The sequence below is a fragment of the Methanolobus psychrotolerans genome, from assembly GCF_002243045.1.
GTDB classification, from domain to species: domain Archaea; phylum Halobacteriota; class Methanosarcinia; order Methanosarcinales; family Methanosarcinaceae; genus Methanolobus; species Methanolobus psychrotolerans.
Window position 1 is genome coordinate 169329 of sequence record NZ_MBKP01000004.1, and the last position, 56409, is coordinate 225737.

Annotated in this window: 63 protein-coding genes and 1 pseudogene (1 of these 64 cut by a window edge); 39 read left to right on the forward strand and 25 right to left on the reverse strand. The window is 41.8% G+C overall.

The annotated features are described in order from the left end of the window. A protein-coding gene (locus BB781_RS01965) for a universal stress protein (RefSeq protein ID WP_094226810.1) crosses the window boundary here: on the reverse strand, window positions 1–172 show its 5' portion. Its footprint begins 239 nt before the window's first position; only the first 172 of its 411 coding nucleotides appear in the window; it begins with the start codon at window positions 170–172; the stop codon falls past the left edge of the window. Window positions 173–280: 108 nt separating this feature from the next. Here BB781_RS01965 and BB781_RS01970 point away from each other — a divergent pair, with 108 nt between their 5' ends. Next, a complete protein-coding gene (locus BB781_RS01970; RefSeq protein ID WP_094226875.1) occupies window positions 281–748 on the forward strand; it encodes a DUF5806 family protein in 468 nt (155 codons plus the stop codon). Window positions 749–751: 3 nt separating this feature from the next. Here the strand turns inward: BB781_RS01970 and BB781_RS01975 are convergent, their stop codons facing one another. Next, window positions 752–1066 carry a hypothetical protein gene (locus tag BB781_RS01975; RefSeq protein WP_242492495.1) on the reverse strand — a complete coding sequence of 105 codons (315 nt, stop codon included), beginning with the start codon at window positions 1064–1066 and terminating at the stop codon, window positions 752–754. A 71-nt stretch (window positions 1067–1137) separates the two neighbouring features. Here BB781_RS01975 and BB781_RS01980 point away from each other — a divergent pair, with 71 nt between their 5' ends. After that, window positions 1138–1425: a signal recognition particle protein Srp19 gene (locus tag BB781_RS01980; RefSeq protein ID WP_094226877.1), complete on the forward strand. Its 288-nt coding sequence runs from the start codon at window positions 1138–1140 to the stop codon at window positions 1423–1425. Window positions 1426–1465: 40 nt separating this feature from the next. Here the strand turns inward: BB781_RS01980 and BB781_RS01985 are convergent, their stop codons facing one another. After that, window positions 1466–1645: a preprotein translocase subunit Sec61beta gene (locus BB781_RS01985; RefSeq protein ID WP_094226811.1), complete on the reverse strand. Its 180-nt coding sequence runs from the start codon at window positions 1643–1645 to the stop codon at window positions 1466–1468. Between the two features lie 108 nt (window positions 1646–1753). Next, window positions 1754–2773, reverse strand: coding sequence for an S-methyl-5-thioribose-1-phosphate isomerase (locus BB781_RS01990; RefSeq protein ID WP_094226812.1), 1020 nt, complete (start codon window positions 2771–2773; stop codon window positions 1754–1756). Window positions 2774–2983: 210 nt separating this feature from the next. On the opposite strand from BB781_RS01990, the gene BB781_RS01995 reads away from it, so the two are divergent. From BB781_RS01995 to BB781_RS02005, 3 genes are all read left to right on the forward strand, one after another. Beyond that, the gene (locus BB781_RS01995; protein ID WP_094226813.1) at window positions 2984–3649 is read left to right on the forward strand and encodes a hypothetical protein; all 666 of its coding nucleotides are present in this window, start codon (window positions 2984–2986) and stop codon (window positions 3647–3649) included. A gap of 90 nt (window positions 3650–3739) precedes the next feature. Further along, complete coding sequence (locus BB781_RS02000; protein ID WP_094226814.1) at window positions 3740–5584, forward strand: HD domain-containing protein; 1845 nt, start codon at window positions 3740–3742, stop codon at window positions 5582–5584. Further along, complete coding sequence (locus BB781_RS02005; RefSeq protein WP_094226815.1) at window positions 5584–6336, forward strand: tRNA (adenine-N1)-methyltransferase; 753 nt, start codon at window positions 5584–5586, stop codon at window positions 6334–6336. The genes BB781_RS02000 and BB781_RS02005 overlap by 1 nt, the downstream gene beginning before the upstream one ends. Before the next feature lie 9 nt (window positions 6337–6345). Here BB781_RS02005 and radB read toward each other — a convergent pair whose 3' ends face one another. Further along, window positions 6346–7014, reverse strand: coding sequence for a DNA repair and recombination protein RadB (gene radB, locus BB781_RS02010; RefSeq protein ID WP_094226816.1), 669 nt, complete (start codon window positions 7012–7014; stop codon window positions 6346–6348). Between the two features lie 428 nt (window positions 7015–7442). On the opposite strand from radB, the gene BB781_RS02015 reads away from it, so the two are divergent. From BB781_RS02015 to BB781_RS02040, 6 genes are all read left to right on the forward strand, one after another. Then, on the forward strand, window positions 7443–7694 hold the full coding sequence (locus tag BB781_RS02015) for a glutaredoxin family protein (RefSeq protein WP_094226817.1): 252 nt from the start codon (window positions 7443–7445) through the stop codon (window positions 7692–7694). Between the two features lie 133 nt (window positions 7695–7827). Then, complete coding sequence (nrdD, locus tag BB781_RS02020) at window positions 7828–10119, forward strand: anaerobic ribonucleoside-triphosphate reductase (RefSeq protein WP_394335323.1); 2292 nt, start codon at window positions 7828–7830, stop codon at window positions 10117–10119. A 7-nt stretch (window positions 10120–10126) separates the two neighbouring features. After that, window positions 10127–10915, forward strand: a complete 789-nt coding sequence (locus BB781_RS02025; RefSeq protein ID WP_094226819.1) for an anaerobic ribonucleoside-triphosphate reductase activating protein — start codon at window positions 10127–10129, stop codon at window positions 10913–10915. Between the two features lie 70 nt (window positions 10916–10985). Beyond that, window positions 10986–11840, forward strand: coding sequence for a DUF4349 domain-containing protein (locus tag BB781_RS02030; protein ID WP_094226820.1), 855 nt, complete (start codon window positions 10986–10988; stop codon window positions 11838–11840). Between the two features lie 154 nt (window positions 11841–11994). Further along, on the forward strand, window positions 11995–12987 hold the full coding sequence (gene thiL, locus BB781_RS02035) for a thiamine-phosphate kinase (RefSeq protein WP_094226821.1): 993 nt from the start codon (window positions 11995–11997) through the stop codon (window positions 12985–12987). 47 nt (window positions 12988–13034) lie between these two features. Then, entirely contained in the window at window positions 13035–16727 is a 3693-nt protein-coding gene (locus BB781_RS02040) for an S-layer protein domain-containing protein (RefSeq protein ID WP_094226822.1), read from the forward strand. A 19-nt stretch (window positions 16728–16746) separates the two neighbouring features. Here BB781_RS02040 and BB781_RS02045 read toward each other — a convergent pair whose 3' ends face one another. Then, complete coding sequence (locus tag BB781_RS02045; protein WP_094226823.1) at window positions 16747–17268, reverse strand: helix-turn-helix domain-containing protein; 522 nt, start codon at window positions 17266–17268, stop codon at window positions 16747–16749. Window positions 17269–17420: 152 nt separating this feature from the next. Here BB781_RS02045 and BB781_RS02050 point away from each other — a divergent pair, with 152 nt between their 5' ends. From BB781_RS02050 to BB781_RS02060, 3 genes are all read left to right on the forward strand, one after another. Further along, window positions 17421–18446, forward strand: a complete 1026-nt coding sequence (locus BB781_RS02050) for an ABC transporter substrate-binding protein (RefSeq protein ID WP_242492496.1) — start codon at window positions 17421–17423, stop codon at window positions 18444–18446. A gap of 91 nt (window positions 18447–18537) precedes the next feature. Beyond that, window positions 18538–19473 carry an ABC transporter permease subunit gene (locus tag BB781_RS02055; protein ID WP_094226825.1) on the forward strand — a complete coding sequence of 312 codons (936 nt, stop codon included), beginning with the start codon at window positions 18538–18540 and terminating at the stop codon, window positions 19471–19473. Then, window positions 19473–20231, forward strand: coding sequence for an ABC transporter ATP-binding protein (locus BB781_RS02060; RefSeq protein WP_094226826.1), 759 nt, complete (start codon window positions 19473–19475; stop codon window positions 20229–20231). The genes BB781_RS02055 and BB781_RS02060 overlap by 1 nt, the downstream gene beginning before the upstream one ends. Before the next feature lie 14 nt (window positions 20232–20245). On the opposite strand, the gene BB781_RS02065 is transcribed toward BB781_RS02060, so the two are convergent. Next, complete coding sequence (locus BB781_RS02065) at window positions 20246–20677, reverse strand: polymer-forming cytoskeletal protein (protein WP_094226827.1); 432 nt, start codon at window positions 20675–20677, stop codon at window positions 20246–20248. A 199-nt stretch (window positions 20678–20876) separates the two neighbouring features. Between BB781_RS02065 and BB781_RS02070 the strand changes: the two genes are divergently transcribed. Further along, on the forward strand, window positions 20877–22862 hold the full coding sequence (locus tag BB781_RS02070; protein WP_094226828.1) for a PAS domain-containing sensor histidine kinase: 1986 nt from the start codon (window positions 20877–20879) through the stop codon (window positions 22860–22862). 3 nt (window positions 22863–22865) lie between these two features. Here the strand turns inward: BB781_RS02070 and BB781_RS02075 are convergent, their stop codons facing one another. The 4 genes from BB781_RS02075 to BB781_RS02090 all read right to left on the reverse strand — a co-directional run bounded on the left by BB781_RS02075 (window position 22866) and on the right by BB781_RS02090 (window position 25829). Then, window positions 22866–23576, reverse strand: a complete 711-nt coding sequence (locus tag BB781_RS02075; protein WP_164997744.1) for a hypothetical protein — start codon at window positions 23574–23576, stop codon at window positions 22866–22868. Window positions 23577–23733: 157 nt separating this feature from the next. Next, window positions 23734–24567: an Mrp/NBP35 family ATP-binding protein gene (locus BB781_RS02080; protein ID WP_094226830.1), complete on the reverse strand. Its 834-nt coding sequence runs from the start codon at window positions 24565–24567 to the stop codon at window positions 23734–23736. Between the two features lie 71 nt (window positions 24568–24638). Next, window positions 24639–24944 (reverse strand): DUF134 domain-containing protein, encoded by a 306-nt coding sequence (locus BB781_RS02085; RefSeq protein ID WP_094226831.1) that lies wholly within the window; start codon window positions 24942–24944, stop codon window positions 24639–24641. 87 nt (window positions 24945–25031) lie between these two features. Beyond that, entirely contained in the window at window positions 25032–25829 is a 798-nt protein-coding gene (locus tag BB781_RS02090; protein ID WP_094226832.1) for an undecaprenyl-diphosphate phosphatase, read from the reverse strand. A 160-nt stretch (window positions 25830–25989) separates the two neighbouring features. Here BB781_RS02090 and BB781_RS02095 point away from each other — a divergent pair, with 160 nt between their 5' ends. The 5 genes from BB781_RS02095 (at window position 25990) to BB781_RS02115 (ending at window position 28881) form a co-directional block, all read left to right on the forward strand. After that, window positions 25990–26352, forward strand: a complete 363-nt coding sequence (locus BB781_RS02095) for a NifB/NifX family molybdenum-iron cluster-binding protein (protein WP_094226833.1) — start codon at window positions 25990–25992, stop codon at window positions 26350–26352. 77 nt (window positions 26353–26429) lie between these two features. Continuing rightward, a complete protein-coding gene (locus BB781_RS02100) occupies window positions 26430–26813 on the forward strand; it encodes a NifB/NifX family molybdenum-iron cluster-binding protein (protein ID WP_094226834.1) in 384 nt (127 codons plus the stop codon). A 21-nt stretch (window positions 26814–26834) separates the two neighbouring features. Then, entirely contained in the window at window positions 26835–27689 is an 855-nt protein-coding gene (locus BB781_RS02105; protein ID WP_094226878.1) for an ATP-binding protein, read from the forward strand. Next, window positions 27690–28556 carry an ATP-binding protein gene (locus tag BB781_RS02110; protein WP_094226835.1) on the forward strand — a complete coding sequence of 289 codons (867 nt, stop codon included), beginning with the start codon at window positions 27690–27692 and terminating at the stop codon, window positions 28554–28556. A 139-nt stretch (window positions 28557–28695) separates the two neighbouring features. Then, the gene (locus tag BB781_RS02115; protein WP_094226836.1) at window positions 28696–28881 is read left to right on the forward strand and encodes a hypothetical protein; all 186 of its coding nucleotides are present in this window, start codon (window positions 28696–28698) and stop codon (window positions 28879–28881) included. A 23-nt stretch (window positions 28882–28904) separates the two neighbouring features. Here BB781_RS02115 and BB781_RS02120 read toward each other — a convergent pair whose 3' ends face one another. Beyond that, window positions 28905–30341, reverse strand: coding sequence for an MBL fold metallo-hydrolase (locus BB781_RS02120; RefSeq protein ID WP_094226837.1), 1437 nt, complete (start codon window positions 30339–30341; stop codon window positions 28905–28907). A 145-nt stretch (window positions 30342–30486) separates the two neighbouring features. Here BB781_RS02120 and BB781_RS02125 point away from each other — a divergent pair, with 145 nt between their 5' ends. The 4 genes from BB781_RS02125 (at window position 30487) to BB781_RS02140 (ending at window position 33581) form a co-directional block, all read left to right on the forward strand. Beyond that, the gene (locus tag BB781_RS02125; RefSeq protein ID WP_094226838.1) at window positions 30487–30909 is read left to right on the forward strand and encodes a metal-dependent transcriptional regulator; all 423 of its coding nucleotides are present in this window, start codon (window positions 30487–30489) and stop codon (window positions 30907–30909) included. Window positions 30910–31008: 99 nt separating this feature from the next. After that, window positions 31009–32004, forward strand: a complete 996-nt coding sequence (locus tag BB781_RS02130) for a metal ABC transporter solute-binding protein, Zn/Mn family (protein WP_094226839.1) — start codon at window positions 31009–31011, stop codon at window positions 32002–32004. Between the two features lies 1 nt (window position 32005). Next, window positions 32006–32755: a metal ABC transporter ATP-binding protein gene (locus BB781_RS02135; RefSeq protein ID WP_094226879.1), complete on the forward strand. Its 750-nt coding sequence runs from the start codon at window positions 32006–32008 to the stop codon at window positions 32753–32755. A gap of 10 nt (window positions 32756–32765) precedes the next feature. Further along, entirely contained in the window at window positions 32766–33581 is an 816-nt protein-coding gene (locus BB781_RS02140; RefSeq protein WP_094226840.1) for a metal ABC transporter permease, read from the forward strand. Here the strand turns inward: BB781_RS02140 and BB781_RS02145 are convergent, their stop codons facing one another. Both BB781_RS02145 and BB781_RS02150 read right to left on the reverse strand, forming a co-directional pair. Beyond that, a complete protein-coding gene (locus BB781_RS02145; protein WP_094226880.1) occupies window positions 33582–34280 on the reverse strand; it encodes a TfuA-related McrA-glycine thioamidation protein in 699 nt (232 codons plus the stop codon). Beyond that, window positions 34277–35554, reverse strand: coding sequence for a YcaO-related McrA-glycine thioamidation protein (locus BB781_RS02150; protein ID WP_094226881.1), 1278 nt, complete (start codon window positions 35552–35554; stop codon window positions 34277–34279). The genes BB781_RS02145 and BB781_RS02150 overlap by 4 nt, the downstream gene beginning before the upstream one ends. Before the next feature lie 107 nt (window positions 35555–35661). Here BB781_RS02150 and BB781_RS02155 point away from each other — a divergent pair, with 107 nt between their 5' ends. The 4 genes from BB781_RS02155 (at window position 35662) to BB781_RS02165 (ending at window position 38971) form a co-directional block, all read left to right on the forward strand. Next, window positions 35662–36165: a cytochrome P460 family protein gene (locus BB781_RS02155; protein WP_094226841.1), complete on the forward strand. Its 504-nt coding sequence runs from the start codon at window positions 35662–35664 to the stop codon at window positions 36163–36165. A 170-nt stretch (window positions 36166–36335) separates the two neighbouring features. Continuing rightward, window positions 36336–36479, forward strand: coding sequence for a hypothetical protein (locus BB781_RS15510; protein ID WP_164997745.1), 144 nt, complete (start codon window positions 36336–36338; stop codon window positions 36477–36479). Window positions 36480–36519: 40 nt separating this feature from the next. Continuing rightward, the gene (locus tag BB781_RS02160; protein ID WP_094226842.1) at window positions 36520–37701 is read left to right on the forward strand and encodes a cysteine desulfurase; all 1182 of its coding nucleotides are present in this window, start codon (window positions 36520–36522) and stop codon (window positions 37699–37701) included. 157 nt (window positions 37702–37858) lie between these two features. Next, on the forward strand, window positions 37859–38971 hold the full coding sequence (locus BB781_RS02165; RefSeq protein ID WP_207205227.1) for an ORC1-type DNA replication protein: 1113 nt from the start codon (window positions 37859–37861) through the stop codon (window positions 38969–38971). 103 nt (window positions 38972–39074) lie between these two features. Here BB781_RS02165 and thsA read toward each other — a convergent pair whose 3' ends face one another. Then, window positions 39075–40724, reverse strand: coding sequence for a thermosome subunit alpha (gene thsA / locus BB781_RS02170; RefSeq protein WP_207205228.1), 1650 nt, complete (start codon window positions 40722–40724; stop codon window positions 39075–39077). Between the two features lie 186 nt (window positions 40725–40910). After that, a complete protein-coding gene (locus BB781_RS15515) occupies window positions 40911–41084 on the reverse strand; it encodes a DUF5350 domain-containing protein (protein ID WP_164997746.1) in 174 nt (57 codons plus the stop codon). Between the two features lie 184 nt (window positions 41085–41268). Between BB781_RS15515 and BB781_RS02175 the strand changes: the two genes are divergently transcribed. Further along, window positions 41269–41973, forward strand: a complete 705-nt coding sequence (locus BB781_RS02175; protein WP_242492497.1) for a YkgJ family cysteine cluster protein — start codon at window positions 41269–41271, stop codon at window positions 41971–41973. A 17-nt stretch (window positions 41974–41990) separates the two neighbouring features. Here BB781_RS02175 and BB781_RS02180 read toward each other — a convergent pair whose 3' ends face one another. Genes BB781_RS02180 through BB781_RS02195 form a run of 4 tightly spaced genes read right to left on the reverse strand, consistent with a single transcriptional unit; the run spans window position 41991 to window position 45979 of the window. Then, complete coding sequence (locus tag BB781_RS02180) at window positions 41991–43097, reverse strand: TIGR04013 family B12-binding domain/radical SAM domain-containing protein (protein ID WP_094226843.1); 1107 nt, start codon at window positions 43095–43097, stop codon at window positions 41991–41993. An 11-nt stretch (window positions 43098–43108) separates the two neighbouring features. Further along, window positions 43109–43519: a DUF126 domain-containing protein gene (locus tag BB781_RS02185; RefSeq protein WP_394335322.1), complete on the reverse strand. Its 411-nt coding sequence runs from the start codon at window positions 43517–43519 to the stop codon at window positions 43109–43111. After that, complete coding sequence (locus BB781_RS02190) at window positions 43509–44693, reverse strand: aconitase X (RefSeq protein ID WP_094226885.1); 1185 nt, start codon at window positions 44691–44693, stop codon at window positions 43509–43511. The genes BB781_RS02185 and BB781_RS02190 overlap by 11 nt, the downstream gene beginning before the upstream one ends. Before the next feature lie 26 nt (window positions 44694–44719). Beyond that, window positions 44720–45979 carry a UbiD family decarboxylase gene (locus tag BB781_RS02195; RefSeq protein ID WP_094226845.1) on the reverse strand — a complete coding sequence of 420 codons (1260 nt, stop codon included), beginning with the start codon at window positions 45977–45979 and terminating at the stop codon, window positions 44720–44722. A 227-nt stretch (window positions 45980–46206) separates the two neighbouring features. Between BB781_RS02195 and BB781_RS02200 the strand changes: the two genes are divergently transcribed. Continuing rightward, window positions 46207–47235, forward strand: a complete 1029-nt coding sequence (locus tag BB781_RS02200) for a hypothetical protein (RefSeq protein ID WP_129582603.1) — start codon at window positions 46207–46209, stop codon at window positions 47233–47235. A 12-nt stretch (window positions 47236–47247) separates the two neighbouring features. On the opposite strand, the gene BB781_RS02205 is transcribed toward BB781_RS02200, so the two are convergent. After that, window positions 47248–48063, reverse strand: coding sequence for an ABC transporter ATP-binding protein (locus tag BB781_RS02205; RefSeq protein ID WP_094226847.1), 816 nt, complete (start codon window positions 48061–48063; stop codon window positions 47248–47250). Between the two features lie 258 nt (window positions 48064–48321). Here BB781_RS02205 and BB781_RS02210 point away from each other — a divergent pair, with 258 nt between their 5' ends. From BB781_RS02210 to BB781_RS02235, 6 genes are all read left to right on the forward strand, one after another. Further along, on the forward strand, window positions 48322–48792 hold the full coding sequence (locus BB781_RS02210) for a hypothetical protein (protein ID WP_094226848.1): 471 nt from the start codon (window positions 48322–48324) through the stop codon (window positions 48790–48792). Window positions 48793–48976: 184 nt separating this feature from the next. Then, the gene (locus BB781_RS02215; protein ID WP_094226849.1) at window positions 48977–50032 is read left to right on the forward strand and encodes a hypothetical protein; all 1056 of its coding nucleotides are present in this window, start codon (window positions 48977–48979) and stop codon (window positions 50030–50032) included. Between the two features lie 20 nt (window positions 50033–50052). Beyond that, entirely contained in the window at window positions 50053–51996 is a 1944-nt protein-coding gene (locus BB781_RS02220) for a hypothetical protein (protein ID WP_129582604.1), read from the forward strand. A gap of 125 nt (window positions 51997–52121) precedes the next feature. Then, window positions 52122–52988: a hypothetical protein gene (locus BB781_RS02225; RefSeq protein WP_129582605.1), complete on the forward strand. Its 867-nt coding sequence runs from the start codon at window positions 52122–52124 to the stop codon at window positions 52986–52988. A 272-nt stretch (window positions 52989–53260) separates the two neighbouring features. Next, window positions 53261–53467, forward strand: coding sequence for a CxxC-x17-CxxC domain-containing protein (locus tag BB781_RS02230; protein ID WP_094226852.1), 207 nt, complete (start codon window positions 53261–53263; stop codon window positions 53465–53467). A 167-nt stretch (window positions 53468–53634) separates the two neighbouring features. After that, window positions 53635–53823 carry a hypothetical protein gene (locus BB781_RS02235; protein ID WP_094226853.1) on the forward strand — a complete coding sequence of 63 codons (189 nt, stop codon included), beginning with the start codon at window positions 53635–53637 and terminating at the stop codon, window positions 53821–53823. Window positions 53824–53988: 165 nt separating this feature from the next. Here the strand turns inward: BB781_RS02235 and BB781_RS02240 are convergent, their stop codons facing one another. From BB781_RS02240 to BB781_RS02255, 4 genes are all read right to left on the reverse strand, one after another. Further along, a complete protein-coding gene (locus BB781_RS02240) occupies window positions 53989–54183 on the reverse strand; it encodes a YwbE family protein (protein ID WP_094226854.1) in 195 nt (64 codons plus the stop codon). Window positions 54184–54236: 53 nt separating this feature from the next. Continuing rightward, a complete protein-coding gene (locus BB781_RS02245; protein WP_094226855.1) occupies window positions 54237–54578 on the reverse strand; it encodes a DUF3795 domain-containing protein in 342 nt (113 codons plus the stop codon). Between the two features lie 122 nt (window positions 54579–54700). Further along, the gene (locus tag BB781_RS16025) at window positions 54701–54919 is read right to left on the reverse strand and encodes a HepT-like ribonuclease domain-containing protein (protein ID WP_277985477.1); all 219 of its coding nucleotides are present in this window, start codon (window positions 54917–54919) and stop codon (window positions 54701–54703) included. Between the two features lie 122 nt (window positions 54920–55041). Continuing rightward, window positions 55042–55353, reverse strand: a complete 312-nt coding sequence (locus BB781_RS02255; protein WP_094226856.1) for a nucleotidyltransferase family protein — start codon at window positions 55351–55353, stop codon at window positions 55042–55044. Between the two features lie 152 nt (window positions 55354–55505). On the opposite strand from BB781_RS02255, the gene BB781_RS02260 reads away from it, so the two are divergent. From BB781_RS02260 to BB781_RS15250, 3 genes and pseudogenes are all read left to right on the forward strand, one after another. Next, on the forward strand, window positions 55506–56000 hold the full coding sequence (locus tag BB781_RS02260; protein WP_094226857.1) for a DNA-3-methyladenine glycosylase I: 495 nt from the start codon (window positions 55506–55508) through the stop codon (window positions 55998–56000). Beyond that, window positions 55993–56220, forward strand: coding sequence for a hypothetical protein (locus BB781_RS02265; RefSeq protein ID WP_094226858.1), 228 nt, complete (start codon window positions 55993–55995; stop codon window positions 56218–56220). The genes BB781_RS02260 and BB781_RS02265 overlap by 8 nt, the downstream gene beginning before the upstream one ends. Window positions 56221–56267: 47 nt before the next feature. Next, a pseudogene (locus BB781_RS15250) lies at window positions 56268–56409 on the forward strand (IS21 family transposase); the annotation flags it as partial.

Sequence of the window (56409 nt, forward strand, 5' to 3'; positions counted from 1 at the left end):
TCGAAATGACATTCTCTGCTCCTTCCTTCTGCCATGTCTTCCTGGAGAAACCCTTGTCGGGAACAACGTGGAGAACAATCAACTTGTAATCATGTTTTAAAGCTATTCTGGCTGCTACTCTAGCGGCATTTGATGAATATATTGAACCATCTGTGGGGATGAGTATTTTCATTCAATTTATGAATTGTGTAAGTTATTATTAAATATGTTGGATTCTCTAATGTGTAATACAATGGCTGCAATACTTCGTGCATGTCATTCTAATGATGGGTGAATGGCAATGAACAAATACCGTAAATTCAAGAAAATGGATAACAAAAGTTATTCCGATGTAACTCGTTTTTTGAAAGAGACAACACATCTTACTGCAAGAGAATGGGTTATCTCCCGGATGTGTGCAGATTTTAAGAATCTTTCCAACCAGTCTGAAATGACTTGGATAGGTGAGAACCTGCCGGAACTTGTTCCTTTCATGGATGAGACTTACTCACGGCAGGAAGTCTCAAATGCAAGAGCATCTTTCAAGAAAAAAGTCCAGCGCAGTGGCACTACTTTTTTTTATGCCTACTATGCAGGTCTGATCACACAGGAAGAAATGATCGCCATCATTCACCAGATGGTGACAGATATCAAAAAACTGATGGACACAGAAGGCAGTGAGGTTCCCCAGGAGCATGCCACAGAGGTCCAGTTGCTCATTGCCGAGGTATTGAGAAAAATAAATGAATCACTGGATGAAGAGTATTAAGTATCAGCACTCTTCCAGCCCGTGCCTTTTACAATAGTTCAGATATCCCCGCAGCATTCTCATCTCTACCTGCCTGATATATCTCATCTGCACTCTGGATACGTGCAGTGTGTTGTTTCCAATTTTCATCTTTATATCGGAATCCTTAGGTACACTCATTTCCACAGGAACAATGGCAGGCCCTCCGCAGGTGGTGCACAGTCGATAGTCTTTTTTTGATTTGAGGATAAAATCTTTAACTTCATTTTCTATCTTTATTTCGCATGGAATGTCTATCATGGGTACAAGGCAGTATTCTGCATACTTAAGCTTTATCATGGTCTGCCTGTTAATCGTTGATTTTCAGGGCAAATTTAAATTGAATGAGTTGTATTGGTTAACCCATGTTGATGAAAGACAGGGGTAAACTGGTCATATGGCCTGCGTACATCGATAAAACAAAATCCAGAAGTGAAGGGCGTATAATCTCCAGAAAGACTTCTGTGGAAGCCCCGACTCTCAATGAGATCAATCTTGCGGCACAAAAGCTGGGATTTAATCCGGAAGTTGAGGCAGACAAGGCTTATCCGCATAGCTGGTGGGAAACACGTGGCAGAGTACTTATCGATAATACTGCCCCAAAGACTCATCTTGCCAGAAGGATATGCGCCGCTATCAAAGATATGCGCTCAAGATAGTCTTTATTATTTTATTTATAAAAAAAATCAAATATGTGGCTTATGCTATTGGCCACCTTCCAAAATTTGCCTCAAGTATAAGGATAGCAAGTCCGATAACCACACCGACAATAACTACAGTTTTTGGGTCTATGTGTATTGCTTTTTTGTCGGCTTCGTAATAGCGCATAAGGCCGGCAGATGACATCAAGCCGCTACCGCTGGATTTTTTCTGTGACATTGTATCTCCTTATTTAATGTTTATAATTAGTACTTATTAACCTGATATATTGGTTATTATTAATTTATTTGTCCCTTCATGTCTTTCATGATTTAAAAGGATACTCATTCATGCAAGAAGTTCATCCAGCAAAAATGGCGGATAGAATACTCCTTTTTCAGTGATCACCGCAGTCACATTCTCCATCGGTGTTGCATCAAATGCCGGATTATACACTTTGACATCCGCTGGTGCTATCTGCACATCCCTGAAGAAGCGCAACTCATTTTCATCCCTCAGCTCGATTGTAACAGTGTCTTCCCAGTTCTCCGGGTCAAAGGTGGAAATCGGGGCTGCGACATAGAATGGAATCTCATGCTCTTTTGCAAGCACTGAGTGAGTGTAGGTCCCTATCTTGTTGAACACTGCATCTCCTGTTATCCTGTCTGCACCTACGATTACCTTGTCTACCATGCCCTTGCTCATGACATGCCCTGACATAGAATCCGTGATAAGCGTCACAGGTATCTTATCCTGCATGAGCTCCCAGGTGGTTATCCTGCCACCCTGGTTCAGTGGTCTTGTCTCACATGCAATGACGTTGATCACTTTCCCTGACTCAACTGCAGAGCGGATGACTCCAAGTGCTGTGCCCCAGTCCACACATGCCATCCTGCCTGCATTGCAGTGGGTCATAACGGTGTCGCCATCATCCAGCAGTTTGGCTCCGTGTTTTCCCAGTTTCTTGTTAGTTGCCACATCCTCATCAGCAATGTTCTTCGCCTCGGACAAAACCACATCCTTGATACCATCAAGGTCGAATGCATCTGAAATTGCATCCATTGTCCTGTCAACACCCCATGCAAGGTTAATTGCTGTTGGACGTGTGGCCTTAATAGTCTTTGCAGCTATCTTAAGGTCCTTTGTCAGTGCATCCATCTTTTCTGCACTGCTCAGGGTTGCGGCAAGTGCGATACCATATGCACCGGCAGCCCCCAGCGCAGGAGCACCCCTTACTCTCAGGGACTTGATAGCTTCACAAAGCGAGGCAAGCGTTTTGCATTCAATGACCTTATACTCCAGTGGGAGAAGTGTCTGGTCTATCATTACGATTGAACTTGATTCATCATTCCAGTCTATGGTTCTCATGCTATCTGCTCTTTAAATGTATCAACCGGGATAAAAATGTAAAGGTTGGTGGGTTAGTTTTCATAGGTAAGGGCGAAGATTGTGTCGGCGAGCCACTTGCGGAAAGAGGCGTATGCCAAACCAGATACGTGTGTTAATTCATCCTGGAATCCGAAACAATATATAAATTGAATTTCTTTCAATCAATCAATCAATCAATTACTTTAAGGGGTGAAAAAAACGGGTCTTTCTGATTATATTGGCAGGTACTGGGTCGGGGCTGAGGCTATTTATGCGGTAATAATCGCAATGACCTTTACCAGTGTTCTCAGGACGTATATTGCCACATCGGATGCATCACATCTTCCTCTCGTATATTCTGCTCTTTTTTGCTGTATAGCCTGGGGAATTGCAGATGGCTCATTCTATGTATGGGAGAGAAAATACACCCTCCAGATGGAGAATGATATAATTGATATGTGCAGATCAAAGCGAAAAAAGAATGCTGCAACATCCCTGATAGATGATCAACTGGGAAATACTATCCTGAGCAATATAGATGTGGATAAGAGGCAGCAATTGTATGGTGAGCTTGTATCACATCTCGCCACAGCCGGGAAAAAGGAATCAGTTTCTGCCAGGGATGTGTTTAATATAATTATGGGGACGACTTTTGTTTCCACGTCCACAGGATTGATAATCGTCCTTCCTTTCTTTCTCACCGGAGACATGTACTCTGCTCTGGCCATATCCAACTGGCTTGGCATATTCCTGCTTTTCACTATAGGCTACTACCGGACATACGAAGAAAACCTGCGCCAAAGGTTTAGATCAGGTTTTATTACTGCCATCATCGGCATGATGATCGCAGCAATTACAGTCATGCTGGGTGGCTAAAGGCTGACGAGAATAATTGTCACGTCCCTGTCAGGCTGTAGAAATACATTTGCCTTTCATTTATATACTCTGTTTTCCTAATATCAGCCAATGCAAAAACCCCTGATAATCCACGACCCGGTACATAAGACCATCCTGCTCGATGAGTTCGAGCAGATGATACTGAGCACAAGGCATGTGCAAAGACTAAGGAATATCCAGCAACTTGGGTTAGTTGACCATGTATATCCAGGTGCCAATCACACACGTTTTGAGCACAGTATCGGCACCATGCACATGGCATCGGTCATCGGGCAGTCCCTTTTACTGGAGGATGAGGATATACGCAAGATAAGGATTGCAGGACTACTGCATGATGTGGGTCATTCTGCATTCTCCCATGCGGTTGAGAACGTGCTCAAGCGTAATCCTCAGCTCCAGCCGGTCATCGAAGGGAAGAAATTCATAAAACACGAAGCTTTCTCCATGGATATTATCTCCAGAATATTGCCACAGGATAACTATATCGCAAGATATGTGGAATCCGAATTTGGCACCGACCCATTCGACTTCTTTGATGAAATATCAAAGATAGCAACAGGTGATGCACAGTCTATTTCAAAACCGTACCTTGCTCAGGTAATTGCAGGTGATGTGGATGCAGACAGGATAGATTTCCTTCTGCGCGACTCATATCATACAGGTGTCTCCTTCGGCCTCATAGACGTTGATCAGATAATCGGCAGCCTCATCATTAAAAACGGGAATGTTGTGCTGGGGAGTTCGGATGGTTCGGGTTACGGCAATGACATGGCTCTCACGGCTGCCGAATCCCTGCTAATATCCCGTGCTCATCATTATACTGCTATAATACACAACCCGAAAACCCAGGCTGCAAGGGTGATGCTTCTCTATGCACTTGAGGATGCACTTGAAAAATTCAAAAATGAGTCCGGGACTGAAGCTGCAAAGAATGAGATAGTTCGCTTTTTTACAGAATACAATGACATTGACCTGCTTAATTTCATAAGGTCCCATGCATCCGAAAAATCTCTTGGATTGCTGAATGACCTGCGTGATGGCAGGCTGTATGTCCCTGTTGCCCGCCTCAGTCAGAAGATAATCCGGCCGTCCACAAGGATGGCGCTCTCTACCATTGCAAGGCATGGTGTAGCTATAAAAAGGCTTGAGGCCAGAATTGCCCGGGAACTCGGGGATGTGCTTGTGGACCTTACGGTAGCCTCCGGTGTTCCCAAAAGTATGCGCATTGCAATGGAGGGCGAGGATGGTTTCTTCTACGATGAATCCGCTCTTGCCAACGGTTTGGTTCGTGCAATATCGCGACAATTGTCGCTTACTGCGTTCTCTCATCCCGATGTGGTCATGGATACGGATTCGACAGTTGTGCTCTCGGAGTTGCGCAGGGTGGTCGATGATCTCTCTCCCAGACTCCTTAATTTCACTCGCGAGGATCATTATCTTCCCATAGAAGGTATAATCCTTTTGTTCTATTCCGTGCATAGTCTTTTTTTAGATGAGAAGCCGGGTTTTGTCTCAATTCCACGTCTTCGGCATATTACATGGCTGTATCGTACTATCCGTGAGTTAGGCAGGTTCCCGAAACTGAGGAATCTTTTTGATTATTCCTTTCATGAAAGGTATGGTTTCCCCTACTGTGAGAAAGTCTTTGAGGATATACAGGTGCTTGTTGCCATGGGTATTGTTGATGAGGATCTTCGCTACTATGAAAAGGATGGGAGGTTCCGGCAGAGTTATGAATATGTGCTGACATGGGAAGGGGTTGAATATGCAGGGACACTTGCAGATGCATACAGCACGGAATTCGAGGAAATGATGTCTTATCTCTCTATGAATAAACATTCCATCACAAGGGATATGGTCACAATTCCATCCGGCAGGTATGTCTCTAAAAAGCGCCCGGCAGGTGTAAAATAATGTTAATTGGTGAATTGGTTTTGCTGAAGACCTCCCACCGGGATAAGGTCAGGGAGTTTATCGTAAAGGTATCCGACGATCAAATGCACACGGATTTTGGTATAATTGAACTGTCCTCTCTCATGGATAAAGTCCCGGGAGATGTCGTGGTGTCTCATAAAGGCCAGGAGTTCACCATCCAGCGTCCCAAAATGCCTGATTTTTTCCGCCATGCAAAGAGGACCGGTGCCCCAATGATGCCCAAGGATATAGGCATGATAATCGCCTATACCGGACTCAATAAGAATGATGTGGTTCTGGACGCAGGTACTGGTTCGGGTGTACTCGCAATGTACCTTGGATCCATTGCAAAACGTGTTGTGACTTATGAGGTAAGGGAAGATTTTGTGGAAGTTGCCCGCAAAAATGTAGAGAATGCCTGTCTTAACAACGTGGAGCTTCGATGTGGTGATATTGTTGAGGAAATAAAGAACCTTAATGAGAAATTTGACATCATAACCCTTGACACTCAGAATTCTAAAGATGTTATTCCACATGTGAAAAATGTATTGTATCAGGGAGGGTTCCTCGCTACTTATTCCCCATTCTTTGAGCAGACAAAAGAGATACGTGATGAAATCGAAGCTGCGCAATTCTATGATGTGACAACTATCGAGTGCACTGAGCGTGAGATTTCTTTTTCATCAAGGGGTACCCGGCCATCAACAACTAAAGTCGGGCACACGGGCTTTATCACAATAGCAAGAGCTTAAGCTCTTTTTTTATCTTATACCTTCACCGGTTATTGTGAATTCGCAGGTCCTGCCTTCCGGGAGTGAGCGGTGTTTCCAGAGTTTTGCACGTCTTGTGCCCTCTCCTATTTTTTCAAACTGGATGATGGTTTTTGATATGTGCTCGATGCCACTGCCGCCTATCGGTCGTACTGTGCCTGTTGTGATGTCGTTGTATACCTGATTTGTGATGACGGCCACAATCCTGTGTTTGCGCGCAACGGCATGTACAAATCCTATCTGGTTTGCAAGTTCTCTTCTGGTTCTGATACTTGACTCTTCCTGATCAAGCTCATACCTGTAAAAAGCGGTTGCCGAATCTATTAGTATGAGGCCTATTCTGTCTGAGATAAGTTTCTCTATTTCCTTGACAGCAGCGTACTGTTCTTCAAAATTATGGGGTTCGAATATGATTATTTGCTGTGCTATCTCCTTTGCATTCTCTCCTGCAATCTGTTTGAACCTGTCAGGTGAGATGGCCTCAGTATCTATATAGATGACTTTTTTCCCTTTTTTGACACATTCAACAGCAAGCTGGAGGCACAAATTGCTTTTGCCACTTCCGGCTTCTCCATATATCTGTGTCACTACTCCGGTTTCAAATCCTCCTCCAAGAAGTTCGTCAATAGGCTTGCAGCCGGAACTAAGTTGTTCAGTTATCTTTTACACCCCTTGATTGGATTATGTGCTATAATAGAGTTTATGATATACATCTTTTGGCAATGGTATTGCATTTTTCTTTAAGTGTTTTTCTGTTTGTTTTTTTTTTTTAGTGTGAGTTATCTTTAACTCAAGTGAATCTATATTTTCTAGCAGAACATATGATAACATATATGGTAATAATATGTTATCATATATGTATCATACCTGGTAACATTTGTGGTGTAATATTGTTCACTATATATTCAAACGCAGTTTGAAAAAGCATTATTAAGCTATAGCTCATTTGTATAATTTACCATCTGGTGAAAAAGGTAAATATTATAACAATGCCGCTGGAATGTGCTTTTTCAACAGGTATTGTTGTTCCTCTCCAAAATGGCTTTAATATAAAAATATAATTATATGTTATGAAGGGACGCGAGAAAATGGTTGAAGTGGTTATATATACAACAAAGACTTGCCCGAAATGTGAGCAACTCAAAAAGGTACTTGAATCAAAAGGAATTGCTTTTGCAACTGCAGATATGTCTACTTCTGAAGCTTTGACCGAACTGAAATTCAATGGTGTTTTTACCATGACTGCCCCTGTACTCCAGATTGGCGACGAATTTTTAACACATAAGGAACTGTTCAATGGTCCTGACGTGAATCTGGAAGTATTGGGCGGCATAGTCTGAGTGCAATCAAACTGAGGTGGGAATGATGGACGTATGTGCTACTAATTTAAAGGAAAAGATCGAATTTGACAAATCAGATTTGGGAACTGATATTCAGGTTCGCGCAGAGGAAGACGAGAGGACAGATATCAGTATGACAGCATTCACAAAACAGCATGCTATACAGAAGACGCTCGATGGCCATATTATCTCTATAATGCCAAAAGTGCGTACCACAGCAGGACATATGGTCGATTGGGATCGCAGTGTTATTGTCAACCAGTTGTTGAAGGAGACAAAGCTTGCTGAGAGGTTCCATGGTAAACCTGGCATCGAAAAAGATGAGGCTTACGAAATTGCAAAAGAAGTAGAGCGTCGTATAAGGACTCTGGATCTTAAGTTCCTTTCAGGTCCGCTTATAAGGGAAGTCGTGAACATGGAGCTTCTCCAGAGAGGTCATGTTGAGTGGAGGAACGTCTCTACTAGGATAGGTACTCCTGTATATGATGCATGCGAGATCGATCTTGGAAGTGGTTTTGAGGCAAATGATAATGCGAACCTCCAGGAAAATGCCGAAACTTCTCACAAGAAAAAGGCAGACAAGATATCCAAGGAGCAGTATCTTCTTCTTTTGCCTCCAAAGCTTGCTGACCTGCATCTGAATGGTGACATTCACATTCATGATCTTGAGTATCTAGGAACCCGTGCATTCTGCCAGGACTGGGACCTGAGGTATTTCTTCTATTATGGTCTCATGCCTGATGGTTCCGGTGCAAAGGCAAGTGTTGCAGGTCCTGCAATGAAGGCAGAAGTTGCAATACTCCATGCGGTGAAAGCTCTTGGAAGTGCCCAGACCAACTTTGCAGGTGGTCAGGGTTTCTACAATTTCCTGACCTTCCTTGCTCCATACCTCGAGGGCAAGAATTACAATGATATAAATCAGCTCATGCAGATGTTCGTGTATGAGATGACCCAGATGATGGTAGCCCGCGGTGGACAGGTCGTGTTCTCCTCCGTTCAGCTGTCCCCGGGCGTACCAAAACTCTGGAGGGATAAACCTGCTGTTTACAAGGGACGTGTACATGATGGTACCAACGGTACACAGAAGCGTACCTATGGCGAGTTCGAGCGTGAGGTCCGCCTGGCTTTTAAGGCACTCATGGATGTAATGATCGAAGGCGACAACTGGGGCAAACCTTTCAATTTCCCCAAGCCTGAGATTTCCATAGAGCCGGATTTCATGCAGGAAGATGAGTTCTTCAACAAGGCACATCCTGATCTTCCAGGTTATGAGGAACTCTACGACATGACCTTTGAACTTGCAGCTAAGTTCGGGACTCCTTATTTCGATAACCAGCTACCCGAATATAGAGGCGCAGGCGAGGGTATATCCTGCTATCAGTGCTGTGCATACCAGTTCTCAGCAAATGCTGATGCAGATGACAGTTTTGATGACAAGCTCATATTCAAGGATGGAAAGCATTTCTCAATGGGTTCCTGGCAGGTTGTGTCTCTTAACTGCCCAAGAGCGGCATACAGGGCAAATGGGGATGATTCTGCCCTGTTCAATGATCTGAAGAATCTCATGGACCAGTGTATAAAGCTCTTCAAAACAAAACGCAGCTGGATGGAAAACATTATCGAGAACAACAGGATGCCTTTTGCGACACAGAGGCCAAAAGACCCTGTGACAGGCGAAAAAGGTACTATTGCAGTTGATATTGATTCACTTGTTTGTACGATGGGTGTTATCGGAATCAATGAAATGGTGCAGTATCACACAGGCTCCCAGATACACGAATCCAAAGCTGCATTCAAGTTTGCCATCAGGGTAATGACTGAGATGGAGATGTATGCTCATGAACTCAGCCAGAAGCATGGCATGGAAATTGCTCTTGCCCGTACTCCTGCTGAAACCACAGGCCAGAGATTTGCAGTATCAGACCTTCTTCACGATGAATACAGGGATTGCGTTCTGGAAGTTGTAAAAGGTGATAAGGAAGCTGCCCTTGCAAATATTAAAAAGACCCATGATCTGCCTGTCTACTACACCAACGGTACTCATGTGCCACCAGGTGCAAACGTTTCTCTGGTCGATAGAATAAACATCGAACATGTGTTCTTTCCTATAGTTGATGGGGGGAACATCTGTCACATATGGCTAGGAGAAAGTGCTCCCGATGCAAAAGGTCTTAAGGAATTTGCAATGAACATTGCAAAGAACACCCAGGTAGGTTATTTTGCCTTCACAAAGGACATGACTATATGTCTCGATGACTTCCACATGATGTCCGGTCTGAAGGAGGTTTGTGAGAACTGTGGCTCTTCTCATGTCGAGCAGATGTCAAGGGTAACTGGGTATGTGCAGGCCGTCAACGGATGGAACAATGCAAAGAAGCAGGAGCTTGCAGACAGGATGCGCTACAACTCCTCAGATATGATCTGATAAGATTATGAACGTAAACTACGGGAGCACTATTCCCATATCTACAGTAGATTGGCACGGAAAGGTGTCAGTCGTATTTTTTTTACGTGGCTGTCCTTACAGATGTCCATATTGTCAGAACCATGCTCTTCTTTTTGAAAGTAACATGGTAGACACATCAGTGCTTGAAGTGCAGATGAAGAAATCCCGCCCCTTTGTCAGCAATATTGTTCTCTCCGGTGGTGAACCCCTGATGCAGAAGGATACTGTGATTCATCTTGCACGCTTTGCAAAGAAAAATGGCCTGCTTGTGGGAATTCACACCAACGGCTATTATCCTCACGTAATGGCCGAACTGATAGAGAAAGGCCTGGCGGACAAGTTCTTCATTGATGTAAAGGCTCCTCTGGATAAAGCAGAGCTGTATTCAAAGGCCATTGGCTGCATGGATTATGCCGACATTCACATTGATCATAAAGTGGCAATGGAAAAAGTGGCGCAGTCCATAATCCTTGCCCTTGGCAGTAATGTTGAACTCGAATTGAGGACAACTATCATAAGAGATTTTATGGGAAGCCCTGATGATGTGTGTGATATTGCAAGATCTATTAACGAACTGACGGGCAGGTTGGATGTTACCTATGTTCTCCAGCAGGGACTTGCTGAAAATTCCATGCTTGAATCTCTCAGGGACAAGAAGCCCCTAAGCAGGGATGAGCTTTTTGGACTTGCCCGTGTTGCCCATGAGTTCCTTGACAACATATACGTAAGAACAAGGGAAAAAGGCAACGAAAAGGTTAACTTCAAATCAGTTTGAAGTTTAAACAATTTTTTAATACTTCTTTGTCCATCATTCAATCATAGTTAATTAAAAATGGTGTGATTAAATGAAGATCAAATCTATCTCAATAATTCTTATTTTACTTATGGCTACTCTAGTCTCCGGATGTATGGCGGTCAAAGAGGAAAGCTATGCACAATCTGCAGATACCTTCTCTGTAGAGTACGAGGAAGCCTATGATGACTCTTCTGCAAGGACGGTGGCCGGCGGAGGAGCTGATAATGGGGTTGCTTCCTCTGTGGACCGCAAGACGATAACAACCGTTGACATGACCATACAGGTTAATGATGCTGCAGCAGGCGTAGATGAGATTTCAAAGATGGCAGTGGCAGCTGGTGGCTATGTATCAGGCTCCTCTATCTATGATTCTTATTACAGCGGCTCCGATACCCGCAAGGAGGGATATGTCACTGTCAGAGTTCCTGAATCCGGGTGTTCTTCTTTCCTGGGTAAAGTCGAGATACTCGGTGAAGTAACTCATAAGAGCGTAAATGCGCAGGATGTCACGGAAGAATATATCGATGTCAAAGCACGCCTGGATAATCTCCAAAGACAGGAGACACGTCTTCAGGAGATACTCAATATGACCAAAACGGTTGAAGAGGTTCTGAATGTGGAGAAAGAGCTTGGAAGGGTGCGCGGTGAAATTGAGAGCTTTACAGGAAGGTTGAATTATCTTGAGGACAGGATAGAGTTCTCAACCATTAATATACGTCTTACAGAACCCCGACCTATTACCCATTCATGGGGTATCAGGGATGCGGTTTCCGAATCTGTAAGGGGCTTTATTGCGATGGTCAATGCACTGATAATACTGGTAGGTTATCTTCTGCCTCTTTTAATTGTTGTGACAGTGTTTGTCGGAATCATTTTGATTGTCAGGAAAAGAGTGCGTAAGTGACCCATGGTCACTTTATTTAATTTGACAATATTTGTTGATGTTTGCCGATTAACAAAATTTATTTACTACTAATGTTCTATTAGTTCATTACTTGTAGAACAATTCTACAATTTCCATGTAACTATAAATATAATATCAAAATAGCAGGTAACGTATGAACGATTATATTCCTGTATCTGAGATCGGTGAGCGCTCTCTTATAAAACGCTTATCAGGTATTTTTAACGTTGGTTGTAATCCTGATATTCTCATCGGTTCAGGAACTGACGATTGTGCAGTTATCAACATCTCTGAAGATGAGTACATGGTGGTGACAACGGACATGTTGCACCGAAAAACCGATTTTCCTGTCCTGATGACCCCCTGGCAGATAGGTTGGATGTCGGCTGCTGTGAACTTTAGTGATGTGGCATCAATGGGTGCGCGTCCAATAGGTTTTCTTTCCGCCATGGGCTTTTCCAAGGATACGGACATTACATTTGTTGAAGGTATTTCCAGGGGAATGGACGATTGTGCTAAATTCTGTGGTACTTCTGTCATAGGCGGAGACATCGATACCCATGATGAGCTAACAATTACCGGTACTGCACTTGGCAGGGTCCAAAAGTCAGAACTGCTGACCCGCAAAGGTGCAAATGTTGGCGATAAGATATGTGTTACAGGTTTTGCGGGTTCAGCCGGAGCAGCACTTCATGCTATTGCGAACAATATCGAAATTCCTGATATTCTTCTCAACAAACTGCTCGAGCCGGTGCCCCGTGTGGCAGAAGCTCAAAAACTTGCACGTTCGGGTGCTGTGACATGCATGATGGATACAAGTGACGGACTTGCCATCTCCCTGCATGACCTTGCTGATCTTAACGATGTTGGTTTCAGGCTTGAAGAAGATTCTCTCCCTATACAGGCTGAAATCTCCGAATTTATAACCTCTAATCCGGATATCCTCACGGAATTTGCACTTTACACTGGTGGGGATTTCGAGTTACTTTTCACGGTATCTCCCAACATGCTGGAAATTGTCCAAAGCGCATGTTATTTAAATGTTATAGGTGATGTAGTTGGGCAAGAAGTTGGTACAAGCATTACGTGTCGTAACGGGCAAAACCTGACGATAAATCGAAAAGGTTATCTACAATTGGGGGTTTAAGGTTAGAATATATAGTTTACGATATTGATATTTAAGGAAGGTTTAGAATGCTAAAGAAATTCAAATTTATTTTAATTGCTTTTTCACTAATATTGCTATGCAGTACGATAGGCTCGGCTGCAAATGTTACTGCTGAATTTTCAGCTGATAAATTTACGGGTAATGTTCCTTTAACTGTCACTTTCTCGGATATGTCAGTCAATGCAACTGCATGGTTCTGGACTTTTGGAGATGGAAACACATCAGTTGTTCAGAATCCTGTATATACTTATGTTTCAGCAGGGACCTATGATGTAAACCTGACGGCGACAAACGGAAATGAGACTGACACAGAAACAAAGCTTACTTACATTACAGTCAGTCCGGCTTCTCTTCTTCCTGTAGCAGCATTCTCAGGAACTCCTGTTTCAGGCACTTTTCCTTTGACTGTTAATTTCACAGATGTATCTACCGATGCGACTACCTGGTCTTGGGATTTTGGAGATGGGAACACCTCGGCTATTCAGAGTCCTGTCTACACTTATGTTTCAGCAGGAACTTATGATGTAAGCCTAATAGCAACAAATGCTAATGGTACTGACACAGAGACCAAATCCGGTTATATCACTGTTATTGCTCCTGCTTCTCTTCTTCCTGTAGCAGCATTCTCAGGAACTCCTGTTTCAGGTACTAATCCTTTAACTGTTAATTTCACAGATGCATCTACCGACGCGACTGCCTGGTCATGGGATTTTGGAGATGGAAACACCTCGGCTATTCAGAGTCCTTCTCATACCTATGTTTCTACAGGAACCTATGATGTAAGTCTGGTAGCAACAAATGCGAATGGCACTGACCCGGAAACAAAGCTTAGCTATATAACAGTTAGTGCTCCCGTTTCTACACCACCGGTTGCCTCTTTCACAACAAACGCTACTGGTAATGAAGGTCCTGTCCCTCTCATAGTTCAGTTTAATGATACTTCAACCAATAGTCCCACATCATGGTCCTGGACTTTTGGAGATGGTGGAACTTCTACTTCTCAGAATCCAGTCCATACTTACAATTCCATAGGTACTTACAATGTTACTCTGACTGCTACTAATGCAGATGGTGCTGACACAGAATCTAAAACAATAATTGTCTACTCAAAGACATTCTATACTGGTGATAGGATATGGGATGAAAATGCCAACCAGTCAACTGCAAAATACATATGGGATGCAAAATCCTTCTCAGGCTTCTTCTATGACCTTGAGTCAGGATTCAGTTCTGAGAACATGACAATTTCCAATATTGACCGTTCACTGGCTTCTGGAGATATTGTTTATCAGACAAAGCCGGTTGAAACAGACTTTGAGCACAGTGACTGGGGCAAGTATCAGGTTATTGGTTTCATGGCGGAGAAATACTTTGCAGCATACACCAGCAGTACAAATATTAACAATGTTGACAGGGTAAGCATGATGTCTTCCGGTCAGCTCTCAAAGATCTTAATAGACGATGATGAGAAGGAGTCTGTATATGCCGGTTCCTCACTCACATTGAAAGATGGTTACGCGCTTAATATTGTTGAAGTTGATGTGAACGGTAACAGTGTATTCGTTACCCTTACAAAAGACGGTGATCAACTGGACAGTGATGTGATTTCCGGCGGGGATGACTACGTCTATAAGACTGACCTTGGTGATGCTGATGGCGTTGTACTGATCGCTGTACACTTCGGTAACATATTCAGTGGTCAAGAAACAAGTGCCGTATTTGTCCAGGGTATCTTCCAGATATCAGACAACTACCTGGAACTTGACGACGGGGAAAGTTTTGGTAGCATGGAGATCACATCCATAAGCGATGAACTGATCGAAATGGAAAATGACGGAACCATCTCTCTTTCAAAGGGAAAGACAATAACCCTAATGGGCAAGATAAAGCTAATTGTTGCTGACAATGATGATCTGAGGTTTGCTCCATATGTGGATATGTCCGATCCTGGCACCTATGAACTTCGCGGTACTGTTGTAGAAGGTGAAGAACTTCTTACATGGAACCCGCTGAACTTCGAAGGTTTCTACTATGATATTGATGAAGGTATCCAGACAGAAAAACTAGAATTACAATCCGTTTCCGGAAGGACAATTGCTGCAGGTGGTCTTGTATACACAAGTACTCCTGCTTCCGTTGAATTTGAGCACACTGGCTGGGGCAAGTTCAATGTGATCGGTTTCATGGCAGAGAAGTACTTTGCCGGATACACATCTGCTACGACAATTAGTGGTGTCGGCACTTTAAGCCTTATTTCTGATGGTCAGTTGTGCAAAGTTCTGATGGATGAAGATGACAAGATTTCAGTCTATTCCGGTTCTTCACTGGTGCTTGAAGAGGGTTACACCCTGAATATAGTGGAAGTTGATATAAATGGAAACAATGTTCTCATTGAGCTCTATCACGATGGAGATCAGGTTGAATCTGACATAGTATCGGCAAACACGAATTATGTCTATGATAAAGATATTGGGGATTCCGATGATGTTCCTCTTATTATAATCCACTTCAATGAGGTATTCAGTGGCAGGGAATCAAACGCTGTTTTTGTAGAAGGTATCTTCCAGATATCTGAAGATTATATAAGCCTGGAAAGTGGCGATAATTACGATAAGATGGAAGTTACAAGCTTTGTTACATCAATCGTGATGAAGAACGAGAAATCTATTTCCCTTACCAGGGACAAAGATATCTCACTGATGGGTGATGTAGTCCTCAGGGTTGCAGATTCCAGTACATTGAGATATTATCCTGCAGTAGACGTAACAACGGCTTCTAACACAGCGCTTGATATCGATCTGAGTGATTCCACTATTGTCCAGGGAGACGAAGTTACCATTACTGTGACAGCACGTGGTGCATCTATCAGTGGTGCCACCATTAAGTCAGAGGGTACAACAATTGGAACGACCGGTACTGACGGTACGCTGGATTACACTCCCTCAAAAGCAGGTATATACGAGATAACTGCTGAAAAGAGCGGGTACACATCAGGTTCTGAAGACCTTTCGGTGATATCAGAAGATGATGAAACAAAGAAGATGAGTATAGAAGTGTCACCTTCTAAAGTTTATGAAGGCACATCCATGACAATATATGTCCTGCAAGCCATTGGCGGCGATGCAATATCTGGAGCAGCGGTCACATTTGACGGCAAGTCTGTTGGGACCACTGGCAATGATGGAACAGTTACTTATACTGCAACAGAAGCCGGCGTTCATAAGCTCAAAGCAACAAAATCAGGCATGGTCGATGCAGAGCTTGATCTTAAGGTAAGTGAACTTGCAGCAGAGTTTGATTTCAGCAATATAAAGATAAGTCCTCTTGAAATAAAGCAGGGTAAGGCAGCTACTATCAATGTTGATATAACGAACACTGGTACTGCTGCAGGTGAATATACCGTGGATCTCAAGATAAATGATGTAGTTGTTGATTCACAACTTGTAAGCCTCGATATTGGAAGTTCCACAACCATTGAATTCAAGCATACGGAAGCAGAGCCGGGAACCTATGAGATAAAAATTGGTGACCTTACCACTACCTATGAGGTATTCGAGAAGTCTGGTACTGTTTTGTATGTCCTTGGAGCAATTGGACTGGCAGCAGTAGGAGGGGTTGCTTACCTGTTTACGGCAGGTGGATGGACCGTAGAAATAGCGCAGGCAAAAGTTGCCGAGGCAATAGAAGCAATAAAAGAGTTGGTCGGAAACCTCCGCTAAACTCTTTCTAACTTCTTTTTTAACTTATTTTTTTTGCCACAAGTTCGATCGCTTCTAAAAGACTGTTCTTTGGCATTATTGTGGCAATTGGTATCCTTAATATTTTCTCGATGGTTGGGCTCACTATTGGTGCACATACAAGAGCTTTCGCTCCTTCTCTTTCAGCCCGCACCGCAGCGATTATAGCTTCTTCCATAGATGTTGCAGAGTATTCTCTTATTGTGCAGAGAGTTCCGCCTATTTTTCTTTTAGTTTCCCTTATATTATCCAGTACCGGTCTGGCAGCAATTACAGCAATGAACTCTCCTTTTTCAGCACCTTCAAGCTTTTTTACTGTCTTTATTATCTGCCTTAATGTTTTTACATTAGGTTCCCTTTTTCCTGACATGATCTTATAAAGGGTACTTGCAGGAATAACTGCATTCTCGGCGAATTCTGCTATATTCATGTTTAGCTCTTCTTTTATGGTACTTGACAGAATTTTCCTAAAATCTTCATCAGATTCAAAAACCGCATATATTATTTTATCAGCAGCGCTCATTTCTCCACTCCTGTATTTTTTAAATGTCCTATTAAGGATAATGTGTGTCATTAATTAATACTTTTGGGATACAGTAGTTACGAAATGTAGAAATATATATAATATATAGAGTAATGTTTCCAAATTATCCGAATATTATTAAAGGTGGTAATGTGAATTACAAAAATACAATTAAATTAGCTTCCACTTTATTTTTTGTTATTGCTTTGATCTCAGCAGTGTTTATATCAGGATGTACTGAAAAAGATACAGAGCAGGAAGAAGGACAAACAAAAGCCATAACCGAGCTTACATTTGGTTATCAGCCAAGCACCCATCAGATTGCATATATTACTGCAAGGGATAAAGGATGGTGGGCTGAAGATCTTGCACCTTATGGGGTAGAAACAATCAACGATAATCTTTTCCCCTCAGGTGCACCGGAAATGCAGAATATGATGGCAGGAGATCTTGATGTTGCGTATGTTGGTGCAGCTCCTGTCATCTCGGCTCTTGCAAGTGGTCTGGATGCGAAGATCGTAGCTGCAGTTCAGATACAGGGTTCTGATCTTGTGCTTCGTACTGCTCTTCCTTATGAAGGCCCGGAAGATTTGAAAGGACTTAAAATAGCAACATTCCCGCCTGGTACAATCCAGGATACTCTGCTTAAGAATTGGCTCAAAGAGAATGGTATTGACCCCGAAACAGATGTACAGATACTTGGAATGGGTCCGGGGGATGCAACGACTGCAATTTCTGCAGGTCAGGTTGATGCAGTTTTCCTTCCGCACCCCTCTCCAACAATGATTGAAAGTGAAGGTGTAGGCAGATCGGTTGTATCGTCCGGTGAAATGCTTCAGGACCATGCATGTTGTGTTGTTGCAGTAAGTGGTGAGCTCATAAGGGAACATCCTGAGATAGTTCAACAGATAGTAGCAACTCATGTGCGTGCAACAGAATACAATTCCGAAAATCTGGAAGAAGCAGCACAGATATATGCAGATGACCAGGATTGGGATGTTGAACTGGTAAGTCAGTCATTGCATGACTGGGATGGTTCCTGGATTGCAGATCCTCATCTTATCATCAATTCCACAGTGGATTATGCACAGGTTCAGTATGAGCTGGGATACATCGGCAAACCTCTTACACAGGATGACATATTTGATCTGAGCTTCTACGATGCTCTTGATCAATAATCCTTTTTTTCTTTTTTGATATTAACTTAAATATTAAGTAGGCATTTCTATTGTTTGTCCGGAGTTCTTATCTCCAGCAACCGGAGGAGTTATGGTAAAAAAACATCTTCAGATCCTGAGTGAGAAAAGTGTGGAAATCGTTTCTAAATGTTCTTCTCTTATTCGCGATAAAAGCACGGAAATAATTTCTATATGTTCTGTGATCGTACTCTGGCAGATTATAGCTGTTTACATTGTGCACAACAAGTTCTACCTGCCAAGTTTTACTGATGTGACTTTTGCATTCCTGGAGATAATGGCAAAAGATGCTAGATTAAGCATAATGGGTATTGATTTTCAGATTCCTGTATTGGTGGTAAACATTCTTGCTAAACTTGGGATAATGGTGGATCCGGAGATTCGACTTCCTGTTTTGATAATAGACCTTATTTACAGTCTTGTTCACTTCTGGATAGGTTTGCTTTCTGCACTTATAATTGGTATTCCTGCAGGGATGATAATGGGGTGGTTCCGTACAATTGAGCGTATAGTAGATCCTCTTATCGAACTCATACGCCCGATTCCTCCGCTTGCCTGGATTCCTTTTGCTATCATATGGATAGGTCTGAATCCATTTGCAGCAGGTTTTCTAATATTTATCGGTGCTGTCTTTCCAATTATAATAAACACTTTTACAGGTTTTAAGAGCGTTTCCCGTGTATATGTGGAAGCAGCAAAGGTACTGGGCTGCAACACGGATCGTGAATTGATACGGTATGTGGCTTTGCCTTCTGCTCTTCCGTCAATTGCCGCAGGTATCCGAATTGCCATGGGAGTTGGTTGGATGTGTCTTGTTGCTGCAGAAATGTTTGGTGTGAGTAGAAACGGTCTTGGTTACAAGATATGGCATCACTACTATCTGCATAACATGGATTTTGTGCTCGTTTACATGTTACTCCTTGGTTTCCTTGGATTGTTCATAGATCGTTTGTTGCGTTATTATATCGATGGTAAGCTCCTGAAATGGCGCAAAGGGGTCGTGATATAATGGGAAGAGTAAAAGTAAATAATGTGTCCCGCAGATTTATAAAAGATGAGGAGAGTTCCACTCTTGCACTGGATAATGTCAACCTGGAAGTTGAAGATAAGGAGTTTGTCTGTTTTATAGGTCCTTCCGGCTGTGGAAAAACGACTTTGCTCAGAATTATATCAGGTCTCGATAAACCTGATGTGGGTGAAGTCTATCTGGACGATAACAAAATAGATTCTCCCGGCCCGGACAGGGGAATGGTTTTCCAGGAATACTCTCTGTTTCCATGGAAATCTGTTATTGATAATATTCTATTTGGTCCTACGATGCGTGGGGTAAAAAAGAAAAATGCTCTTGTAGAAGCTGAAAAATATCTGGAACTGGTCGGTCTTCAGCAATTCAGGAACAGTTATCCGTATGAGCTTTCAGGCGGTATGAAACAGAGGGTAGCGATTGCAAGAGCCCTTGCAAACGAACCTTCCGTTCTCCTGATGGATGAACCATTCGGTGCATTGGATGCCCAGACCCGGAATATTCTCCAGCAGGAACTCCTGGGAATATGGCAAAAAAAACACATTACAATTCTATTTGTCACGCACAGCGTAGATGAGGCAGTATTCCTTGCTGATAAAATTGTGTTGATGAGTGCGCGTCCCGGTAAAATAAAGGAAATAATCAACGTGGATCTACCAAGGCCCCGTGAGAGGACAAGTCTTGAAGTAAATGTACTCCGTGACAGGATACTCAAGTCTCTCCTGAAAGAGCAAACGAAATAGTGTTATTTGTGCGTTCACTCCGAACGCACAATTACCCTTGTTCCTGATTCTATTTCTTTAATACTTACTTTTCCGACAATTTCCATCGTGCTGCTGGCTTTTGCAAATTTGATCTTGCAGCCAGGACGGACAAACATTTCTTTTCCTGCAATTGCAGTGCCATTGATTTGTACGGAATCAAATATTTTAAGATTTCCTGACACTTCGATATTACCATTAATCTCTGATTTTGCACCTATGATGGCCTCATCTGCTATTATATTCCCTCTTACAAAGGTTCCTTTTCCAAGTTTTAGGACTCCTTTTACATTAATGTCTTTCCAGAAATTAGAACCTGCTCCAGCCATGAAATTTCCTTCAATCTTGACATCTGTTTCAAAATAGGCGTTTTTGCGGGTAATGTAAGTATTAGAATCTTCATGATATTTGATTAGATTTTCACTCATCTAAGGTCACCATGCATACTTCTATAGTTTTTTCGATTATAAATCCTACTCTAAAGGTCTGCTTTTGATGCATTTTCAAAATTTATGACCTCCCAAATACTAACCATTATATATTATACATTCAATATAATTACATGTACCTGGGCTTTATTTATGTAGGTTTCTCTATGATTTATTTACCAGGTCCAAAGGTGTATAGATGGCCAGTAAAAAAGAAATACTCGATTCTCCGAATAATGGGAGTGATTACTCTCTGACCATAGAAGATTCGGCCCGAATATTTGGTGAAGAAATATCTTTTTCGGAAATTGAGCATTCACAGGTTTTTTTCGATCTTCTGGATTCTCTCATATTTGTAGTTGATGAAAAGAACAGGATAATACTGGCTAACAAAAAAGCACGAAACCATTCTGGTTTTGAAAATACGGACATATATAAAAACTTCATAGAACTGTGTATTTCTGAAGATGAAAAGGAAGAAATAGAAGTTTTCTTCTCATCAATTTTATCGGATGACACTACTGAGCCCCGGATTTTAGAACTATCGCTTAAAGCATTTGATGGAGTTCAAAAAGTCTTTCTTTTGAATACACGTCTGTTGAAAGATACAACCTCTTCGAACAAGGCATTACTTTTGTCCTTCACAGATATTCAGGTGAAAAAAGAATGTGAAGAGGAGTTACTTCTGGAGATAGAAAAGATATTTTCTCATCTTGACTCTCTTCCCTATGCATTTATACTTTCTAATTATACGGGAATGATCACTTTCTGGAACATGGATGCAAGCAAGCTTTTCGGGTACAAGCGTGATGAGGTACTTGGAAAGCCTATAAGTCTCATAATGCCAAAAAGATATCGTAAGGCTCATGAAGGCTGGGATGAGGTAATATCCATTGGTAAATCCCCTGTAGTGGGAAATATTATTGAGGTAACCGGTTTACGTAAGAATGGTACAGAATTTCCTCTGGAGCTGGCAATAACAACAACAAGAATAAAAGGTGAGGTTTTCCATGGTGCTATCATCAATGACATTTCAAAAAGGAAAATGAAAGAGAGGTTGATGAATATTGCCAAGAACAAATATCGTATGATGTTTGAAAAATCACCGCTGGGTATCTTCCATTTTGATGAAAATGGAGTTATAACACAGTGTAATGAGAATTTAGTGAAGATATTAGGTGTACCTGAAGAAAGTGTGATCTCTAAAATTATCGGTTTTAATATCGTCGAGTCTTTCAATAATAACTCCATCAAAAAGGCTATTAAACAAGTACTTGCAGGTATTCCTGCACGTTTTGAAGATGAATTTTGTTCTCCATTCTCTAAGAAGATAATTCCTATAAAGGCAGAATTCAGCCCTGTTATATCTGATGAAGGAAGATTCATGGGTGGTGTATGTGTTGTTGAAGACTTCACCGAACGTAAAGCTGCAGAAAAAGCCCTAAACCAGTATGCTGCAGATCTTGCAAAGGCAAACGAGGAGCTAAAATCCCTTGACAGGATGAAAGATGAATTCCTTTCCAATCTGAGACATGAATTAAAAACTCCGCTCATTCCTATTAAAGGATACAGTGAATTAATGTATGAGGGGGCACTGGGTGAACTGAACCAGAAGCAGAAAGATGCAATGGAAAAAGTAATGCTCAGTTCTGAAAGACTAAAAAGGCTGATAGATTCCCTGCTCTACGTCAGTATAACTGAAGGTGGAAATGTTGAATATACTTTTGTTCCTTTAAGGGTCTCTGAGGTAATAGATTCAGCAGTACATAACCGGTTGCCCGAACTTGCAAGCAAAGGACATGAAGTCGAAAAATCAATTCCTTCAACTATACCGCTGATAGAAGGAGATCTGGATTATCTAGAAGAGGTATTTATAAACATAATAGATAACTCCATAAAATTTATGCACGAAGGTGGAAAAATCCGGATATCTGTCATTTTACAGGATGACAAAAAGGTACATATTCAAATAAAAGATAATGGTATAGGCATTTCCGAAGAAAATCTCCATCAGATATTCAACAGATTCTATCAGGTTGACGGTTCATCAACGCGCAAGTATGGTGGAAACGGTCTTGGTCTTTACATATGCAAAAAAATAATTAAGGCCCATAAAGGCGATATATGGGCTGAGAGCAAAATTGGAACTGGAACTACTGTTCATATCATTTTGCCTGTAAAATAGTTTTCATTTGCTCCATTCCTGAAGGGTGATAAGTGACAGGGATGTTGTATTGATGTCGCCGCCTTCTTTTCCCCATGATCCGTTACTGTTCATACATGATAATATCCACTGGATAGGAATAACTATATTATCTTTATGTCCTGCAAGAAGCAGTGATTGGATTACAAGATTGCTGGTAGCCAGGGTTTTCCATGCCCCATCTTTTTCCAGTTGAGTGATTATCCACTTGGCACGTTCCTCTGCAAAATCATTGAAGATTTTTTCATTCTTGATTTTTTCCTGTTTTAATAGAGAAGTGATAATTAGGGCGGTCGTACCTGGGTGTTCCCATTTTTTCCCGTAGTTCTCAACAAGCCACATGCATCCTTCATGATTATATGAACCCATATCAGCAAGCGATATAAGTGCATATGCAGAGTCGTAAACATCATTGTTCCAGGATCCTTCTGTCTGTTTTGAAAGCAACCATCGTTCAACCTCTGGAAAAACAATGTCTTTAAGTGCAAGGGCTGAGGTCGCACGTGAGGTGTCCCGCAGATCAGAATTCCATGAATCTCTGTTCTTTAACTTTATTAACTTCTCTGTGAGTTCTTCTGTATAGTTATTTTCTTCTTTCCAGAGATAACATGCCTGAACTACGCGTGCAATATCTTTTATTTTTGTTATCTTCTGTGAATAAAGCCATTTGAATGATGCTTCACTCTTAAAATCCATATTGTCCATGATGGCACAGATGTTTATCTGTTTTTCTGCCTGCAATCCCTACCTTCATGTGTTCCGCTTATTCCAAAATCTGAAAAATAATTCTGAAACAGGAAACACAGTAAACAGGAATTAAAAAAGGAAGATGCAAACTCTTCCTGGCAGAACATTATTTTTTAAAATTTTCTACAGCATCAACAATTGCAGCAAAGCTCTTGCCCCATAGCATCTCTTCGTTGATGTCTGTGTAAACCTTTCCATTGTCCTCTATCTCTGCAATTTTAGGATCCATCGGAAGTTCACCAAGAACAGGCACATTAAAGTCCACAGATGCTTTCTCTACTCCTCCTTTTCCGAACAGTTCTATCATTTCATTGCAGTGTGGGCAGATGATACCACTCATGTTTTCAATAATGCCAATAACAGGTACTTTTAGTATCTCTGCAAATTTGATGGATTTTCTGACACTGACAAGTGCTACGTCCTGCGGAGTTGTCACAATGACGGCACCTTCCATTTTTTCTATTAATTGTGCAATACTGAGTGGTTCATCTCCAGTGCCTGGAGGCAGGTCTACGATCAGGTAGTCCAGTTTTCCCCATGATACGTCCTGAAGGAACTGTTTTATAGCTCCCATCTTTGCAGGTCCTCTCCATATAACAGGTGCATCTCTGTCCTCAAGGAGGAGTGCCACGGACATCACAACAAGGTTTTCTGTGATTTTGATCGGCACAATGCCGTTTTCATCGACGGTAGGTCTTTGCTCTTCAATACCGAACATCTTGGGGATACTAGGTCCGTGTATATCGGCATCAAGAAGCCCTACTTTGTGTCCACGCTCAGCAAGTCTCGCAGCCAGGTTTGCTGCTACAGTACTTTTGCCGACCCCTCCTTTACCACTCATCACCATTATCTTCTTCTTGATGGCTCTCATGTTCCTGATAAGTTTAGGTTCCTCTGGCTTCTTTAAAAGGTCATTTGCACTTTGGATATTCTGTGTCATATAGGATCTCCTTTAGACGTCCTCTGTTTTGGATAATTAAATGAAACAAGGAATTACAATAACAATGGCAATTATCCCATTTCTTTAGGATCTTTGCCAACGATCTCTATGGCTTTACCTTCAATAAGGGCTGAAGCTACTTTTTTTCTTGCATTCTGAAGGTCCTGCCAGAAAGCCCGTCTGGAGATGCCCATGCTGATGGCAGCTTCTTCCTGCTGCAGTCCTTCAAGGTCTGCCAGGCGCAGGGCTTCAAGTTCCTCTATTGCAAGAGATACTGTCTCAAGCTCTTTAAGTGGCACTCCACGCGGTTTGAAATAGAGAACTTCTGGTGAGCACTCAATTCTTCTAGGTGATCTGGGTCTTCCTCTGCAAGTCATTGTTACACGCTCATTACACAATGTACTATTTAAAGGTTTTCGGAAACCTTCATATATTTACTCTCTCTTGTGACAAAATAGAAATAATCATAAAAAATATGTAAGGATACTGAGTATTCCCAGAGCAATACAGAATTTTGAGAAATCATACTTTTTGGCCGCCCGGATGAATAGGTCAATAGTTAATATTCCAAATACGAATGCAAAGAGTAATGCCAGTAATGAGTTGGCATCAAAGCTTAGCAATCCCATGGCTCCCATACCTACATCTGCGGCAAAGACCGCAGGTATACTCATGAGGAAACTGAGTCTTAAGGCCTGGGATGCTTCCATGTCGCGCAGGAGCAGTGCTGAGACTGTTATGCCAGATCTGCTGATGCCCGGAAGTGCGGCAAAGCCCTGTACAACTCCTGCGATAATTGAATCTGTGATAACTGTCTGTTCTCTTTTCTTTGTTTTCTTTGAAGCAGATAGCTGCAGCAGGCCTGTTATTATAAGGAGTGCACCGATTATGGCGGTTGCAATCTTACCGGAAAATTCTTCCATTCCTGTTGCAAAAAGAATAAGTGGAAGTCCTATTATCCCGGTAATGGCTGTTGTTATCAATAGGAATGTAATTATGCTATCCTTTTTGTCCTTGATATTCCTGTTACTTAAGTACTGTGGTATTTCCACAGTTATCTCTTTTATATCTGTTCTGAAGTAAACGACAGCTGAAAGAAGGGTTCCTGTGTGCAGCCATATAGCTATTGGCAGTGCATCTGCAAGGGTTTTGTCAAATAAGTTCAACATTACGAGGGTTGTCATTCCCTGGCTGCTTATCGGCAACCATTCTGCTATACCCTGTACTATTCCAAGTACAATTGCCTCAAAAAATGTCAACATTTGACATAACTTTGTTTTTTTTGTATATATAGGGGGTGGTCATTTTCTACACTTATTGCGCGAATGCGTGTAAATATAGATTCACGATGGGATATCTATTTATATTTATTCTCATATGTGTGTATATATTCTATAATTGGTCTTATGGGAGAGAATAACAATGAAAATATGTGTGACAGCAAGTAATTCTGGTTTTGGGGCACCCGTGGATCCTCATTTTGGTAGGTGCGGATATTTTATGTTCGTAGACCCGGGATCTATGGAATTTGAATCTATTGAGAATAGACAGGTTTCTGCTTCAGGTGGTGCCGGGGTTCAGGCAGCACAGCAGGTTATTGGTAAAGGTATAGACGTACTAATAACAGGCAGTGTTGGTCCGAATGCTTTTTCATTGCTCTTGTCAGAAGGTGTTGAAATAAAGGCCTTTTCTGCAGGTTCAGTCCTTGAAGCCATTGAGGCTTATAGGGCAGGCACACTGGAAACAATTGGTGCCGCAAACTCTGCTGGCAAGTCCGGGGTTTAAGGTCCGTGTCAGATTTGGTGCATTTTCTTTTAAAACAAAACAACGAAAAATAACAATAATCAATAGAGGTGTCAAATATGAAATTATGTATACCCTCAATGGGGCAGAATGGAATTGAAGAAACAGTTGGCCAGCACTTTGGAAAGGTACCTTACTATGCATTATATGATACAGAGACAAAGGAAGTATCAGTTATTCCAAACACTAGCGAACACAATGGTGGCATAGGTCTCCCTCCGGAAATAATGGCAAAGGAAGGCGTAGACATTATGCTCTGCGGTGGTCTTGGAAGCAAAGCCGTAATAATGTTTGAGCAATCAGGTATTGATGTTTTTATTGGTGCCACAGGTACAATTCAGGATGCAATCAACGCATGGGAATCCTGCAAGCTTACAAAAGCAACCAAGGATAATTCATGCAGCGGGCATGACCATGATCATGGGCATGTACACTGCCATTAATCCTTTTTCAGGTGTATGATCATGAAAATAGCTATCGCAAGTGGCAAAGGCGGCACAGGCAAAACTACAGTAGCCGTTAATCTAGCCCTTGCACTTGGCAATGCGCAACTGCTGGATTGTGATGTGGAAGAACCCAATTGCAATCTTTTTCTTGGATTTAATCTTAAAAAAGAGGAAGATGTCAATATAACCGTCCCCGAGGTTGATTCTGGAAAGTGCACTCTTTGTGGCAAATGCGCAGAGTTCTGTCAGTACAATGCGATAGCAAAACTTCCTCGTAGTCTCATGCTTTTTCCAAAGCTATGTCATGGATGTGGTGGCTGCGTTCTTGTTTGTCCTGAAAATGCCATTATAGAGGAAAAGCGATCAATAGGTATTCTTGAAAAAGGCACAAGTGAGCGCTTTAATATTGAACTTTTGCAAGGCACGCTTAACATTGGTGAGCCAATGGCTTCACCTGTTATCAGGCAGTTAAAGGCACATATTGATGAAAGCACAGTTGCAATTATTGACTCTCCTCCAGGGACCGCTTGTCCTGTCATAGCATCTGTTGCAGAAATGGATTACTGTGTGCTTGTAACGGAGCCAACACCATTTGGTCTGAATGATCTGATCCTTGCAGTAGATGTTGTCAGACAACTGGACATCCTGTTTGGGGTCGTTATAAATCGTCATGGTCTTGGTGATGGCAGGGTCGAAGAATATTGCCAGTCCGAGGGGGTACCAATTCTAATGAAGATTCCATATGATCGGAAAATAGCCATTCTTTACTCAAAAGGTATCCCCTTTATAGAGCAGATGCCAGTCTGGAAAGAGAGTTTTCGGGGGATGTACGAGGATATATGTAAGCATGTTTCATGTAAGGGAGATTTCTGAATGGTAAAACAGCTTACGGTTATCAGTGGTAAAGGTGGCACCGGCAAAACTACTATCGCTGCTTCGTTTGCTGCGCTTGCTGAAAATGCAGTAATTGCAGATTGTGATGTTGATGCTGCGGACATGCATCTTATTTTACATCCAGATATTTTTGAAATCCATGATTTCTATGGGTTAAAAATTGCAAATATCAATAGAAATATGTGTAATGGGTGTGGAATATGTGCTACATCCTGCAGATTTGGTGCAATCGGCAGGGACTGCATAATTGATGTATACAAATGTGAAGGTTGTTCAGTTTGTGAATATGTGTGTCCTGAAAGTGCCATACGTATGGTTGAGAAAAAAGCCGGTGAATATTATTGTTCTTATACAAGGTTTGGCCCCATGGTCCATGCGAAGCTTGGTATTGGTGAGGAAGCCAGCGGGAAGCTGGTTTCAAATGTGAGGCGCAGGGCCACAGAGCTTGCATTGGAACGTGGCATGGATATGATAGTTATCGATGGCCCACCAGGAACAGGTTGTACGGTGATCGCTGCAATTACGGGCACAGATCTTGTTCTTGTAGTTACTGAACCTACGATTTCAGGAATACATGATCTTGAAAGAGTTGTCCAGGTAGCGCAACATTTCAGGATACCTGTTGCAGTATGCATTAACAAATGCGATATCAATAAGGAGCTGTCACAGGATATCTGCAACTACTGTGAAAACCGCGGACTAAATGTTGTGGGTTTGCTTCCATACGACAAAAGTCCTGTCAGTGCCATGATGGATGGGAAAACCGTTGTAGAGTACTCTGGGGATGCTTTCTCATTACAAATAAAAGCTATGTGGTCAGAGGTCAGCAATCTTTTATTAAAATGATATCATGTAAGAACTTATTAATTTGATATTCTTTCATTTTGACTCAACGTTGGTAGCGTTATTTATTATAATAAAAAATCATTAACATTAATGGATATGTTTTTATTGTATTGCACCAGAATTCTATTGGGGTGATATAATGGTTTATTCTTCAAATGGGAATGTGGGTTCTTTCGCCCATCTGGTGCAGTCTCTCCCTGATTATTCGGAGTTGCTAATAGCACTATTAATATTGATCCTGTTGTTGGTATCTATGGATGCAATTGTAGATTTCATCTACATGGTGAGGGAGATTTTCACTTTCAAGGGCATGCCTTTCAATTAATTCTACTCTGGATCTAAAAAGTCTCATGATTCATCAATAATGGAGTTGTTTTTCCTATTTTTGAAGGGTGCCCATGGGAGGACACACATTGGACATTCAGGTCCATATCCTGCAGCAGCGTATCCGGTCATACCTCCCGCGGCATTGTGTACATCAGTGAATCCATTTTGCAGGAGGATACTGCATCCCATACTTGATCTTTGGCCTGAGCCGCATATGAGTATAGTTTCAATATTGTGGTCTATCTCAGTATAGCGTTCTCTTAATTCATGGACTGGTACATTTACAGCTCCTTCTATATGGAACTCCTCATACTCTGAAGCAGCCCTGACATCTAATATGGTCATTCTTTTTCCTTCAGTTATCCTGCTGTGCAATTCATAAGATGAGATCTGGGGGACGTGTCCTGTGGGCAGTCCGTTTGTTACCCAGCCATACATACCATCTTCCAGGTATCCTGCTATCCTGTCCAGTCCTACCCGGTGCAACTGGGTGCATGCTTTAATTGTTTGGATGTAGTTGTCTGAAATTACAAGTATGTCTTTTTCAGGTGGCAATAACCATCCGGCATATGTCGGAAGATTTGAATTACTATCTATATTATACGCATGATGTATGTGTTGTCCCCCAAAAGCTTCAAAGCTACGCACATCAAGGATTATTGCATCTTTCATTTTTGTCATGAACTGGACATTGTTTAATGCTTCAGGCGCAGGAAGTTCTTTTATTTTATCTGGCCCCGCACGGTTAATATTTGTACATCGTCTGAAGTGGTCCGGTGCATCAGGCATATTTTTGGTAAGTGAATCAATAAAATCTGCTCTTTCTTTAATGTTCAGTGCATAGTTGTATTTTTTTTCATAGCCAAGGGTGCTGCTTCGTTTTGATGCCATGGCTCTTCCGCACAGCGATCCTGCTCCATGTGCAGGGTATACTTCACAGAAATCAGGCATTTTAAGCAGTTTCCCATGCAATGTATCATATAATTTAGATGCAAGTTCCTCTGCTCTTCCGGGAAATAGGTCTGGTCGGCCCACATCGCCCACAAACATGGTGTCTCCGCAGAATAGGGCAACCGGATCTTCGCCTCTTGAAGTGTCGGTGACCACGTATGATATATGCTCTGGTGTGTGCCCGGGTGTTTCCAGGATGTCCAGTTTAATACTCTCTATTGAAACCGAGTCCCCTTCTGAAAGTGGAACATATTCAAAATCGCAATTTGCTGATTTTGAAGCATATATTTTTGCTCCTGTTCTTTGTGCAAGGTCGATATGCCCGGAAATAAAGTCTGCATGCAGATGTGTTTCAAGGATATGTGTGATCCTTACTTCAAGTTCTCTCGAAAGTTCCAGGTATATCTCTATGTCCCTTCTTGGATCGATTATTGCGCAAGTTTTTTCGGCTGCCAGTATGTAAGAACTGTGTGCAATTTTCTCAGTGAATATCTGTTGTATTAGCATTTCTAACCCATGTTAAATTTCGATCGTATGTGCTAATATATTTTCGGTCAGTACCTATGCCATGTTGGAGTATATGCCAAAAATAGATAGTAAAGTTGACTCAATTTCAAAAGAGCTATATACTTCTTCTTTATTATTGGATAGCATGCAGGAAATCACAGGACTGGAGCTATCTCCTAAAAAAGTGGAATATCTTAAATTCCTTTTGAAAAAAGGTGATCTTGTAAAGACTACTGATATATCTTCAGAGCTGAAGGTTGATCCTTCTACTTCTACAAAGACTATTAATGATCTTTCCGACTCTGGTTATGTGAATCATGTTCCTTACAGGGGTGTACGTCTAACTGAAAAAGGCAGGGCATTTGCTGAGTTTTTTGTTAACCGGCATAATATATTAAGCCTGATGTTGAGTCATTATGGCCTTTCTTCGGAAGAAGCATGTGCTGAAGTGTCCCGGTTTGAATCATTTGTTTCCAAATCTGCCATCGACAAGGTGTGTGGTGCAATGGGCCATCCGACTGTAAGTGTTTGTGGGCGAATAAAACATGGTTCTTGTAATTCCCTTTGATTTTCTGTTAGTTCTAAGTTGTTTAATATGATCCCTGTTCCAAAAGTGTGGTATGATTCCAAATAGTTTGGTGTAATTACAAAGTATGGTGAAGTGAAAATGAAGAAAACTATGATTGTTTTAGTGATGCTTCTTTCTATGGGCATCCTTCTGGCAGCTGGTTGTGTTGGCGAACAAAATATTTCAGGTACGACATCTGATGCTGAAGGTATGGTCGTAGCTGTAAGTATACTTCCGCAGGCAGAATTGGTGGAAAAGGTCGCAGGTGATAATGTAAAAGTAGTTGTCATGGTTCCACCTGGGTCATCTCCTCATTCCTATGAACCTACTCCCAGCCAGCTTAAAGATATGAGCAATGCAAAAATATATGCAATGGTCGGTTCAGGTATCACTATTGAAGATACACTGATGAGCAAGATAGCAGATTTGAATCCGGATATGATGGTAATTGACTGTTCCAAAGGCATTACCTTGCTGGAAATGGATGCTCATGCTCACGGAGATGAAGAAGATGAACATGCTCACGAAGCTGAGGATGAGGGACATGTTCATGAAGCTGAGGATGAAGAACATGCTCATGAAGCTGAGGAGCATGACCCTGAAGAAGGCGGCATGGATCCTCATATATGGACCTCTCCTGACAATGTGGCGGTGATGGTAGAGAATATCTATACAGGTCTGGTAGCGATAGATCCTGATAATGGAGCAACTTACCTTGAGAACAAGAATGCATATCTTGCAGAGCTTGAAGTGCTGGATGCGGAAATAAAGGCTACGCTTTCAGGAAAAGAAGGTAGCAGTTTTATGGTCTATCATCCTGCATGGGGTTATTTTGCAAACCATTATGGTCTTGTACAGGTGCCTGTTGAGATAGAAGGTAAAGAACCAAGTGTCATGGGCATGAAAGCCATTATCGATGAGGCAAAAGAAAAAGGTATCAAGATCATCTTCGTGCAGTCCGGCTTTAGTACTGTAAGTGCATCTGCTATTGCAAAAGAGATTGGTGGTGAGGTTGTGGAAGTCGATCCACTTGCAAAGGATTATATAGATAACCTTGCAAAGGTAGCAGAAGCGTTTGAAAAAGGACTGGCTTGAAATGGAAGATGTGATCAATCTTAAGGATATATGGGTAAGTTATGATGGTGTTAGTGTTCTGGAATCTGTCAATCTGACTGTTAAGGATAAGGATTTCCTGGCTATCATAGGTCCCAACGGGGGGGGTAAGAGTACTCTCCTAAAAGTCATCCTTGGATTGATAAAGCCTGACAGGGGCTCTGTAAAACTTCTGGGAGAAAAGCCAAAGGATATGAGGAGGTATGTGGGGTATGTTCCTCAATACAATTCCTCAAACCTTGATTTTCCCATCACTGTGTGTGATGTTGTTCTCATGGGTCGCCTGAGTCATAAAGGTCCTTTTCAGAAGTATAATAAAGAAGATCACAAAGCTGCAAGAGAAGCACTTGAAACGGTTGGGATGTTTGAATTTAAGGACCGCCAGATAGGTGAGCTATCTGGTGGCCAGAAACAGAGAGTTTTCATTGCAAGATCACTTGTTACAAAACCGAAACTGTTAATACTGGACGAACCGGCCACTGGTATAGATTCCAGAATGCAGAAAGAGTTCTATGAACTTCTCAACCGGCTCAAATCCGAGATTGCCATTATAATGGTCACTCATGACATTAGTGCCGTTTCAGTATATGTTGATAAGATAGGTTGTCTGAATCGGAAGTTCCATTATCATGACTCTAAAGAAATAAGTCCCCATGATCTGGAAGTGATGTATCAGTGTCCGATCGAGCTAATCGCCCACGGTGTACCGCACAGGGTATTGAAAGAGCACTGAGGTGAACAGTATGCTTGAAATACTCCAGTATGATTTTATGAGAAATGCTATTCTTGCCGCTATCCTGGCAAGTGTGGCATGTGGTATAATCGGTGTCTATGTAGTGGTGAAAAAAATTGTTTTCATAAGTGGTGGAATTACCCATGCATCTTTTGGAGGCATTGGTCTTGGTTATTATCTTGGAATCAATCCATTATATGGTCTTATACCTTTCAGTCTCGTTTCGGCACTTATTATGGGTCTTGTAAGCAAAAGGTCAAAAATAGCTGAAGATACGGCTATAGGTATACTGTGGTCCCTTGGGATGGCTATAGGTATTATTCTGATATACTGGACTCCGGGTTATGCTCCGGATCTGATGACCTACCTTTTTGGTAATATCCTGACGGTACCTATGTCTGACATATATCTTATGCTGGGGCTTGATGTCGTCATAATCGTTGTTGTCTACGCATACTATAAACAATTCATGGCACTTTGCTTTGATGAAGAGTTCACCACAGTTGCTGGTCTGTCGGTAGAGAAACTTTACCTGCTCCTGTTATGCCTTATCGCTTTGACAATCGTGTTATTGATCAAAGTAGTAGGTATCATTCTTATTATCGCACTGCTCACCATGCCTGCATCCTTGAGCAGACATTACACCAATAATCTCGGGAAAATGATGTACATTGCAATATTCTTTGGCATCTTTTTCAGTATCCTGGGATTATCGCTGTCATACCTGTTCGATGCACCATCTGGTGCAACAATAATCCTGGTAATGTCTTCTGTTTATATACTACACTTCCTGTATGATGGTTTAAAACCAAAAATAGTATCTTGATCATTCTGTTATGATCATTTTAATTTTTTCAAGAACCAGGAATGCATCCTCTTTTTTTACATCACACTCATTTTCAGTGCAGAATCTTAGAAGTTCATTTGCTTTTTCTTCAGTAACGATTCCTTTCCTGCTAGCTTCTTTTGAAACTCCTAAGTAGCTTCTCTCGGTGTAGTGTGTACTTTTAGCAAGCTCGGTTATGCGCTGGAATTCATCTTCGCTGATGATGCCAAACCCAAGTGCTAAATTAAAAGTTTCCCGCATATTAACCATGGGGCTTGACACCGGTTTGAATGTATCAGGATTAGTAACCACCGCAACTTCATCATCATCCTCGATGACTCCATCTCTGTACCACTCATATATTTGCCCAATACCTTTCATTCCGTGGGTATCGAGTTCTGATGCCCGCAGGGCACCCATACTACAACCACCAACAACTGTTGTTCCTTGTTGAATTGCACGGATTATTTCTTTGTGGGCAACAGCTGCCTTGCTGAAAAAAATTCCATCAATAATTCCTATAATGTTATATCCTTGACTAACCGCTTTATCGATATCTCCTCTGGATACCGGGGGCCAGTATGTTGCATCAAGGATTTTTGCTGCATCCTCATGGCTTATGCTTGTACCTGCAAATATCAGGACATTTGATATAAATTTATCCGGGACTTTGGCCGGGGCATTTGTGTCTTCTCTCATTTTCTGCGTCCTGTTCTCCATGGCCTGTCCTGTGGTGCAAGTTTCTTTTTCTTCCCTGATTTTGCTCTTATTCCTACGCGTTCTCTATCAAGGGTGTACATCTCAAAGGCAGGGATCACCACCCTTACAACTGGGACAGGTATGCTTTCTCTTGAAAGGTCTACAATTGCAACGCAGTCTGCGATACTTCTAAGTTGTTCCAGCACTGTATCGATGCTTTCAGCAGGTGTGTTCTCTGACAGGTCTTTCAGGTCTTTTAGAGGTATTTGCTCCCCGTTCTCATACCAATACCTGTTCATGCGCTTGATCCTGTCATATCCTATTTCCCTGACAAACTTCTCACGTTCGGTGTCCTCGCGGGCACCATGTATCTGCACAACTCTTGACTGTGCAGCTTCTGTTAATGCTCTCCGGATTGCAATTTGCGGATTCAGATGTGCACCTGCACCCATTACAAGGAGTGCTGCATCTTTGAGCCTGACATCATCGGTAACTGCTACTACGGTTGTTATTTCGGTATCATGGGGTACTGCCCATAATTTGACATAGATCTCATTATCAGTGAACTTTCGGAGGAGTTCGTAGTTTTCCCCGTCATTTTCTGTGAGGATTATCTCTTTACCTGGATTTCGGTTGAACTCTGCAATGCTAAGTGCGTCCCTTTCAATAACTTCCAGCAAGCCATGGAATATTGCTTCCTCAATAGTGTTTCCCGCCGCAAGTCCATTGGTGTTGCTTCTGAACAACTTCAATGCCCTTCCAGGAGCATCATATGGGTGATACACCGCATTTGCAGGGATAAATATTTCTTTGTTTTTTAATAGGTCCCATCCACTTATCCACTCTATCAATGCATGGGGGCTGTAATTTTCAGTTATCAACAGGGATGCCGGTTCAACAACATGGTAATTTTCCATGAGGGTTCCAAAATTATCGATGATATGTTGTGATCTGATGTCTTCATTCACATCTTTATTCATACCGTTTCTTTCTGCCAAGCATCGTTCAAAACTCTCCATTATTGCAGATATTCTTGCCTGATCCTCAGTGTTCCCTTTTCCTGAGTATACGGAAATTGCACCTTCTGCTGCGCTGGGCCGGATGGTTGAAATTACAGGTATTCCTACCCTGTCAAGGTCAGTGATGCTGGCAACCCTGGTTACGCCTATCTTTTTAAGAATATCTTTTATTTTTTCAAGAGTGCTTTTTTCGTCAAGGACTCGTTGGGTTCCTTCAATAAACGTGAGTGTTCTGTCAATGATTATCTCTGGCATGATTATCGAAAGTCTCTGCATGTATTATATCTTTTACGACAAGTGTTTTCAGGATATGCTAAGTAATAGTTAAATAGTGAGTGTAAATCTATAAATGGGGTTATAATATGAAAGTTAAGAAACCTATGCTTTTTATTCTGGTATGTATGATCAGTATTTCCGGTTGTGTGGATTCGGGTACTGTTGAAGATGAAATGACTATTTTGGAACCGTCGCCGGAAGCGGCAACTCCGTTCTACGAATTTAACGAAACAGATAGTTATAAAGAATGGAGCATATGGCCTGGCAAGGGGTTAATGATGGATGGGACAGGTGTACATGGTGATTATGTTTCTATATATGTTTCAAGCAATGCATTAGCTTCAGCTGAAATTGGTGGATCAGCAATGCCTTATGAAACAATGGTCGTAAAAGAAGGATTCAATGCCGACAAGGAACTCACGGGTATCTATCTCATGTATAAGGTGGAAGGTTTTGATCCTGAACACAATGATTGGTTCTGGGCAGCCTATTCTCCTGAAGGGAATGTTAGGTCCGAAGGGAAGGTGGGTGGCTGCATAAGTTGTCACGAAGGGAAGAAAGATGTTGACTATATCTTTGTAAATGCCTGAGTTTATCTTTTCTTCTTTTTTAATAATCACAAATAGATACTTTTTTATATCATGTGTACTAACATATGTGTTCAGCCGGCAAAATCCAATAAATATTCTTAAAATGTATATATTATTGTGATAACCTGCCAGGTGAATGAATAGTTTAATGAGAGACAGGAGGTAAATATATGAGAGACGTTAAAAAATACAGAAACGTGGTCGATAACTTCAAAGGTTGCCATGCAATAGTTGATGGAGTGTCGGCAGATAAACTCAACTCTGAGGAAATGGAGCTTTATCGCTTCATGGTAGGCGGAGTGCAGGCAAAGTAGCCTGCAAAACTATTTTTATATTCTCTGCATACTGGCTTCTATGTATGATGTTCTAAATGTCCGGGAAGACTTTCCTGTTTTAAAAAATGTGATATATCTGGATAATGCTGCAACTACGCAGACGCCTGTCCAGGCTGTATCTGCAATGCTTGATTATTTTTATAAGTATGCAGCCAACCACGGACGTGGGGCTCACAGGCTTGCAAGGGAAACTACCAATCATTTTGAGGATGCCCGGGAGATAGTGGCAGCTTTCCTGAATATGGATGTTGCAAAGACAATTTTCACAAAGAACGCAACTGAAAGTATCAATACAGTATCCAGGGGATTTCCGTGGAAAAAAGGTGACCATGTTATTGTCACACTTGTTGAGCATCATTCGAATTTACTTCCATGGATGCGTTTAAAGGAAATGGGTGTTGAGCTTTCAGTTGTCAAACCGGACATATGCGGCGTTGTTAATCCCGAAGATATCCGTTCATCCATTAAAGATACAACCCGACTTATAGCGGTAAACCATGTTTCCAATGTGTTTGGCTCCATACAGGATATAGGCAAAATCGTCGGCATAGCAAGGCAGAATGGTGTTAAGGTCCTGGTGGACGGTTCACAGTCAGCAGGAAACATGGCTCTGGATATTAAATCAATTGACCCTGATTTTTTTGTATGTCCAGGACACAAGGGTCTGCTAGGTCCCCAGGGAACTGGTTTATTATACATTAAAGAGCCCGATATAATAGAACCTGTCTTTCTTGGTGGTGGAATGGTAAGTGCCGTAACGACTGACAGTTTCAAAATGGAGCCAAGTCCTGCAAAATTTGAAGCAGGAACTCCAAATATCCCTGGTGTAATCGGTCTTGGGCGTGCTGTTGAATATGTGGCAGATATTGGTGTAAAATCCATCGAAAAACATGAGCGTTCACTTGCAAAGGATACTGCCCGGCGTCTTGGCGAACTGGATGGCGTTGAAGTCTATGGTCCAAAGGACCGGGCTGGTGTGGTATCTTTCAACGTGACAGGAATGAATGCGCATGATGTGGCTATGATCCTTGATCAGACACGTAAAATATGCGTGAGAAGCGGTTATCATTGTGCAATGCCCGGTATTGATCACCTGGGTGTTAAAGGTACTGTGAGGGCATCGTTTGCCTTGTATAATACTGAAGAAGAAGTTGATACTCTGATCAGGACGGTTTCAGACATAACCTCACTTGTTTCATGATAACTTTTGCCTTCAATGTTCGTAATTGGGAATAAAAGCAAAAAGTTATTATGTGCAGATAATTATATTAGTCATGCACGCTGACCATTTGCAGCAATTATTACTTTACAGTTATCAGCCATCATTACTATCGAATTATCAATGAAGGGGATTTAAAGTGAGCAAGGACATGCTTCTGTGGGATGAAACTCTTTTTAGCAATGGAGAGATACTTGAGTTTGATTACCTGCCCGATTATTTTGCACACCGGGATTCACAGATGCAGTCCCTACAGTTCAGCTTGAAGCCTGCTCTGAGGGGTATGCGGCCTGTGAACTGTCTTGTAAAAGGTCCTCCGGGGACTGGAAAGACTACGGCAGTAATGAAAGTATTCAATGAAATGAAAGAATACACTGATAATGTGATCTTTGTGAAGGTCAACTGCCAGATGGATTCTACAAGGTTTGCTGTTGTTTCGAGGATTTATGAAAAACTGGTGAATATCACTCCTCCCTCTTCAGGCGTCGCATTCAGGAGGCTTTTTGAAAAGGTGATAAAATACCTGCTGGATGCTAACAAGACCCTTGTAGTTGCCCTTGATGATATCAATTATCTCTTTCCAGAGGGACATGCTGATGAGGTGATGTATTCCTTGTTAAGGGTTCATGAACAATATCCTGGTGCTCGGATATCTGTAATAGCTATTATAAGTGATGTGGGAATTCCCTACAATTTCGATCCCAGGGTTGGCTCGGTATTTTTACCCGAGGAAATTGCCTTTCCAAGATATGAACTCGATGAGATAGGGGATATAATTGATAATCGTATAAAGCATTCTTTCTTTCAGGATGTGGTGTCTGCCGAAGCAAGGGATAAGATCGTTTATTATGTGGACAGGACTGGTGACCTGAGGATAGGTATCGATCTTCTGAAACGTTCCGGCCTTAATGCAGAACGCAGGGCAAGCAGAACGATTTCAATTGAAGATGTCGAGAAGGCTTACGAAGCCTCCAGGCTCCTGCATCTTTGTCGTAATATAAAGTCACTTTCTGATCATGAAAAGACGTTACTCGGGCTTATTGCAAAGGATAGCAGCCTTCAGACAGGCGATCTCTATAAATTATTCCATGAAATTACCGGACTTGGTTACACACGGTTTTATGAGATAATTGAAAAAATGCATGTATCAAGGCTTATTGATGCAGACTTTTCCGGAAAGGGCATGCGTGGCAGAACACGGTATGTCATGCCTGCTTATGACTCAAAGGACATACTTAAATGTCTTGAATGATTTCTGTTTTGATGATAAAAATCCAAAAAAAGCAGTTTTGCGCAGAGTTCAGATGAACCTGCGCAAATGAGTTTGTGTTTGTATTTGTTTATTTTCCGGATATTTACATATCCATGCCGCCCATCATTCCTGGGGGCATGCCGCCTGGAACCATGTCTTCTGCGGAAGGTCCGGATGGTCCCTGCCTGGATGCGATGATGTCATCGATCCTGAGGATCATGACTGCGGATTCAGCTGCTGCGTTGATTGCCTGGGTCTTTACCCTCAGTGGCTCAACTACGCCTGCTTCCCACATGTCGATTACCTTTCCTTCGTAGACGTTCAGACCTGCTGTCTTCATGCCCTTCTCGTGGTGTGCGCGAAGTTCCATGAGCATGTCTATTGGGTCAAGACCTGCGTTCTCAGCAAGTGTTCTTGGGATCACTTCAAGAGCTTCTGCAAATGCCTTGACTGCAAGCTGTTCCCTGCCGCTGAGGGTTGCTGCGTATTCCTGAAGCCTCAATGCAACTTCAACTTCAGGGGATCCGCCACCAGCTACGAGCTTTTCATCTTCAATTGCTACGCCAACCACTCTGAGTGAGTCGTTAAGTGCTCTCTCGATGTTGTCAATAACGTGTTCTGTGCCGCCGCGAAGGAGGATTGAAACTGCCTTTGGATTTACACATCCTGTAACGAAGGTCATCGGGTCGCCGCCAATCTTCCTTTCTTCTACAAGCTTTGCATGGCCCATGTCATCTTCTGTGATCTCATCAACGTTTGTGATAAGTTTTCCACCGGTTGCCATTGCGAGTTTCTGCATGTCACTCTTCTTTACGCGCCTGATTGCAAATACGCCTGCTTTTGCAAGGTAGTGCTGTGCCATGTCATCGATTCCTTTCTGGCAGAATACAACGTTTGCACCGCTCTTTACAACTTTATCAACGAGGTCTTTGATCATCTTCTCTTCCTGGTCAAGGAAGGACTGAAGCTGCTCAGGTGATGTGATGGAGATTTCTGCATCCACTTCTGTGTCTTTAAGCTCAATAGCAGTGTTAATGAGTGCGATCTTTGCGTTTGCGACCTTTTTTGGCATATTGGTGTGGACACGTTCTTTGTCAATGATCATGCCTTTAATAAGCTCGGAATCTTCTATGCGAGCTCCGACCTTCTTCTCGACTTTGATGTTGTCCATATCGACCTTGTTGTTTTCATCAACAATACTTGTGATGGCATCAACTGTGATTTGTGCGAGGATACTCTTTGTTCCCTCTGCACCCTTTCCAGTCATTGCTGTTCCGGAAATGTTCAACAGTACATCCCTGCTGTCCCTGGTAACAGATATTGCAAGTCCTTTAAGTATCTCGCTTGCTTTCTGTGAAGCCATTCTGTAACCGGATGCGATAATAGTTGGGTGTATGTCCTGTTCAATGAGTTCTTCTGCCTTCTTGAGAAGTTCACCGGCGATTACTGCAGCTGTGGTTGTTCCGTCACCGACTTCATCGTCCTGTGTCTTGGCTACTTCCACGATCATCTTTGCTGCAGGGTGTTCAATGTCCATCTCTTTAAGAATGGTTGCACCGTCGTTTGTGATGACTACATCTCCAAGGCTGTCTACAAGCATCTTGTCCATTCCTTTTGGTCCAAGTGTTGTTCTTACAGCCTCAGCGACTGCTTTTGCAGCCATGATGTTGTTGCTCTGTGCGTCTCTGCCTCTAGTTCTCTGGCTTCCTTCTCTTAATATGAAAATTGGCTGTCCTGCCATCTGTCCTGCCATGTATTGTCTATCCTCCTTAGATATATGAAATTAATATAACATTTGTTTTAAGTCGTTTTTTAATGTTTGTAGTTCTATATAAACGTATCGGATACCTTGCTTTTTGTACAAGGAAAGAATAAACTAAAAAAGCAAATCCATTGAAGAAAATTGAATAAAAAAGTATTTGTGTAAAAGTGAGTAAACTCACTTTACGAGTGCTTTTGAAGATCTGCGAATAAATCTTCTTTTAGTGCCGGATGAGGAATACCTCTGTGCTGGTCCGGGGTGTGCCTTTAATTCATTGGCTTTCTCTACTTTGATTGCTCTGCCCTTACGTCCTTTTACCTTTACCCATTCAATGCTGCCTGTTTTACCCATGATCAATCCTCTTGAATAATATTAAGTATAAATTTTTAATTGTAAATTTTAAGCTTAACCTAGATATAGAATCCTAGTCGTTGAGTTTACTTCTAGACGTAATGCTCATTATTAAAGTTTACGGGAAAATCAGACCAAAATTGCTTTTAGAGAGTAAAGATTATGGAAGCCATTATAAGAGGAGTTGATCACTGTTACTTCGCCAATTGAGAAACAGCTTAAAATCATAAGCAAAGAAATTGAAGATGTGCAGGATTATCCCATGGGCAAACTAAGGGATATAATAAAGGAAGTTGGTTTCGAATGTGACTTTTGTGCACGTTGCTGCACCCGGGAATTTAACGACCATGTTTTTCTTCTCACAGCTGATGTCATAAGGATACAAGAGATAGCTTCTGATTATCTGGAACCTGCTCCATATTATGAACTATGTGACCAGCACGGTCGTTTCTATGTTTCCGGTTATGCACTTAAAGTAAAAGAAGATGGTTCTTGCATCTTCCTCAATGAGCGGAGATGCGCCATCTATGAGCAGCGCCCTATAATATGCAGGCTTTACCCCTACATGCTTCACCGTGAACCGGATGAGGACGGCAACATCGACTGGAGGCAGATAGCCGGTCCAGGTCAGCACGGGTGTTACCATACTGAAATAAGCGATGAGGAGTCCGAAGATATTGCACTGCAGATAAAATCCTATGAAACAGGCTATCTTAAGCAGGTTGCAGAATTTTTCAGGAAGGCAGAAGAATACTTCAAAAAAAATAGCCTCCGACATATACAGGGTGTGTACGACAGGGAAATGAGGAAATTCAACAAAGGTGAGGAAATAACAGTCTTTGTCTTATTCAATGGTGAGTTTATAGAGCATAGGGCCAAAAAACAATGAATCAGTATTGAACGTTTTCATTCCCAGGATCCGGTAACCTTTCCTTCTAATGCCATCTTCCCCAGTACCTTCCTGTAATGGTCGCTGACAGATGAAGTCGTTACATTTGCGTAAGGTGTTCCCGGCAGGGGTGTAAGGTAATGTGAGTGCACATGTCCTCCTTTCTTACATATCCATTTGATGAGTCCAAGGCTCATATCCTGTTCCTCTTCTGTCTCATCAGGGAATCCCACCATGAAATCCACCACTGGAGTAATCCCGTGGTCAAAACAGAGTTCGATGCTGTTAACAACATCATCGACTGTGTGCCCTCTAAGGATACTTCTGAGAATGCGGTCACTGCCTGACTGTGCGCCAAGGCTCAGTTTGGTGTTGGTACAGTACTTTGTGATAAGTTCCAGCGACTCGTTGGTGACAAATTCCGGTCTGACCTCAGACGGGAATGTGCCAAAAAAGATGTTCCTACCTCCATATTCATGAAGTGTTGAGAGAAGTTTTTCAACCTTATCGAGCTGGGGATATATCCCGTCGCTTCCGTAGGCCAGGGCATTTGAAGATGTGAATCTCAGGTCCTTATAATATTTTACAAACCTCATTATGGAATCTACACTCCGGTGCCTCATCTTGTTACCAAAGAGGCGTGGTGTCTGGCAATACTTGCACCTGAAAGGGCATCCTCTGCTGATCTCAAGGGGTGCCATCACAACATCAGGGTCAAAACATGGATACTTATCAAGGTCAACAGGGTCTCTTTTGTCCGTGATGACGGTTTTGCCATCGCTGTCCTTATGGGCTATTCCCTTTACATGGGATGTGTCCTTGCCAGAGATTATAGCTTCTATAAGTTCGGGCAGGGTTTCTTCACCTTCTCCTACAACCACGTAATCAAAATGGTCCAGTGTATCCTCAATCGCACCGGATGGATGAGGCCCGCCTGCTATGAATACGGAATCAGTATTTGCTTTTCTCACTTCCCGGAACACAGATTCAGCCTGCCTGGTGGCAAAGCTGTATATCATTATTCCGTCATGGGGTCCTTTAACCTTCAAAGCGCCGGGAACCAGCGGTGCCAGCGCAGCAAGGCTATACATGTTCTTTTTGTTCCAGCGAAAGCAGACATCCATGAATTTAAGTCTCAGCTCTGATCTTTGTTTATCTCTACGAAGGAACCTGTACTGTTAACGATTATCCTGTCACCGCTCTTCAATAGCTCAAAAGGATCGTTTTCCAGCCTGTCTACAAGAGGTATTCCTGATATTATCGCCCCGACTGCCACAATTGGTTCGGATTCCAGGTTGATCATGGCAGCAGGTGCCACATTGTTCTTGAAAAGCTGGTAAATGACATATGATCCAACAGTAGACCCCTTTCCGTAAGGGAAAACAAGAACCTTTCCGCAGATGGACTGCCCATACAGTTCGTGCTGAGGCTCTACAACAATCCCGGTATGAGGGTCAACATTCCCGAGGAATGATATTGGGTCACGGGTAAGGAGCACCTCTCCCTCTGCAACACCTCTTGCAATGGTCCTGCAATTAATTCTCATCAACAACACCTGCCTCTTTGATGCAATCCTCAATGCTCGCATATTTGGCAGCCACCTTGCACATGCTTGGCACGTAGGCAAGTGCCTTTCCGGAATTTACAGTCATGGATGCATACTTGTTGGTTGCAGGCGACACTACCATACAGGTATCACACACGATCTTTGCCCCGCTTTTTTCTATCTTCGCAACAAGATCCGGATACTTTTCAGCAACTTCTCTTGCAGTACATACCCACATCTCTTTTTGCAGTTTCTTTCCATCCACGAGTTGTGCGATCCTTTCCAGCTCCGCAGGTGAGCAGTGCGGGCATCCCACGGTTATTATCTCCGTAGACTGTATTTCCCTGTTTGTTTCATATACTTCGTCTATCTGTCTTCTTTCCACAGGGATTATCTCATCAGGTCTTGCAAACTTGTTCCTGATAGCTTCAGGTGTCACACCTTCGATATGATACAGGGCCACAGCCCCGGATGCTGCCATTGCAGCTCCGAGGGATTTCATCTCATCTTTAGAAGGCTCAGTTTTCATGTAGAACATGGGCACCCGGCTTCCAACAGTTTTTCCGACAACGTAACCAAGGGCACCGTAATCCGATCCGGATAGCTCACAATCAACTTCCACAGCTATCACAGGTACTCTCATCTCATCAAGGTGGTATCCGTAATTTGCTGTTTTCCCTACCAGTGCCGCAGCTAGTGCCGAAGGACCTCCTTCACGGTTTGTCCTTGCACCTATCACGGAGTTGGCATAGGAAACTGCTGAAGACTCACTCCATGCAATGTGGTCATCCAGCTTAACATCGAATCCTTCAAGATAGTAAGGTGTGCATGTGCATTTGGTCTGGATGCCAAGTTTTGCGTAAGCCTCTATGATCTCATGCTGCTTCTTTGCAAAAAAAGGATCAATGCCCATCTCATTCCATCTGGTGATGTCCATGCCAGCCGGATTGAGTATTGAAGGTATCTTCACTTTCCCTTCAAGGTCTGATATCCATTCGAGTCCCGCATCTCCTATTGTTTTATAAGATACTCCAGCTATCTGCGCACTTTTCACAGGTATCAGCTGGTCCGCACCATAGATATCTCCCAGTGCCACAAGGATCTCAATGGCTTTTTGCAGGCTCTGGCCGTACTCTCCTTCAAGGGTCTTTTCCTCTTCCTGTGTAAGATACATTATTGTCCCGCCGTTTTCTTTTACTCTCACTCTGGCATCTTTGCACGTTCAAAGTTCTCAGCCTCTTTGAGTACCTTGGTGGCATCTATGCCCACCTTGGTGGTTGTGCCGTCAGGTGCACCACGTGGGTCAAGTGAACTTCCTCTCACATTAGGTATTATCATGATATCCATGTCACCCTTCACCCTGGTGGCAATGGCAAATTCAACATCATGCAGGTCGAAGATGTCGATATCATCGTCAACTACAACCACATGCTTCAGGCTTGTGTGGGCTGCGAAGGCTGCCATGATGGCATTCTTACCGTCACCCTCGGTCTGTTTTTCGATCTGCACCACTGCATGCAGGTAACAGCATCCACCTTCTGTGAGCACCACGTTCTTTACTGTTGTGACTTCGCTGACTGCGTTGAATATCCTTGGTTCGTATGGGACTCCCATCATGAGCAGGTGTTCAGGTCCTGCCGGGAGTATCCCGTGGTAAATAGGGTCTTTGCGGTGCAGTATTCTTGTAATGTGTATGACAGGTTCCTTTCTCACAAGGTCGTAAGTGCCTGTGATGTCCACGAATGGTCCTTCGTCCACTCTTTCTTTCGGGTCGATGTAGCCTTCAAGGACTATTTCTGCATGAGGAACTTTGATCCCGTTTGAGCATTCAAACAGTTCCACAGGTTTTCCACGCAGGGCAGCAGCATAGTTGAATTCCTTTCCGGCAGGGACACGGGTTGTTGATGCGAAGGTCACTGTAGGCTCTGCACCAATAACGATTGCAACCGGAAGTTTTTCTCCTTTCTCGGATGCTTTCTTATGCATCACATAGCTGTGCCTTGGAGCTACAAGACGTGCTGCAAGTCTGGTCTTATCCACAACCAGAAGCCTGTGGATAGCTGCATTCATCACACCTTCATATTCTGTGACAACAACTCCGGCTGTGATGTAAGGTCCTGCATCCTTCTCAAAATGAGTCATTATAGGGAGTTTGGTAAGGTCCACGTCATCCTCGATGACTTCCATAGTTGGTGAATCCTTTACAACAACGACCTCGCCTTCAGGTGATACTTCCGAGAGTCTCTTGATGATCTTGTCCTTGTCCACACCGAACATTGTCGCAAGTTCATCCCTTGAACCAAGCACGTTCATGATGGCTTTGTTCCCATCGATATTGTGGAATAGCACCGGTCCAGGTGTCTTCTTGGCAATACGCGGTGCTTCGAACACCTTTGAAACAGGTTCTGTGATCTCAACAAGTTTCCCGTTCTTCCTGAGCTGGTCGATAAATTCCCTCATGGTATCATCCGTGTATATTAGTGTAATCTTATTTTTGGGCTAGAATATGAGCCAATTATATTTGAATGCATATACTAAAAGAGAATTGTGTGGGTTTGTTGTTTTGAGATCTTCTTAATTGGTGGCTAAAATCAAGAATATCATATCGGTTTATTATTTCAATAAAACAATTTCCATAAGTATTTAGCATTGAAATGTACATATTTAAGGGTTATATGGCTATAAACATGTCAGATATGGGTGTAACAACTGGAGCTATTACGCTTGACACAATAATTAATTTTTGTGTAGCTGCTGGCACACTTTTACTTGCATACTATGCGTATAAAAACATTGCTAGTACAAAAAAACAACTTCTTTTTTTAGAGTCACAAACAAAAGCGATGATAAACCAAATGAAATTGTTGAAAAATCAAATAAATCCAGCACTACAAGTATATGATGTTAAAATCTCAAAAAATACTGTCTCTCTACAAGTAAATAATAAAGGCACAGGAAATGCTTTTGATATAGGAATTCTTGCTCAATACTCTCCAGTTGCTTTTATTGCAGTTGGGGAAGATCGTAATTGTAGTACTCGCGAAATTCTTCGTCAGCGTTTGGAAATGGCAAAAGATTTCAGAGATGTATATAGCTTAGAATCTCCAGATGATCAAATCAAAAAATGGAATGAACTATTTAATGAAGGCAAAATACGGAAGTATTATCCCAAACTTTGTTTTTCTTATATAAATGATAATCTTTTTGATAGAGATAATAGGGAAATTAAGGACAATTCATATGTTAAGTATCCAATTTCTAAATATAATAATTACATTATAGCTTCAAATGAAGTTAATCAACATTTCAGCTGCACACCTTTTTTTAATGCTATTTATGTCGATTTCGAGCATACATATAATTTACCTAGGAATGAATTTAATGAGGTTTTTTCAAAAGGTCTATGCACAGATCGTTTTTTTGATTTTGATGAACTACTTGAAATTATGAAACTAAATAACATTGATTTCTTCAATGTGGTCTTAGATTTAGTTTACAAAAATCAGTATGAGGATTTGGTAGGTCATATTCATTTAGTAAACTTTGTTGTTAGCATTAAAGAGCATACTACATTGGAAGAGGCATATATACAAAGATTCAACATTGGTTCATTTGTAAGCTATAGGGGAAATGAACAAATAATTGGTGGAATGCCTTATTATCATTATAAAAATGGAACCTCTCCTATTAACTCATATGAAGAAATTTCGAAATAAAAATGTTTCATTTCAGCACCATGCATGATAATATCCCTTATCCTTACCAACCTCGACCGGAATACCAAATAACTCTGTCAGTTTCTCAGCAGTAAGAATATCCTCAATATCTCCGTCTGCAAATATCCTGCCGTCCTTCAGAAGAACCGCACGGTGTATTTCAGGTACGATATCCTCAAGGTCGTGGGTAACAAGGATTATGCTCTTTCCTGAGGCTGCTATCTTGCTCACAGTTTCCCTGAACTTATGCTTGCTTTTCAGGTCAAGGCTGTTTGTCGGCTCGTCCAGAACAAGTATCATGGGGTCGTGGACAAGTGCCCTTCCGATGAGAACTCTTCTTGCTTCACCGGTTGAGATTTCAGAGATGTTCTTGTCAGCAAGGTGTCTTATCTCAAGGAAATCGATGATCTCCATAGTTCTTTTCAGCATTTGAGGTTTTATTTTCAGGTTCGGGTAGATTCCGATGCTGCTGAAAAAACCGGAAAGGACCACTTCTACTACTGAGATGTCTCTCATATATTCCAGTTGAAGGTCACCGGACACGATTCCGAGGAGTTTCTTCAGGTCTGAGATCATCCACCTGTCCTTCTCCATAATCCTGAAGACCATTCCCTCTGTGTTTGCAATAGGGCGATAGTCTCCGATAATTGTTTTGATGATAGATGACTTGCCTGAGCCATTCGGTCCGATGATGGCTATATTCTCGCCTTTCTTTATGTTGAAAGATATGGAATCAAGGATGAGCCTTCCATTTTTCCTGACAACTATATTCTCCATCTCAACAAGCGGTCCCTGCATGACCTCATAATTGTCTGATAAGTGCTGCATCTGCCCATCTCGCGTTTTTTTTAGTTTCTCCCCGTTTAATGGTCTAAGAGTAATAATTGTTTTGCAGTCTTTTATTTTTGTATGGTTTAATGTGATGTATTATGCATACTTCAAGGTGATCATGTTCTGCAATTTTTAGAAAAAGAAAGCAACAATCTTTTTATATTTATTACTTTATACTCTATTTATAGTCATCTATGGTTGAAACTAAATGGTACAGCGGTGGTCACAATCCAATAGATGCAGAGGAGGATTTTGATGGAAGACGAAATAATCGGTATTGTTCCAAGCATGAAGAAAAGCAAAATGCTTGGTATGTCCTATGACATGTTCACTTTGATCGCAACACCCGGCACGACCGTTTTTGCCAAGGTCACAAGCGCAATGCTTAATCAGGTTGTAAAAGAGTCACGTGAACAGGCCAAAGCAGAGGGAAAAGGCTTCTTTGGCCAGTGGGGTGCCCAGTTATCAAGCACTTCAAAGTATGCTGAAAGATATGCCAACATGAGTGCACAGGCAGCATTAGCAGAAACTCCTGTCAATTTTGCGATCCCCAATTCAAGTATAAGTTCCATTCGTGTAAAAAAGAAGAGCGTTTCTGATGGTGATGATGGTTTCTCTAATATATGGGAGGTCACTATTCAGCACAATTCCGGAAAACTGAAGTTTAAGACAGATTTTGATCCGAAGGGTCATTTGCAGGCTATCTACGGCAACAGGGTAAATTGAACCGGACTGCTGTCCGCTGTGTTCACTAACAACAGGGCTTATTTGTAATTCTGTTTTAAAGACCAGAGATGTGTGATTCTCTGGCATAATTTCTTTATTTATCTGTGAACTAAAAAATGAGTTCATATTACATTACAAAAACAAAGTATCATACAATTGTAAAGTACAGTAACTGGGTGGTATATTGAAAATAATAATTCTTGCTATATCTTTACTTCTTCTCTTTCTCTGCATGCCCGCTTTTGCAGCAGAAGCACAGGGTGTCAGGATAGAGATGCCTGATAATGTGGTATCAGGCGAGATATTCCAGGCGAAACTCATAATCGATGATCCTCTGGTAAAAGAACTTACAAAAATAATTGACATAACAACGTATGAGAACATCATGCTGAAATGGCCCAATGACCGGTATGCTCCAAATGAGATAGAATATACTGGTCAGGATGAACTTGTTTTTGATGCCATAATGATATCGGGATTCAGGGAAGGCGATGAAGTCGCCACTGTAAGTTTCCAATTCTATGGCAGCACAGATGAAATGCAGGCAAAATATCCTGAATGGGGTGTCTACTATGGTGACATTTGTAAAGTCTCAAAACAGGTCAGGGCTTCTCCTGTAAGTTTTGATGCCGATCTTCCCGATGTGCCAAATGGGGAACTTAAAACAGAGAACTGGGAAAAAATGACATGGACACCAACATTTTCATACAAAAGAAATTCTGAAGTACGCGTTTTTGATGACCCTCTCCAGTCATATTCAGGCTCTTTCAGCAGGGGACGTTGTTATGGTCCTATAAACGATGACTACATTCTGTGCCAGTTCATTCCAAAGGAATATCTTACAAATCCTGAAGAAGGCATGGAGGTTTCAAGTTACAGTTATGGTACATTCGGTGAAGAGGGTACATCCGAAGGGTACTACATGTACACAGTTACAAAGTCCAAAAACACAAAATACGACGACGATGGAAATCCTTATGATACCTATACAGTAACAGCATCCTACACTTATGAGATTGTCATCAATGATTTCCTGTTATACAATGGTTTGTTAAGTAAGAATATGCAGGATGTTGATGACCCGGATTCATTTGCAGGTGAAACACTTGAGGAGTTCCATCAGATCGTAAAAAGTCAGCGCTACAATCCTGTCAGCACAGGCAGTGGCTCGTATCCGTCCCTCTTAAAAAGCAATCTGCCCACTCAGGTCCTGAGACTATTTACATCAGCGGTTCTGTAAGCGATGGAGATGGCAATCCTTTGCTATACGTGGAGCTGCAGGCAAAGGTAAAAGGTGAGACCTTCATAGGCAGGACAGATGAACATGGTGATTTCCAGATGCCTTTATCCATAGAGCTGGATGAGAAGGAAACAGATGTCAAGATGGATTTCTGGGTAATCTTCTCATACGAAAGGGACGACAAGAACTACTTCAAGGTCTATGACCTTGCAGGTAGCAACTATAAAGGAGTCTGGTACTATCAGGAACTGGCTATAATAAACCATGAGAATGTTGAAGTTCATGTTCGTCTTGACGGTTCACCGGGACGTGACAGGGAAAGCAGCACCGGTAATCTTGCAGACATGAAAAGTCTTGGTGTGATCTATGCCCATACGGCCGAAGCAGTGGATTTCTGTATTATTGACCTTGGAGCCAATATAAGCTATAAGCTGCCGGTGGAAGTGCTTGTTGGTAACAACAACGATGATACTCTCTATTCTCCAGGTAGTTCCAGGATATTGATTTCCTCTAATGATGCAGGATATTCTAATTCCAACAGACCAAAGAACCGTGAGTATCATGAATTTGCCCATCACCTGATGTATGCTACATATGGAGGGTGGACACCCGGCAGCAATGTAGCAGGGACTGCGAATCATGACGGATTCCTTAACCCGAATACCGGTGATTCATATGAAGAGGGATTTGCCGAGTTCATGGCTCTTGTGATGTCAGACAAATGGGGCGACAGTAATCCATCAGACGGGCAGACAAAATCCGATATATATGCGTCATTTGGAAGTCTTGAGAATAATTACCGTCCATGGGACAGCCGTGGATACCTTGAGGAGTTTGCTGTTGCCTCTCTGCTATGGGATATGTATGACTCAAATAATGATAATGGAGACTCGATCACCATGTCCCTGGATAACATCTGGTCTGTTCTCAAGGTCCAGAGAAACGATTTCTATGACTACTATGTAGCATTCAAGGAGGCCAATCCCAGCAAGGCAGACGAGATCGATAAACTGTTCATTGCACATGGTTTCTTTATTGATACCACCGAAGGTAATGGTTTAAGAGACCACTTTGAGGGCTTCAGGGATGCCAACAACAACAGAAGATACGATGCAGGTGAGTTCTTCTTTGATCTTGGATGTCTAAATTCTACTTCTGAGATAGAGTACAAGAAAGGCATGGTCGTTGGAAAAGCTGCTAACTACGATAGAATGAACAGGAGTTCTGCCGTAAGGGTCGATGGTGCTTACCTGAAGGTAAGGGATGAGGAGGTAAATCAGTATCTTGTAAAGGTGCATTATCTCGAATTGGGTTATGGAAATGATTATGAATATGTGGTCGATCTGAGGGACGGTCTGTTATATGTACAGCCGCTTCCGTCTGATGTTCCGGCACAGATCACGATAGAACCGTATTCAGTGGAGTACACTGCTGAGGAAACCTACACCATCAGTAATCAGGAGCTTATCAGCAAACTCGAAGAGCCGGATGAATACTTTGATGAGCACAAGTTCTCGCTGGAAAATACAGGTGCCACCGGTGATATGGAGTATGTCATCTACAAGGATACTGAGCCAACTTATGCCTATGAAGGAGACCTTGGTACGGAAATTGATGTGAAGATATCTGATGAAGGGCCGGATGACGACGGGGGTCTGTCTTTGTTCTGGTTGCTGCCGGTAATTATCATCGGTGCAGTTGCCGGTGCTGGTGTTCTGCTTCTGAAGAAAGCTGGAAACAGGGAAAAGGCACAGGAACTTATCAAAAAGGGTTCACACGAATTCAGTGAGAAAGGTGTGCCTGCAATAAAGGAAGCTGGCAGGAAGGCGGCAGAATATACTGCAAAAGGTGCTGAATTCGCTGCGCATCAGACGAAGAAAGGCTATGAGAAAGCCAAGCCTCATATGAAGAAGGCACAGGAAGGTATCACGAAAAAGATTGATGAGTCAAAGGAAAAGAAGTAGTTATTTTTTCTCCCTTCTCTTAATCTTCCTTTTTCCTTTTCCTTTTTCCGGATCATTTTCTTGATCATTTTATTTTCCAACGACATTTGAAAAGGATAATATACATTAAATTATGCTTTAGTATTGTGACTAATGAACTTCTTTCCAGTCTGAACCGGAAGATGGCGGAATTCAGTTCGCTCCCGGTCATAGATGGTTACTACCTTGTGCTCGGTGGCGGAAAGATTGGAAGTGATTTTGCCAGGTATGCAAAAGAGCGATCTTTCCCTTTTGTAGTAATAATCGATGTTGATGAAGTGGCAGAGGCATCAAAAAGTTCAGTTGTGGTTGACAGGGATGAACTTTTCAGGCAAATCCATAATTCCCGCAGGTTAAAAGGTAATGTAAACAATGTCTTTTTTCATTGCATGGATGTTTGTGATGTTCCTGAAATTCTGGAAGCCGGGATACCTGAGTACATAATTCCTGCTGTACCCATTCATGCAGTTGTAAATATGGCAATTGATATGCTGGGTTCGATTTCTTCCAGGCCATTGATCTCAGCTCTTTGCATAGATGAACAGGATGAAAAGCTGACCGCTTATTTCAATGGTATCCTGTCTCAGTTGCCAGAAAATATTGTAGTATTCAGTTCTCTTACCGGAGGAGTTATCATGTTCTCATATGCAAAGATCGGGGAGATTTGTCCTGACCAGTGCATTGGGCCTGAAAAATACTGTTACAATTTCAGGCGGGAGAAACCTGAAACGATCACCGCATATGTCAGGAAACTGCTGCCTTTATACACGGGATGGGTGTTTGAGAGCTGCCAGATGAAGCCTGGAATTGGGGGTATAAAAGGGGTTGATTTCAAGGAATATATGATCTCCTTGATGGAGTATGTGAAGGCAGTGTATAGGATTAGGGATTTGCCTCAGATCGAGGGTAATATTTTCTTTATTGCGACGACATGCAATTGTCACGGGATAATGAATTTGCTTAAAGTGACCTGATATTTTGTTTACTATCCGGCAAAGCTTTAGTACTTAACTTGATAGCACTGGGTATTTATACTATAGGGTGCTATTTACATCTAGTTCGATTGCTCAACGATTTAATAAAGGATTACTCTATTTTGTGTGTTTCTTTTAATAATTGCTAGGACAGTTGGAGTTCGTCGTATAGGAAAGAGGTATCTGGCCAAAGTCAGGTAAAACTAGTCATGCGGGATTTTTCAATCTCGGCTTTTGCTGAGCGAACTAATAAAACTTAAGGAGATAAAAATATGGGATTCAATGACAGAGGCGGAAACAGCAGAGGCGGAAACAGCAGAGGCGGCGGCGGCGGCTTCAGATCTAGCGGTCCAAGAGAGATGCACAAAGCAACTTGTTCAGACTGCAAACAGGAAACTGAAGTACCTTTCGTGCCATCCGGCGACAGACCTGTATACTGCAGGGACTGCTACCAGAAGCACAAGCCAGCCAGATATTAAGTTATATCTCAATATAACTGTCTGGAATTTATTTACCAAAGGTAGATACGTTAAGATTGACATGGTTTGATCTTTATCTGCCTAATAACCTTTTTTTAAACGTGTATTTTTGTTAATACATCATACTATTATGTCATTCTATATGTATAATAAAGAGGGATGTAGATATGAATCTTGAAACTGTGGTATGTCCTGGCTGTGGTTCACAAATCCTTGCGACAATACCCTCTGGGCAGTGCATTGTTTGTGTTTCAATAAGTTCCGGAAATCCGGTTAATTTCGGAGCAAAATATAAATCTGCTTCAAGGTGTACCAGTTGCAAAAAGAGTTTTGCATGCTATACCAAGAATGCTTGAACTTATATCCTGTTCATACTTGCTCTCAGATGAGTGCGATAGTTTGCTTTTTGAAAAGTAGTAACATATTGTATTGAAGGTAGGCTTGCATCATGAATATGAATGAGCAAGCATTATTATTGATTATTACTATGCGTTATATTCGATTGAATGTAAACTATAAATTTAGTTTATTTCTTTAACCCTTCCGACACGACCATCTTCTAGTTGCACTTTTATTCCATGCGGATGGGATGTCGAATTTGTCAGGATCTTCTTTACAACACCCTGGGTTATAGTCCCACTTTTCTGGTCTTGCTTAAGTACGATCCCTACGCTTGCTCCTATCCTGATATTTCCTCTGCTCTTACCTGGGTTCATGTTTATGTGATCCTTTTGTAGTGTAAGGTTAGATGCAGGCAAGCCACAAAAAGTTATTCGTATTTGCCGCAGGCATTTGTCCATTTGTCTGCTATTTCCAGAAAAGCAATATACCCATTGCTTTTGATGAACTGGATTGCCTGCCTATACTTCCTGTATTTATGTCCATTTTTTCCGCAGAACTCATTGATCGTAGGACATGAAGCTATTTCAGGACAGTCGGCACAGGTATCGTAACCTTTTCCCATGCAGCAAACTTTTATTTTGCACTTTGCCTTGCTGATGGCCCTTTCACCTGAATCATATCCGAGCTTGCAGCCACGACAGGTTCCGTTATTGAATGGGCGACAAGTTTTGCAATATGCTCCACAGCAACCGATTTCTATGATGGACATGGAGTTTTCCTTTTGTTTTTCTGAATTGGTGAGTTTGTTGATCTAAGCATTTTGAGATCGTATAATTGAGCGTTTTCCCATTCGTACAATATATTGATCCATATTTATTGAGGTGATTGATCTCAATCTATGTTTCCAAGAATCGTTCTGATTTTAGGCTCTATTTCAGGTACTTCTTCAGTAGCTGTTTTCCAGAGGATATCCATGTCTATTCCAAAGTATGCATGTATCAGTTTGTCACGCATTCCTGCGATACTTCTCCATGGAATCGAAGGATAGGTATTCTTAATTGAATCGGGAACATTTTTTGTCGCTTCGCCTATAACTTCAATTGCCCTGATTACTGCAAACTGTGTTTTTTATCCTCAATGAATTGGTCATAGGTTAAACCATTTGTAAATTCATCCACTTTTTTCAGCGTACAGGATGTCCTGTATATAATCAGTGGTTTGGCGCTCGTTTTTCATACTGGCACTGCCTCACTCAATATGATTTTTCCGATTGTAGGCTTTAAAGCCTTTCTGAGCACAAGATCTACTTTTATTCCGAGTGTGTCCGAAAGATAGTTTTCAAGCTCGACAAATTCAAGAAGGCCAGGAGTTTCACTAAATTCGACCAATATATCAAGGTCACTGGTTTTAGTTTGTTCTCCCCTTACATAAGAGCCGAATACAGCAAGAGAACTTACATTAAATCTCTTATCAAGTTCGGGCAGCAGTTCCTTAAGTTGCTGAATATATCTATCAGTTGTATTATGATTGAATTGTGAGGTCATATGCTTCTATTTAATTTGTTTTAATGGTATTAATCGGTGTCGAATATATTTGTAAAGTAACGATTGTTATTTCTTGCGATAAAGATTGGAGTATTATCAAATAGTAATCTTTTTCTATTGACAGGTTACTACTTTTTAAGTGGGGTGGAGTTATGATTCCATATAATCACATATTTAACAAGGTTGAGCCAAGCCTAAAAAACCATTGCTCGCTATCGGAAGATAAATTCAAAGACAATTTTGGATACTACAAAAGCTTTGAAACTCAAAATTTATCTGATGCAGAGTATTATAAAAGGTTAGTAGAAGTCATATTCTATTCAGGATTCAAGGCTGAAACAGTAACCAACAAAATGAGTATCATTAAATCTTATTTTCCTGATTTTAAGACGGTTTCGGATTATGATGACTCAAAAATCACTGAGATTATGCAAGATGGACAGATGATCAAAAATGAAAAGAAAATATCAGCGTGCATTCAAAACGCGATGATCTTCAAAGAGATAGTAGAAAAAAATGGGTCATTCAAGGACTATATCGATTCTTTTGAAACTGGAAAATCTTTTGAGAACCTGATGCTACTCAAGGAAGAACTGCAATATACGTTTTCTTTTTTAGGTGATAACATCGTATCATTTTATGACTGAAATTGGTCTTCCAGTTTTAAAGCCTGACCGGGTCATAACCCGTATCTTCAAAAGAATCGGTTTAATTGAAAGTGAAGATCAATTATTAAAAACCGTGATTCATGGCAGGAAATTCAGCCAGGAAACTGGTCTTCCCATTAGGTATATTGACATTATTTTTGCGATCTATGGTCAGATGGTGTCATCGGCGGTGAATAATTCCCCACTTTCGGCGGTTTAAAATTCCCCAGTTCACAATTCCTGACAAAAGTTCAAGGATTGTGAATAATGCTGAAAGCGGAGGATTGGCTATTGATTAGAGATTTGTATTCACAAGGTCTGAGCATCAGTAAGATCTCAGAAAGAACAGGTAAAGACAGGAAAACAGTGAGGAAATATGCCCGCCAGACGACACATCCTGAAATGAAAA

What these genes read in the sequence shown, in the direction of transcription:
- BB781_RS01970 (WP_094226875.1), top strand. Translation starts at nt 281, where the DNA reads ATGAACAAATACCGTAAATTCAAGAAAATGGATAACAAAAGTTATTCC.
- BB781_RS01975 (WP_242492495.1), bottom strand. Translation starts at nt 1,066, where the DNA reads ATGATAAAGCTTAAGTATGCAGAATACTGCCTTGTACCCATGATAGAC.
- BB781_RS01980 (WP_094226877.1), top strand. Translation starts at nt 1,138, where the DNA reads ATGAAAGACAGGGGTAAACTGGTCATATGGCCTGCGTACATCGATAAA.
- BB781_RS01985 (WP_094226811.1), bottom strand. Translation starts at nt 1,645, where the DNA reads ATGTCACAGAAAAAATCCAGCGGTAGCGGCTTGATGTCATCTGCCGGC.
- BB781_RS01990 (WP_094226812.1), bottom strand. Translation starts at nt 2,773, where the DNA reads ATGAGAACCATAGACTGGAATGATGAATCAAGTTCAATCGTAATGATA.
- BB781_RS02000 (WP_094226814.1), top strand. Translation starts at nt 3,740, where the DNA reads ATGCAAAAACCCCTGATAATCCACGACCCGGTACATAAGACCATCCTG.
- BB781_RS02005 (WP_094226815.1), top strand. Translation starts at nt 5,584, where the DNA reads ATGTTAATTGGTGAATTGGTTTTGCTGAAGACCTCCCACCGGGATAAG.
- BB781_RS02015 (WP_094226817.1), top strand. Translation starts at nt 7,443, where the DNA reads ATGGTTGAAGTGGTTATATATACAACAAAGACTTGCCCGAAATGTGAG.
- nrdD (WP_394335323.1), top strand. Translation starts at nt 7,828, where the DNA reads ATGACAGCATTCACAAAACAGCATGCTATACAGAAGACGCTCGATGGC.
- BB781_RS02025 (WP_094226819.1), top strand. Translation starts at nt 10,127, where the DNA reads ATGAACGTAAACTACGGGAGCACTATTCCCATATCTACAGTAGATTGG.
- BB781_RS02030 (WP_094226820.1), top strand. Translation starts at nt 10,986, where the DNA reads ATGAAGATCAAATCTATCTCAATAATTCTTATTTTACTTATGGCTACT.
- thiL (WP_094226821.1), top strand. Translation starts at nt 11,995, where the DNA reads ATGAACGATTATATTCCTGTATCTGAGATCGGTGAGCGCTCTCTTATA.
- BB781_RS02040 (WP_094226822.1), top strand. Translation starts at nt 13,035, where the DNA reads ATGCTAAAGAAATTCAAATTTATTTTAATTGCTTTTTCACTAATATTG.
- BB781_RS02045 (WP_094226823.1), bottom strand. Translation starts at nt 17,268, where the DNA reads ATGAGCGCTGCTGATAAAATAATATATGCGGTTTTTGAATCTGATGAA.
- BB781_RS02055 (WP_094226825.1), top strand. Translation starts at nt 18,538, where the DNA reads ATGGTAAAAAAACATCTTCAGATCCTGAGTGAGAAAAGTGTGGAAATC.
- BB781_RS02060 (WP_094226826.1), top strand. Translation starts at nt 19,473, where the DNA reads ATGGGAAGAGTAAAAGTAAATAATGTGTCCCGCAGATTTATAAAAGAT.
- BB781_RS02065 (WP_094226827.1), bottom strand. Translation starts at nt 20,677, where the DNA reads ATGAGTGAAAATCTAATCAAATATCATGAAGATTCTAATACTTACATT.
- BB781_RS02070 (WP_094226828.1), top strand. Translation starts at nt 20,877, where the DNA reads ATGGCCAGTAAAAAAGAAATACTCGATTCTCCGAATAATGGGAGTGAT.
- BB781_RS02075 (WP_164997744.1), bottom strand. Translation starts at nt 23,576, where the DNA reads ATGGATTTTAAGAGTGAAGCATCATTCAAATGGCTTTATTCACAGAAG.
- BB781_RS02080 (WP_094226830.1), bottom strand. Translation starts at nt 24,567, where the DNA reads ATGACACAGAATATCCAAAGTGCAAATGACCTTTTAAAGAAGCCAGAG.
- BB781_RS02085 (WP_094226831.1), bottom strand. Translation starts at nt 24,944, where the DNA reads ATGACTTGCAGAGGAAGACCCAGATCACCTAGAAGAATTGAGTGCTCA.
- BB781_RS02090 (WP_094226832.1), bottom strand. Translation starts at nt 25,829, where the DNA reads ATGTTGACATTTTTTGAGGCAATTGTACTTGGAATAGTACAGGGTATA.
- BB781_RS02095 (WP_094226833.1), top strand. Translation starts at nt 25,990, where the DNA reads ATGAAAATATGTGTGACAGCAAGTAATTCTGGTTTTGGGGCACCCGTG.
- BB781_RS02100 (WP_094226834.1), top strand. Translation starts at nt 26,430, where the DNA reads ATGAAATTATGTATACCCTCAATGGGGCAGAATGGAATTGAAGAAACA.
- BB781_RS02105 (WP_094226878.1), top strand. Translation starts at nt 26,835, where the DNA reads ATGAAAATAGCTATCGCAAGTGGCAAAGGCGGCACAGGCAAAACTACA.
- BB781_RS02110 (WP_094226835.1), top strand. Translation starts at nt 27,690, where the DNA reads ATGGTAAAACAGCTTACGGTTATCAGTGGTAAAGGTGGCACCGGCAAA.
- BB781_RS02115 (WP_094226836.1), top strand. Translation starts at nt 28,696, where the DNA reads ATGGTTTATTCTTCAAATGGGAATGTGGGTTCTTTCGCCCATCTGGTG.
- BB781_RS02120 (WP_094226837.1), bottom strand. Translation starts at nt 30,341, where the DNA reads ATGCTAATACAACAGATATTCACTGAGAAAATTGCACACAGTTCTTAC.
- BB781_RS02125 (WP_094226838.1), top strand. Translation starts at nt 30,487, where the DNA reads ATGCAGGAAATCACAGGACTGGAGCTATCTCCTAAAAAAGTGGAATAT.
- BB781_RS02130 (WP_094226839.1), top strand. Translation starts at nt 31,009, where the DNA reads ATGAAGAAAACTATGATTGTTTTAGTGATGCTTCTTTCTATGGGCATC.
- BB781_RS02135 (WP_094226879.1), top strand. Translation starts at nt 32,006, where the DNA reads ATGGAAGATGTGATCAATCTTAAGGATATATGGGTAAGTTATGATGGT.
- BB781_RS02140 (WP_094226840.1), top strand. Translation starts at nt 32,766, where the DNA reads ATGCTTGAAATACTCCAGTATGATTTTATGAGAAATGCTATTCTTGCC.
- BB781_RS02145 (WP_094226880.1), bottom strand. Translation starts at nt 34,280, where the DNA reads ATGAGAGAAGACACAAATGCCCCGGCCAAAGTCCCGGATAAATTTATA.
- BB781_RS02150 (WP_094226881.1), bottom strand. Translation starts at nt 35,554, where the DNA reads ATGCCAGAGATAATCATTGACAGAACACTCACGTTTATTGAAGGAACC.
- BB781_RS02155 (WP_094226841.1), top strand. Translation starts at nt 35,662, where the DNA reads ATGAAAGTTAAGAAACCTATGCTTTTTATTCTGGTATGTATGATCAGT.
- BB781_RS15510 (WP_164997745.1), top strand. Translation starts at nt 36,336, where the DNA reads ATGAGAGACGTTAAAAAATACAGAAACGTGGTCGATAACTTCAAAGGT.
- BB781_RS02160 (WP_094226842.1), top strand. Translation starts at nt 36,520, where the DNA reads ATGTATGATGTTCTAAATGTCCGGGAAGACTTTCCTGTTTTAAAAAAT.
- thsA (WP_207205228.1), bottom strand. Translation starts at nt 40,724, where the DNA reads ATGGCAGGACAGATGGCAGGACAGCCAATTTTCATATTAAGAGAAGGA.
- BB781_RS15515 (WP_164997746.1), bottom strand. Translation starts at nt 41,084, where the DNA reads ATGGGTAAAACAGGCAGCATTGAATGGGTAAAGGTAAAAGGACGTAAG.
- BB781_RS02180 (WP_094226843.1), bottom strand. Translation starts at nt 43,097, where the DNA reads ATGGATGTCTGCTTTCGCTGGAACAAAAAGAACATGTATAGCCTTGCT.
- BB781_RS02185 (WP_394335322.1), bottom strand. Translation starts at nt 43,519, where the DNA reads ATGAGAATTAATTGCAGGACCATTGCAAGAGGTGTTGCAGAGGGAGAG.
- BB781_RS02190 (WP_094226885.1), bottom strand. Translation starts at nt 44,693, where the DNA reads ATGTATCTTACACAGGAAGAGGAAAAGACCCTTGAAGGAGAGTACGGC.
- BB781_RS02195 (WP_094226845.1), bottom strand. Translation starts at nt 45,979, where the DNA reads ATGAGGGAATTTATCGACCAGCTCAGGAAGAACGGGAAACTTGTTGAG.
- BB781_RS02200 (WP_129582603.1), top strand. Translation starts at nt 46,207, where the DNA reads ATGTCAGATATGGGTGTAACAACTGGAGCTATTACGCTTGACACAATA.
- BB781_RS02205 (WP_094226847.1), bottom strand. Translation starts at nt 48,063, where the DNA reads ATGCAGCACTTATCAGACAATTATGAGGTCATGCAGGGACCGCTTGTT.
- BB781_RS02210 (WP_094226848.1), top strand. Translation starts at nt 48,322, where the DNA reads ATGGAAGACGAAATAATCGGTATTGTTCCAAGCATGAAGAAAAGCAAA.
- BB781_RS02230 (WP_094226852.1), top strand. Translation starts at nt 53,261, where the DNA reads ATGGGATTCAATGACAGAGGCGGAAACAGCAGAGGCGGAAACAGCAGA.
- BB781_RS02235 (WP_094226853.1), top strand. Translation starts at nt 53,635, where the DNA reads ATGAATCTTGAAACTGTGGTATGTCCTGGCTGTGGTTCACAAATCCTT.
- BB781_RS02240 (WP_094226854.1), bottom strand. Translation starts at nt 54,183, where the DNA reads ATGAACCCAGGTAAGAGCAGAGGAAATATCAGGATAGGAGCAAGCGTA.
- BB781_RS02245 (WP_094226855.1), bottom strand. Translation starts at nt 54,578, where the DNA reads ATGTCCATCATAGAAATCGGTTGCTGTGGAGCATATTGCAAAACTTGT.
- BB781_RS02255 (WP_094226856.1), bottom strand. Translation starts at nt 55,353, where the DNA reads ATGACCTCACAATTCAATCATAATACAACTGATAGATATATTCAGCAA.
- BB781_RS02260 (WP_094226857.1), top strand. Translation starts at nt 55,506, where the DNA reads ATGATTCCATATAATCACATATTTAACAAGGTTGAGCCAAGCCTAAAA.
- BB781_RS02265 (WP_094226858.1), top strand. Translation starts at nt 55,993, where the DNA reads ATGACTGAAATTGGTCTTCCAGTTTTAAAGCCTGACCGGGTCATAACC.